Annotated in this window: 48 protein-coding genes (1 of these 48 only partly in view); 24 read left to right on the forward strand and 24 right to left on the reverse strand. The window is 43.0% G+C overall.

Annotation, left to right across the window (positions count from 1 at the left end; all coding sequences use genetic code 11):
- Nucleotides 1-335: 335 nt before the first annotated feature.
- Nucleotides 336-785, reverse strand: coding sequence for an OsmC family protein (locus BM156_RS03065; RefSeq protein ID WP_093918343.1), 450 nt, complete (start codon nucleotides 783-785; stop codon nucleotides 336-338).
- Between the two features lie 125 nt (nucleotides 786-910).
- Between BM156_RS03065 and BM156_RS03070 the strand changes: the two genes are divergently transcribed.
- Nucleotides 911-1,576, forward strand: a complete 666-nt coding sequence (locus tag BM156_RS03070) for a Crp/Fnr family transcriptional regulator (protein ID WP_093918344.1) — start codon at nucleotides 911-913, stop codon at nucleotides 1,574-1,576.
- 57 nt (nucleotides 1,577-1,633) lie between these two features.
- Here the strand turns inward: BM156_RS03070 and BM156_RS03075 are convergent, their stop codons facing one another.
- From BM156_RS03075 to porE, 3 genes are all read right to left on the reverse strand, one after another.
- The gene (locus BM156_RS03075; RefSeq protein WP_093918345.1) at nucleotides 1,634-2,392 is read right to left on the reverse strand and encodes a DUF5995 family protein; all 759 of its coding nucleotides are present in this window, start codon (nucleotides 2,390-2,392) and stop codon (nucleotides 1,634-1,636) included.
- A gap of 524 nt (nucleotides 2,393-2,916) precedes the next feature.
- Complete coding sequence (gene ilvA / locus BM156_RS03080; RefSeq protein ID WP_093918346.1) at nucleotides 2,917-4,173, reverse strand: threonine ammonia-lyase; 1,257 nt, start codon at nucleotides 4,171-4,173, stop codon at nucleotides 2,917-2,919.
- Nucleotides 4,174-4,770: 597 nt separating this feature from the next.
- On the reverse strand, nucleotides 4,771-6,771 hold the full coding sequence (gene porE, locus BM156_RS03085; protein WP_170846842.1) for a PorE family type IX secretion system protein: 2,001 nt from the start codon (nucleotides 6,769-6,771) through the stop codon (nucleotides 4,771-4,773).
- A gap of 121 nt (nucleotides 6,772-6,892) precedes the next feature.
- On the opposite strand from porE, the gene BM156_RS03090 reads away from it, so the two are divergent.
- The 4 genes from BM156_RS03090 to BM156_RS03105 all read left to right on the forward strand — a co-directional run bounded on the left by BM156_RS03090 (nucleotide 6,893) and on the right by BM156_RS03105 (nucleotide 13,927).
- A complete protein-coding gene (locus tag BM156_RS03090) occupies nucleotides 6,893-7,519 on the forward strand; it encodes an RNA polymerase sigma factor (RefSeq protein ID WP_093918348.1) in 627 nt (208 codons plus the stop codon).
- 68 nt (nucleotides 7,520-7,587) lie between these two features.
- Nucleotides 7,588-8,691 carry a FecR family protein gene (locus BM156_RS03095; RefSeq protein ID WP_093918349.1) on the forward strand — a complete coding sequence of 368 codons (1,104 nt, stop codon included), beginning with the start codon at nucleotides 7,588-7,590 and terminating at the stop codon, nucleotides 8,689-8,691.
- Between the two features lie 151 nt (nucleotides 8,692-8,842).
- Nucleotides 8,843-12,115, forward strand: coding sequence for a TonB-dependent receptor (locus BM156_RS03100; RefSeq protein ID WP_212733392.1), 3,273 nt, complete (start codon nucleotides 8,843-8,845; stop codon nucleotides 12,113-12,115).
- A gap of 99 nt (nucleotides 12,116-12,214) precedes the next feature.
- Nucleotides 12,215-13,927, forward strand: a complete 1,713-nt coding sequence (locus tag BM156_RS03105) for a RagB/SusD family nutrient uptake outer membrane protein (RefSeq protein WP_093918677.1) — start codon at nucleotides 12,215-12,217, stop codon at nucleotides 13,925-13,927.
- Between the two features lie 144 nt (nucleotides 13,928-14,071).
- On the opposite strand, the gene BM156_RS03110 is transcribed toward BM156_RS03105, so the two are convergent.
- Nucleotides 14,072-16,261: a glutamine synthetase III family protein gene (locus tag BM156_RS03110; RefSeq protein ID WP_093918350.1), complete on the reverse strand. Its 2,190-nt coding sequence runs from the start codon at nucleotides 16,259-16,261 to the stop codon at nucleotides 14,072-14,074.
- A 406-nt stretch (nucleotides 16,262-16,667) separates the two neighbouring features.
- On the opposite strand from BM156_RS03110, the gene BM156_RS03115 reads away from it, so the two are divergent.
- The 4 genes from BM156_RS03115 (at nucleotide 16,668) to BM156_RS03130 (ending at nucleotide 21,062) form a co-directional block, all read left to right on the forward strand.
- Nucleotides 16,668-18,026 (forward strand): glutamine synthetase family protein, encoded by a 1,359-nt coding sequence (locus BM156_RS03115; RefSeq protein WP_093918351.1) that lies wholly within the window; start codon nucleotides 16,668-16,670, stop codon nucleotides 18,024-18,026.
- A 118-nt stretch (nucleotides 18,027-18,144) separates the two neighbouring features.
- Nucleotides 18,145-19,188 (forward strand): aminoglycoside phosphotransferase/kinase family protein, encoded by a 1,044-nt coding sequence (locus tag BM156_RS03120; RefSeq protein ID WP_093918678.1) that lies wholly within the window; start codon nucleotides 18,145-18,147, stop codon nucleotides 19,186-19,188.
- A 4-nt stretch (nucleotides 19,189-19,192) separates the two neighbouring features.
- Complete coding sequence (locus BM156_RS03125) at nucleotides 19,193-20,041, forward strand: HAD-IIA family hydrolase (protein WP_093918352.1); 849 nt, start codon at nucleotides 19,193-19,195, stop codon at nucleotides 20,039-20,041.
- Nucleotides 20,042-20,156: 115 nt separating this feature from the next.
- Nucleotides 20,157-21,062 (forward strand): mechanosensitive ion channel family protein, encoded by a 906-nt coding sequence (locus BM156_RS03130; RefSeq protein ID WP_093918353.1) that lies wholly within the window; start codon nucleotides 20,157-20,159, stop codon nucleotides 21,060-21,062.
- Here BM156_RS03130 and BM156_RS03135 read toward each other — a convergent pair.
- A complete protein-coding gene (locus BM156_RS03135; protein WP_093918354.1) occupies nucleotides 21,059-22,192 on the reverse strand; it encodes a pyridoxal phosphate-dependent aminotransferase in 1,134 nt (377 codons plus the stop codon). The two genes, BM156_RS03130 and BM156_RS03135, sit on opposite strands and share 4 nt — an antisense overlap.
- 108 nt (nucleotides 22,193-22,300) lie before the next feature.
- On the reverse strand, nucleotides 22,301-23,317 hold the full coding sequence (locus BM156_RS03140) for a glutamine synthetase beta-grasp domain-containing protein (protein ID WP_093918355.1): 1,017 nt from the start codon (nucleotides 23,315-23,317) through the stop codon (nucleotides 22,301-22,303).
- A 448-nt stretch (nucleotides 23,318-23,765) separates the two neighbouring features.
- On the opposite strand from BM156_RS03140, the gene BM156_RS03145 reads away from it, so the two are divergent.
- The 4 genes from BM156_RS03145 to BM156_RS03160 all read left to right on the forward strand — a co-directional run bounded on the left by BM156_RS03145 (nucleotide 23,766) and on the right by BM156_RS03160 (nucleotide 27,991).
- Nucleotides 23,766-25,292 carry a TldD/PmbA family protein gene (locus tag BM156_RS03145; protein ID WP_212733393.1) on the forward strand — a complete coding sequence of 509 codons (1,527 nt, stop codon included), beginning with the start codon at nucleotides 23,766-23,768 and terminating at the stop codon, nucleotides 25,290-25,292.
- A 33-nt stretch (nucleotides 25,293-25,325) separates the two neighbouring features.
- On the forward strand, nucleotides 25,326-26,642 hold the full coding sequence (locus BM156_RS03150) for a TldD/PmbA family protein (RefSeq protein WP_170846843.1): 1,317 nt from the start codon (nucleotides 25,326-25,328) through the stop codon (nucleotides 26,640-26,642).
- A 205-nt stretch (nucleotides 26,643-26,847) separates the two neighbouring features.
- Nucleotides 26,848-27,282: an FKBP-type peptidyl-prolyl cis-trans isomerase gene (locus BM156_RS03155; protein WP_093918356.1), complete on the forward strand. Its 435-nt coding sequence runs from the start codon at nucleotides 26,848-26,850 to the stop codon at nucleotides 27,280-27,282.
- 157 nt (nucleotides 27,283-27,439) lie between these two features.
- The gene (locus BM156_RS03160) at nucleotides 27,440-27,991 is read left to right on the forward strand and encodes a hypothetical protein (RefSeq protein ID WP_093918357.1); all 552 of its coding nucleotides are present in this window, start codon (nucleotides 27,440-27,442) and stop codon (nucleotides 27,989-27,991) included.
- Nucleotides 27,992-28,624: 633 nt separating this feature from the next.
- Here BM156_RS03160 and BM156_RS03165 read toward each other — a convergent pair.
- Both BM156_RS03165 and BM156_RS03170 read right to left on the reverse strand, forming a co-directional pair.
- Entirely contained in the window at nucleotides 28,625-29,329 is a 705-nt protein-coding gene (locus BM156_RS03165; protein ID WP_093918358.1) for a head GIN domain-containing protein, read from the reverse strand.
- Nucleotides 29,330-29,459: 130 nt separating this feature from the next.
- Nucleotides 29,460-29,993, reverse strand: coding sequence for a ribosome maturation factor RimM (locus BM156_RS03170; RefSeq protein ID WP_093918359.1), 534 nt, complete (start codon nucleotides 29,991-29,993; stop codon nucleotides 29,460-29,462).
- A gap of 225 nt (nucleotides 29,994-30,218) precedes the next feature.
- Here BM156_RS03170 and BM156_RS03175 point away from each other — a divergent pair, with 225 nt between their 5' ends.
- Nucleotides 30,219-31,148: a DUF58 domain-containing protein gene (locus BM156_RS03175; RefSeq protein ID WP_093918360.1), complete on the forward strand. Its 930-nt coding sequence runs from the start codon at nucleotides 30,219-30,221 to the stop codon at nucleotides 31,146-31,148.
- Here the strand turns inward: BM156_RS03175 and BM156_RS03180 are convergent.
- The 3 genes from BM156_RS03180 to prmC all read right to left on the reverse strand — a co-directional run bounded on the left by BM156_RS03180 (nucleotide 31,142) and on the right by prmC (nucleotide 34,112).
- Entirely contained in the window at nucleotides 31,142-32,206 is a 1,065-nt protein-coding gene (locus tag BM156_RS03180) for an endonuclease/exonuclease/phosphatase family protein (RefSeq protein ID WP_170846844.1), read from the reverse strand. The genes BM156_RS03175 and BM156_RS03180 overlap by 7 nt on opposite strands.
- A 165-nt stretch (nucleotides 32,207-32,371) precedes the next feature.
- Nucleotides 32,372-33,247, reverse strand: a complete 876-nt coding sequence (locus BM156_RS03185) for a DUF362 domain-containing protein (RefSeq protein ID WP_093918362.1) — start codon at nucleotides 33,245-33,247, stop codon at nucleotides 32,372-32,374.
- A gap of 13 nt (nucleotides 33,248-33,260) precedes the next feature.
- Complete coding sequence (gene prmC, locus BM156_RS03190) at nucleotides 33,261-34,112, reverse strand: peptide chain release factor N(5)-glutamine methyltransferase (protein ID WP_093918363.1); 852 nt, start codon at nucleotides 34,110-34,112, stop codon at nucleotides 33,261-33,263.
- Nucleotides 34,113-34,147: 35 nt separating this feature from the next.
- Here prmC and ribD point away from each other — a divergent pair, with 35 nt between their 5' ends.
- Nucleotides 34,148-35,197, forward strand: a complete 1,050-nt coding sequence (gene ribD / locus BM156_RS03195) for a bifunctional diaminohydroxyphosphoribosylaminopyrimidine deaminase/5-amino-6-(5-phosphoribosylamino)uracil reductase RibD (RefSeq protein ID WP_093918364.1) — start codon at nucleotides 34,148-34,150, stop codon at nucleotides 35,195-35,197.
- Nucleotides 35,198-35,347: 150 nt separating this feature from the next.
- Here the strand turns inward: ribD and BM156_RS03200 are convergent, their stop codons facing one another.
- On the reverse strand, nucleotides 35,348-35,749 hold the full coding sequence (locus BM156_RS03200; protein WP_093918365.1) for a DUF6146 family protein: 402 nt from the start codon (nucleotides 35,747-35,749) through the stop codon (nucleotides 35,348-35,350).
- Between the two features lie 100 nt (nucleotides 35,750-35,849).
- Here BM156_RS03200 and cls point away from each other — a divergent pair, with 100 nt between their 5' ends.
- The 3 genes from cls (at nucleotide 35,850) to BM156_RS03215 (ending at nucleotide 39,562) form a co-directional block, all read left to right on the forward strand.
- Nucleotides 35,850-37,316, forward strand: coding sequence for a cardiolipin synthase (gene cls / locus BM156_RS03205; RefSeq protein WP_212733394.1), 1,467 nt, complete (start codon nucleotides 35,850-35,852; stop codon nucleotides 37,314-37,316).
- A gap of 315 nt (nucleotides 37,317-37,631) precedes the next feature.
- Nucleotides 37,632-39,101, forward strand: coding sequence for a RimK family protein (locus BM156_RS03210; protein WP_093918366.1), 1,470 nt, complete (start codon nucleotides 37,632-37,634; stop codon nucleotides 39,099-39,101).
- A 2-nt stretch (nucleotides 39,102-39,103) separates the two neighbouring features.
- On the forward strand, nucleotides 39,104-39,562 hold the full coding sequence (locus BM156_RS03215; RefSeq protein WP_093918367.1) for a GNAT family N-acetyltransferase: 459 nt from the start codon (nucleotides 39,104-39,106) through the stop codon (nucleotides 39,560-39,562).
- On the opposite strand, the gene BM156_RS03220 is transcribed toward BM156_RS03215, so the two are convergent.
- Complete coding sequence (locus BM156_RS03220; RefSeq protein ID WP_093918368.1) at nucleotides 39,548-40,711, reverse strand: MFS transporter; 1,164 nt, start codon at nucleotides 40,709-40,711, stop codon at nucleotides 39,548-39,550. The genes BM156_RS03215 and BM156_RS03220 overlap by 15 nt on opposite strands.
- 187 nt (nucleotides 40,712-40,898) lie before the next feature.
- Here BM156_RS03220 and BM156_RS03225 point away from each other — a divergent pair, with 187 nt between their 5' ends.
- From BM156_RS03225 to pyrF, 3 genes are all read left to right on the forward strand, one after another.
- Nucleotides 40,899-42,065, forward strand: coding sequence for an AIR synthase related protein (locus BM156_RS03225; protein ID WP_093918369.1), 1,167 nt, complete (start codon nucleotides 40,899-40,901; stop codon nucleotides 42,063-42,065).
- A gap of 91 nt (nucleotides 42,066-42,156) precedes the next feature.
- Nucleotides 42,157-43,242 carry a peptide chain release factor 1 gene (gene prfA, locus BM156_RS03230; RefSeq protein WP_093918370.1) on the forward strand — a complete coding sequence of 362 codons (1,086 nt, stop codon included), beginning with the start codon at nucleotides 42,157-42,159 and terminating at the stop codon, nucleotides 43,240-43,242.
- 68 nt (nucleotides 43,243-43,310) lie between these two features.
- Complete coding sequence (gene pyrF / locus BM156_RS03235) at nucleotides 43,311-44,144, forward strand: orotidine-5'-phosphate decarboxylase (protein WP_093918371.1); 834 nt, start codon at nucleotides 43,311-43,313, stop codon at nucleotides 44,142-44,144.
- Nucleotides 44,145-44,213: 69 nt separating this feature from the next.
- Here pyrF and BM156_RS03240 read toward each other — a convergent pair whose 3' ends face one another.
- Complete coding sequence (locus BM156_RS03240; RefSeq protein ID WP_093918372.1) at nucleotides 44,214-44,738, reverse strand: DedA family protein; 525 nt, start codon at nucleotides 44,736-44,738, stop codon at nucleotides 44,214-44,216.
- A gap of 306 nt (nucleotides 44,739-45,044) precedes the next feature.
- On the opposite strand from BM156_RS03240, the gene nagB reads away from it, so the two are divergent.
- From nagB to BM156_RS03255, 3 genes are all read left to right on the forward strand, one after another.
- Nucleotides 45,045-45,872 (forward strand): glucosamine-6-phosphate deaminase, encoded by an 828-nt coding sequence (nagB, locus tag BM156_RS03245; RefSeq protein WP_093918373.1) that lies wholly within the window; start codon nucleotides 45,045-45,047, stop codon nucleotides 45,870-45,872.
- 182 nt (nucleotides 45,873-46,054) lie between these two features.
- Nucleotides 46,055-47,356, forward strand: a complete 1,302-nt coding sequence (locus BM156_RS03250) for a DUF2851 family protein (RefSeq protein WP_170846845.1) — start codon at nucleotides 46,055-46,057, stop codon at nucleotides 47,354-47,356.
- A complete protein-coding gene (locus BM156_RS03255) occupies nucleotides 47,349-48,377 on the forward strand; it encodes a potassium channel family protein (protein WP_093918375.1) in 1,029 nt (342 codons plus the stop codon). The genes BM156_RS03250 and BM156_RS03255 overlap by 8 nt, the downstream gene beginning before the upstream one ends.
- A gap of 70 nt (nucleotides 48,378-48,447) precedes the next feature.
- Here the strand turns inward: BM156_RS03255 and BM156_RS03260 are convergent, their stop codons facing one another.
- The 9 genes from BM156_RS03260 to BM156_RS03300 form a co-directional block, all read right to left on the reverse strand.
- Complete coding sequence (locus BM156_RS03260) at nucleotides 48,448-48,993, reverse strand: PepSY-associated TM helix domain-containing protein (protein ID WP_093918376.1); 546 nt, start codon at nucleotides 48,991-48,993, stop codon at nucleotides 48,448-48,450.
- Nucleotides 48,977-49,504 (reverse strand): hypothetical protein, encoded by a 528-nt coding sequence (locus BM156_RS03265; protein ID WP_093918377.1) that lies wholly within the window; start codon nucleotides 49,502-49,504, stop codon nucleotides 48,977-48,979. Before BM156_RS03265 ends, BM156_RS03260 begins: the two co-directional genes overlap by 17 nt.
- Before the next feature lie 3 nt (nucleotides 49,505-49,507).
- Nucleotides 49,508-50,764, reverse strand: a complete 1,257-nt coding sequence (locus BM156_RS03270) for a DUF4857 domain-containing protein (RefSeq protein ID WP_093918378.1) — start codon at nucleotides 50,762-50,764, stop codon at nucleotides 49,508-49,510.
- A 35-nt stretch (nucleotides 50,765-50,799) separates the two neighbouring features.
- Nucleotides 50,800-51,471 carry a hypothetical protein gene (locus BM156_RS03275; RefSeq protein WP_093918379.1) on the reverse strand — a complete coding sequence of 224 codons (672 nt, stop codon included), beginning with the start codon at nucleotides 51,469-51,471 and terminating at the stop codon, nucleotides 50,800-50,802.
- 12 nt (nucleotides 51,472-51,483) lie between these two features.
- The gene (locus tag BM156_RS03280) at nucleotides 51,484-52,368 is read right to left on the reverse strand and encodes an ABC transporter ATP-binding protein (RefSeq protein ID WP_093918380.1); all 885 of its coding nucleotides are present in this window, start codon (nucleotides 52,366-52,368) and stop codon (nucleotides 51,484-51,486) included.
- Between the two features lie 186 nt (nucleotides 52,369-52,554).
- Entirely contained in the window at nucleotides 52,555-53,919 is a 1,365-nt protein-coding gene (locus BM156_RS03285) for an APC family permease (protein ID WP_212733395.1), read from the reverse strand.
- Between the two features lie 2 nt (nucleotides 53,920-53,921).
- Nucleotides 53,922-54,788 carry a hypothetical protein gene (locus BM156_RS03290; protein ID WP_093918382.1) on the reverse strand — a complete coding sequence of 289 codons (867 nt, stop codon included), beginning with the start codon at nucleotides 54,786-54,788 and terminating at the stop codon, nucleotides 53,922-53,924.
- Complete coding sequence (locus tag BM156_RS03295) at nucleotides 54,785-56,965, reverse strand: HEAT repeat domain-containing protein (protein ID WP_139218199.1); 2,181 nt, start codon at nucleotides 56,963-56,965, stop codon at nucleotides 54,785-54,787. The genes BM156_RS03290 and BM156_RS03295 overlap by 4 nt, the downstream gene beginning before the upstream one ends.
- Before the next feature lie 86 nt (nucleotides 56,966-57,051).
- Nucleotides 57,052-57,671 carry the final stretch of a DUF6850 family outer membrane beta-barrel protein gene (locus BM156_RS03300; RefSeq protein WP_399165446.1) on the reverse strand. 949 nt of this gene lie beyond the right edge of the window, so only the last 620 of its 1,569 coding nucleotides appear in the window; its start codon lies off the right edge, out of view; it ends in the stop codon at nucleotides 57,052-57,054.

Raw genomic sequence — 57,671 nt, forward strand, 5'->3', positions numbered from 1 at the left:
ACTCGCTCAATAAGAATGAAATAGTTTGATGAATTCGTGAATGTCTGGATTTAACCCAAAAAGTAGGTGTTTAATGGGTGCGGCGGATTCCGATCCGCCGGAAGTTGTCAGCGGGTTAGAGATGACCTTGCCCGTAGTGTAGTCGCGGATCGGAATCTGCGACACCCGGGGAAGGGCTATGCACCCCACATGCTGACTATGGGTTATCCTCACGGTTATTCAATTTACACGAGGTTTAGCCTAGCCGAATCCCAATAAAAAACCCGGACTGAGCGATCGCGAAGGATCATCAGACCGGGTGCATGTATGTAGTTGTTTTTTTGTTGTGTGCTTGGCTAGCCAAGCTTAACCTCCACCGGAGTTTCGCGGCTAAGGTTATCCAATACCGGGCTACGTTCGGCCATGATGCTCTTCCATTGCTCCACTGTTTGAGCATCGGCATTGGTTTCGGGTTGCAGGCTAATGCTAATGCCTTGGTAGCCTGCGCGGTCTTCGGTAGGCATGCCAAATAGTTTCATGGGGTTAAGCTGTCCTGTGATGTTAATCTTCAGGTCGGTTAATTCCATCTCCAGTTCTTGCGCCACCTTGAAACCCAGGATATGCATGCATCCCGCCAGCCCAGTCAAGATGTACTCTACCGGGTTTGGTGCCTGGTCGGTTCCACCCAACTGGCTGGGCTCGTCGATTAGCACATTAAACTGTCGTACTTTTATTTCAGCAACAGAATTGGATTTTGTTGTTGATGCTACGTTAAAATCGATTATTTGATCTTGTAATGTTTCCATCTGAAAAGTTTTAATTTAATACTTTTACAAAACTAGCGCTTTAGCTGCGGGCTACATCGTCCGCAGCTGTGTATTAAGAAATAGCCAGGGGTGTAACTTTACACCCTGTTTAATGATTGTAGTTTATGGAAATAGTTTATCCAACGGGCAGTACCTGCATTAATGAGCTTCGTGTTGACGAGAAGGCCGAACTGTTTGACAGCGGCCGATACCTGGATTTTAAGCAGGGCGAGCTGGTGGTTAAAAAAGGAGCACCGGTTCATGATTTGTACCTGATTCAGGACGGAACTGTTGAGTTGACCCTCGACGATGAGCGGACCAAGAAATCGCTGATGTTGCTTTTCTCGGGTGAAATCATTGGCATTAACTGTGCTTACTCAACAAGGAACTATCGGTTTTCGGCCCGGGCACTTACCGATTGCAAAGTGCTGATTATCGATTATCAGCTGTTTTCCCGTTTGCTGACAAGTAATCCGCGCTTTTCGATGGCTTTTATTCAGTACATCTCGATGGTGAATGAGAATTTCCTGAACTGGCATATGAAGCTGACCGAGCGGAACTCCGCCGGTGCACTGGCTTTTCTGTTGTGCGAATTTGAAAAGAGCTATGGGCAGCGGTCGTTTGAACTGCCATTGACCCGAAGCGACATGGCCCGGGTAATTGGTTTCTCGAAGGAGAGTGTCCTGAAAAACCTGGCCGATTTTAGGAAGGAAGGCCTCGTGGAAAGTGAAGGACGGAAAATAACCATCGTAGATCTTGCACGCCTTCAGGATATTTCAACCTATGGGTAAGCAGAAAAATCAGGCTGGTACGCTTGCTGATTCTACTACCGAAAAATCGACTAGTTACTAGGCCTTTAGTTTCTTGATTTTTTGAGGGATGGTGCCCCGTTCGGTGAGACGAACCATGGCAAGGACGGTGTTGGCAATTAAACCGGGTTCGAGGACGACGACTACTTTAGTGGCTACCCGTTGGTCACGTTGACCGATAAAATCAGCCTGCTGCTCAGGTGGTGTTTGATGCAGCTGGGTAGCAAATTTCCAGGCGCCATCGCGGGCCAGCTGCATGCTGAAATCAACCAGGTAATCATCCACTTCGCCGGTCCATTTCAGGATGTATTTCAGGGCTGGCCAAATGCGAGATAGTTTGTTCTGAACCTCGTGTACCAAGGAAGAGAGAATGGCATTGATCCGGTTGAAATCGTTGTGCAAATCGTCGAGTTGTTTGCCAGCCATGATTTGAGTGGCTGCAATTCCCAAATCGAGGTTGATATGCGCATTCATGCCCAGCAATAAATGTTGCAACACGATGGGCCAGTAGTTGTGCGAAACAGCAAAAGCCTGTTGCCACGACCCCGTGACAGCTGCCCCGTCCTGCCAGGCATACCAGGCATCGAGGTAGCGTTGGGCAAACAGCACATCGAGCTGTTCCATGCGCGGGCTATCATCAAAAAAGTTGTTGGCTATGCCTTCTTTTACCTGGATGGTGACTTGCTGATACAGGGCGGCAAAGTAGCCCGCCGGATCGTTGTTCTGCTCGCTGACTCGGATAATGTGATCCAGCAGGTCAATGACTTCATCGATGGTTTGTGGTTTTGGTGCAGGCATGAGCGAAAACCTTAGTTTTTGAATAAGAGTTTGTTAGATTAAGGTATGCAACGGTTTTCCTGCAGATAAAGTTCAGGAGTTTCTGGGGAGATAAGTTCCTAAGTTCAAAGTTCCTGAGTACATAAGTTCCTGAGTCCCTAAGTTCATTCCACCACTCGAACCTTCTAATATTCTAATCTTCCTTTGCTCTTACCTCTCTGCCCTTGGCTCTCCGTCCGCTAGTTCAAATAGAGAAACAGATCGGGTTAAAGCCTGGAAGTTCGCAGTCCCTGAGTCTCTATGAACTCAAGCTTTTCCCAGAAGTTCTCGGATTACACTGATATAAAATCTCTGTGTTCTCTGTGGTTTGGAATATTTAGATTTGAAAAAACAGTTCTTCTATTGACACATTTGAAGCAGGAGGGTGCAGACTTGGAAATTCAAAGTTCCTATGTCCCTAAGTTCATTCCACCACTCGAACCTTCTAATACTCTAATCTTCCTTCGCTCTCCAGTCTCCCTTTTCCTGTTTCCTGTCACCGTTCGTTAGATCAAATACTGGAACAGATCGGGCTTGTCATTCACATACTCATAGACAAAGCCATTCTCTTGCATGCGGGTTAACAGTCCCTCCACATCTTTGTGATCTTGAACTTCGATGCCTACAAAAGCGGGGCCCCGTTCACGGCTGTTCTTTTTGGTGTACTCAAAGTGGGTGATGTCATCTGTTGGTCCCAGTACGCGTTCTACAAAGTCGCGTAGAGCTCCGGCCCGCTGCGGAAAGCGAACGATGAAATAGTGCTTCAGCCCTTCGAACAGAAGGGAGCGTTCTTTAATCTCTTCGGTGCGGGTGATGTCGTTGTTGCTACCCGAAACAATGCACACGACATTCTTCCCTTTAATTTGATTGGCGTAATAATCCAGAGCGGCAATTGACAAGGCTCCGGCTGGTTCAACAACGATGGCATCGCGGTTATAGAGCTCCAGAATTTTGGTGCAGATGCGTCCCTCCGGAACAATGACAATGTCGTCAATAACCTGCTGACAAATTTGAAAAGGAAGGTCGCCCACCCGTTGCACGGCTGCCCCATCAACAAACTTATCGATATTTTCGAGGGTGACCACTTCGCCTTTTTTTAAGGACTCGCTCATGGAAGGTGCTCCGGCTGGCTCAACACCAATGATCTTGGTATTGGGGCTCATTTGTTTGAAATAACTTCCAACACCGGCAATAAGGCCGCCGCCACCAATAGGCACAAACAGGTAATCAATCTGGCAGGTGGAGTCCTGCAAAATTTCAAGGGCTGTTGTGGCCTGTCCCTCAATAATCAGGGGATCGTCAAAAGGCGGGATGAACGTTTTTTTGTTTTCGGTGCAATCTTTCCAGGCTTCGCTGCTGGCCGCATCGTAAGTGTCGCCGTGCAAGACAATCTCTACAAACTGCTTCCCAAACATTTTCACCTGCTTAATTTTTTGGCGCGGTGTTGTGGTGGGCATGTATATTTTCCCTTGAATACCCAGTTTTTGGCAAGAATAGGCAACTCCCTGTGCATGGTTTCCAGCGCTGGCACAAACAATACCGTTCTTCAGTTGCTCGGCACTCAGGCTTTTAATTTTGTTGTATGCTCCCCGAATTTTGTAGGAACGAACGATTTGCAGGTCTTCGCGCTTAAGATAAACCTGCGCACTGAATTGCTCCGACAGATTTAAATTTTCGGTTAAGGGGGTGGCGCTCAATATTTCGTTTAAGGTCAGCTTGGCCTTATTAACATTCTGCAGGCTTGGGAAATAAGATTTTGTCATTTGTCTGAATTTTCTGGTCATTGCTATAAAACAAACGAACGAAGCATCTTGCTTGCTTAGTCTCCTTCAGCGGGTAGTCTCTTTCCTCCAATGTGTTGAAAATATCCAGGAAGCGTCGTTTTCTGTTCGGCTGTTTTCTCTTTGCAAAAATAAGCGTCTTTCTGCCATAAGAAAAGCAATTGCGTTTATTTTGTGTGAAGGATTTTTGAGGAGGGAAACATAGACTCCTTTTAAAGACCTGAGACCTATTTTTTCTTTGCTTGCTGTTGCCCTTCGGATGAATGTTTGAAGTTCCAGGTTTCAAGTTTCAAGTTCAGGAAAACACACTTATCTCTGCTCACAGATCTGTTTGAAATCGTTTGCTTTTATCGAAGGCCTTTGCGTTTTTGGACTAACCCGCTATGGATTAAAGAGTCGATCTTTCGTGACCGATCGCAAGATCACTGTCTTTAATCATGAAGTTTTCTCTTTCATCAATCTTTGTTCCGGTTTCCTTTTGATTTTTGCCTCCTGCTTGTCGTAGTCTTTGATCTAAAGCCTATTGACTGTTATTTCTCCTCTTTCCCCATGCACTCTGCTCCTTGCCCCGGCTCTTCCTTACTCTTCGACCTCGGGAGCGAAGCGCTCGTGGAAATCGGTAGAAAGCACTCGAAATTCGGTTCTCCGGTTGAGTGCTTTGGCGATCTCCTGCTGTTCGGGTGTTAGCCCGTTGATGAATTCTTCTGTCAGCTCATCGTTGCGTTGCAGGAATTCGTATTGTTTGGCCATGGTGCGGGTAACTTTTTTCGGCCAGGTTTCGCCATAGCCCTTAGCCACCAAACGATCAGGATTAATTCCTTTCTGAATGAGGTAATCAACGACTGATTGCGCCCGTTTTTGCGACAGGTTAAAGTTGAATTGCTCAGAACCGACAAAGTCGGTATGCGCCATCAACTCAATGGTGATGGTTGGGTTAAGGGTCAGGATGTCAACCAGACTGTCGAGTGCCGACACCGATTCCGGTAAAAGTTCCCAACTTCCAAATTCGTAGTTGATGTTATCAATTTTGATTGGTGCATCGGTTGGCGTCAGGTACAGGTCAAGCCGGAAGTCTTTGCTGTCTGCCAATCCAATGGTGGATTCGCGCCCTTTGTCGTTCAGGAAGCCATCTTTAAAGGCTGCAAAAACATATTCGGTTTCCGGGTTCAGCTTCATCTGGAACTTGCCGTCATCAGCACGCATTTTCAGGTTGGTTCCGTCAGTCCCAATGATTCGGATACGGGCGCCATCCAAGCGCTGGCTGGTTTCTTTGTTGTAAATTTCGCCGGCAATGCGGAAAATCTTTGGCGGCAGGTAAAAGGAGTAAATATCATCGCTTCGGGAGCCTTTCCGGTTCGATGCAAAAAGCCCACGGGTTTCTTCGCCTTCAATAAATGCCATGCCAAAATCATCGCCTGATGAGTTGATGGGGGCTTTCATGTTTTGAATGTGCCATTCTCCATCTTCATTACGAGTCGCTTTGAAAATGTCCAGTCCGCCCATGCCCATGTGGTAGTTCGAAGAGAAATACAATTCACCATTGGAACGGATGGTCGGGAAGACTTCATCGCCAGGGGTGTTGATCTTTGCCCCCAGGTTAACAGGCGTGCCGAAAGTAGCTCCACTGCGAACACTCATCCAAATGTCTTTGCCACCAAATCCGCCGGGTTTGTCCGATACAAAGTAAAGCGTGTCGCCATTGGCAGATAAGGATGGGTGAGCAGCTATCAGACTGTCTCCAAGCAATTCAAGCTTAACTGGCTCCGACCAATCTCCGCGCGACATCTTAACGCGATAGAGTTCGGCACCAAGATCTTCCTGTTTGTTGTAGCGTGCCCGGGTGAAAATCATTTCATCACCACTACTGGAAAGGGTAACGGCTCCTTCTTCATCAGGCGTGTTAATCAGGCCTGACTCATCAATCAGTTTGGGAGCTCCCCACTTTTGACGCTGAACCTGGTATTCAACCCGAAAGATATCGGCAAACTGTTCGCCGGTAATGTTGTTCTCTTTCTTCCCAACGTTATTCTCGCGGGTCGAAGTCATTAAAATTTCATTGTCACGTCCACCCACAAAAACAGGGGCGTAGTCGGCGTATTTCGAATTTAACTCACGCACGGAGTTAACGACATAGCGTGTTGGCTTATCCTCCCAGTCCTGAATGTAACGGCAAGCATCCAAGCCATTAATGGCTTGTACATCCTGCGGAACGGAGTCGAGGTACTGTTGGTAAGCTTCAATCGCTTCTTCGTATTTCTTGGTTGCCCGCAAACAATCGGCATAGTGGAGCACGGCTTTAAAATCGGGGTGTTGCCGGCGAATGGCGTTTTTGTACCAAATGGCAGCTTTGCCGTACTCGCCAATTGCCCGGTAAGCCTCTGCCATATGGTAAGCCATTTCCATTTTATGCTGTAAGTTATCATCTTTGCGATAAGCTTTACGGTATTTTTCGGTCGCCCGATAGTATTCTCCAATCTCATAGGAAAGTTGACCTGATCGATAATATTTTTGGGAAGAACAAGCTCCCAGGATCAGCAGGACCAACGAAAGGCTAATGACAGCTAAATACGTTCGCTTCATGAATATAGGCAGATTTAGGCGATAAAAGTAACCAATTTTGTTCGTTATGGAAAAACGAAAAATGTAAAGATAAAGTATATATATTGCGATATTCGTAAATAATTCTCTTTTTTTGAGGTACATGAATGGGAAGGAAGAAATACCGATGAGCTTGGTTTGGAATCAAATGAAAGCAGGCAATGAGCAAGGATTGTCTGACTTGTTTACTCGTTTGTATCCGGACTTGTACCTCTATGGGATGAAGATTTTCAACCTTCCGGACTTGGTAAAAGACTCGATTCAAGATGTTTTCGTTCGGGTGTGGGAGAAACGGAAAACCTTAGGGGAAGTGTTGAATCCGAAAGCATACCTGATCACGGCCTTAAGGCGTAAGCTTTTTGAAAATAAAGAACGCTACTTTGCAGCGGATGCTGAGATACTGACTAAGATTTCGGAGAAGCAAGCTTTTTCCTTTGTCGAAAATGAGTTTACAGAGATTCCCGAGATTTCAGAAAAGCTTCGTGAAAGCCTGATCGCCACCATCAATGACTTACCGGAACGCCAACGCGAGCTGGTTTTTCTACGGTTTTACTATAATTTGAAATACCTCGAAATTGCTGATATTCTGAATGTGAAAGAGCAAACGGTGAAAAACCTGATGCAGCGAACCATGGGCAGCCTAAGTTCTAAACTCGACCGCAAACAGTGGGAGCGGATGGATGATTTAGATGGACTTCTCTTTACCTTTTTTGTTTTTGTGAAAAAATAGTACTGATTTCCCTAGTACCTTTTTCAACTTTTGCCTTCTATACTTGTAAATGGCAATAATAGTTGACTATGGAACCAGAAGGGAAATTGATAAAATTGCTGGCTGACGAGACGTTTCAGGATGCTATTCGAACGTCTAAAGATGCGACTGCTGAGGAGCAAAAGGCATTGATGATCAGCTATGGAATTCGTGCTGAGGAGTTGGCTTATGCTTACAAGCTGCTAACGGCGATGAAGCTTGAATCTGTTCAGCCAGATGCTGCAGAGGTGGCCTATGCTTTGGCTCGCTTGAAGAGTCAGGTTCATGAAAAACAAAAAGGAAACGGACGGCAAACTTCTTCAAAAGATAAAATCTTGCTACTGATTACCCGGGTGGCTGCGGTTTTAGCCTTTCCATTATTACTCACTTCAATTTATCTTTTTTATCAGACCAATTCCACAGACATCACTCTTGGGGAGGAACAAACAGCTGAAAATTACAATACCTTTTTTGCTAGTCCTGGTGCAAAAACTCAAGTTGTTTTGCCTGATGGCTCATTGGTTTGGCTAAACTCAGGAAGTAGCCTTTCATGTCCTCCGGTTTTCTCGGCAAAGCTGCGACGGGTGCATCTTGAAGGGGAAGCTTACTTTGAAGTGGTATCTAATAAGCAGGTGCCGATGCTGGTTGAAACCGATCATTTATCGGTGAAGGTTTATGGAACCAAGTTCAATGTAAATGCTTTTGTAGATGAGGAGATCATTGAAACAACGCTGGTTGAAGGAAAAGTAACCATGATTCCGGCAAATAGCAGAAAAGAGTATGCCTTGGAGCCCGGATATGCAGCCCAATATCGTATAGACGGGAACGAGATAACCGCTTGGCGAGTTGAAGATATGGATGCTTTCACTGGTTGGAAAGACGGAAAATTGCTGTTTCGGAATGAACAGTTCAGTGACATTGTGAACGACCTGGAGCGCTGGTACAATGTGGATATCGAGTTGAAAGACCCTTCCCTGGGGCGCTTGAACTTGTATGCCACCTTTGTTGATGAAAGCATTGAGCAGGTGTTCTCCATTCTGTCCAGTTCCATTCCCATCAAGGTTGACTATCCAGCTCGAAAGCGGCAGGCTGACGGGAGTTATGCCAGACGGAAGATTGTCGTGAGCAGAGATCACAATCGAATTATTAATTAAAAACAATACAGATTAGAAAAGTATGAAAAAACAGATTCGCCTATGAAATAAGTCTTTTAAATGAAGAACAGGAAAGAGCTGCAACTCCCCCCTGTTCGGATGTAAAAAAATTCTATGATTTATTAAAACACTAACAAATCAATTCAAAAGTATGAAAAAAAACAGAGGATTGTATGCCTGTGGCTTAATACTCAGGCATCCCCAGAAAATTGTATTAAAAATGAAGTTTACGATTTTGTTTATAATGCTGGGACTTGTGCAGTCATTCGCATTAGACGCATATGCCCAGTCAGCGAGGTTTTCGCTAGACCTTCATAATGCCAAGGTAGTTGACGCTTTGCTTCGGATTGAAGATCAAAGCGATTATTATTTTGTTTATAATAAAGAGGCCATCGATTTGGACCGTACCGTACAAGTTGATGTTAAAAACCGCAGTATTGAAGAGGTGTTGGATCTTCTTTTTGCAGATACCAATGTAAACTACCAGATTTCAGAAAGACATATCATTCTTTCGACTTTGCAGCTGACACAGGATAACCGGACGGTAACCGGAAAAGTGACTGATCCAACAGGAGGGCCACTGCCAGGGGTAACCGTTGCGATTAAAGGAACGACCCAGGGAACCATCACGGATATCGATGGCCGTTTTGAGCTGTCGGGCGTGACTTCAGAAGCGACTTTGGTCTTCTCTTTTGTAGGCATGAGGAGTCAGGAGATTGTTGTTGGAAGCCAAACCTCTTTCAATATTATATTGGAGGAGGAAACCATTGGTATGGATGAGGTTGTTGTGGTTGGTTATGGAACGCAACGCAAAGAGAGTTTAACCGGCTCGATGCAAACGGTGAATAGCGAAAAACTGAAAGATGTAACAACTCCTTCGGTTGAGAATATGTTGAGTGGTAAAGCGCCGGGTGTTTATGTGGCTCCAGGAAGTGGACAGCCAGGTGCAGCCGGAGCAATTATCATTCGTGGTAAATCAACGGTGAATGGAAGCAATGACCCGCTTTGGGTAATCGATGGTGTTATTGTTGGTTCTGATGCTGGTGCTCTAAATCCTTCCGATGTTGAGACGATTACAATCTTGAAAGATGCGGCATCGACGGCAATTTACGGTTCGCAGGGAGCCAACGGTGTGATTGTGGTTACCACCAATAAAGCGAAAGCGGATAAAATGACGATTAAAGCATCGGCAAAGTTGGCACTAACCAGTTTAGATCGCGGTAACCTGGAAGTGATGAATGGTGCTGAGTTGTATGACTATTATAAGTCTTTTGGCAATGTTGATGAGATTTCTTTTCCTCGATGGAATGACGATTTGCGGAATAGCAACTTTGATTGGTGGGATTTAGCCAGTCAAACGGGAATTGCACAGGACTATAATGTGTCTATTGCCGGGGGTAAAGAAAAAGTGAAATCTTACCTGTCGGTTGGTGTTTATGACGAAGAAGGAGCCGTAAAAGGTTACGACTACAAGCGTTATAATTTCCGCTATAAAACAGATTTTGAATTTACGCCTTGGTTGAATATCAGGCCTTCGGTTGCCGGATCAAAAAGAGATATTTCAGATCAGCAACATGCTGTTAGTGCGATGTACTCTAATTTGCCTTGGGACAGCGCATATGATGAAGAAGGAAATATTGTTGAAAACTACTCGAGTAGCTGGGTAAACAGTAACAGTACAAACTATTTGCACGACTTGCAATGGAACCGTAGTGAGTCAACAACTTATGAGTTTATGGGTAACCTTGATTTTGATGTTAAGCTTACCGATTGGTTGACGTTCTCTTCTGTCAATAACTTCAAATGGAGAGGATACTCCAGCAATAGCTACACGGATCCTCGTTCCTCAGCGGGAGAAGGAGTTAATGGTCGTTTGGAAGAATACCAGTCTAATTTAACTCGCCGGTATACAAACCAGTTGTTGCGCATCAATAAGGTTTGGGAAAACCATAGTTTAAATGCAATGGTGGCCTATGAGTTTAATGATTATAGACACAAGGAGATTAAAGCTATCGGTACCGGATTTGTCCCCGGATTTGAAGTTCTGGATGTCACAGCTAAGCCAGAAGCAACAGAGGGGAAAATTAATGAATGGGCTGTACAATCAACCTTTTTGAATGCTCATTATGGTTACGATGGACGCTATTATGCTCAGTTGTCTTTAAGACGTGATGGTGCTTCGAACTTTGGTGATAACGCCAAGTATGGAAACTTCTTCTCAATCAGTGGAGGATGGAGTATCAACCGGGAGCAATGGTTTAACAGCGACTGGGTAGATGTACTAAAACTTCGCCTTTCCTATGGTTCTGTGGGTAACCGTCCAAATTCGTTGTATCCTCAGTATGACTTGTATTCTGTATCACAAAGTTATAATGAAGTTCCGGGAGCACTTATTTCGCAAATTGGGAATAAGGATCTGACTTGGGAAAAAACCTATACAACTGGTATCGGTTTAGATTTGGCTTTCTTTAAACGCCTACGGATGACTGTGGATCTGTATGATAAAAACACGAGCAATTTGCTTTATGCTGTTCCTGTTTCTGGGCTTACTGGAGTTACCCGTCTTTGGCGTAACGTTGGTGAGTTGAACAATAAAGGGTTTGAAGTTACTATGGGCGTCGATATCATTAAGACCAAAGATTTATTCTGGAGTTTTGATGCAAACTTGGGGTTGAACCGAAACAAAATTGAGAAGCTTTATGGTGACCGTGCCGAAATTATTGTAGGTGATGGTTCGGGCATTGCTGGTGGTGCCAATAAATTGTGGAAGCCAGGAGTTGATAGCGATACTTGGTATGTTCGTGAGTGGGCTGGAGTAGATCCTGAAAATGGCGATGCACTTTGGTATACAACTGCTGAGGATGGAAGCCGTGTGACTACCAACGAATATGATAAGGCTGACCTTGTAAAAGCCGGAGCTTATACGCCTGACTTTTTTGGTGGTTTCTCAACGCAACTGAACTATAAGGACTTTGATTTTAGTGCTGTTTTTGGTTATTCAGTAGGTGGTAAAATTTATAATTATACACGTGCAGAGTATGACTCAGATGGTGCTTACACCGATCGTAACCAAATGCGATTAATGGATGATTGGTCTCGCTGGGAAAAACCTGGTGATATTGCGACACATCCACTGCCTAGCTATAATAATTCAAGCAATTCAAATAAAGCATCATCTCGCTACTTGGAAGACGGTGATTATTTGAAATTGCGAAATGTTACTTTGGGTTATAATTTGGCATTGCCAGAATACTATATTTCTAATTTGAGATTGTTTGTTTCAGGTGAAAACCTGCTTACTCTGACTAACTACTCTGGTGTTGATCCCGAAATTCCTCCTAAAGAAGGAAAAGTAACAGGGGTAACAACAACAGTTTATCCATCAACTCGTAAATTCATCTTCGGAGTTAACTTAACATTCTAAGAGTAACCAAGAATTTGAAGGTAATATTTCTGATTTGTAACGATGAAAAAAAATACAAACATGAGAATTAGTAATAAGATGACAATAAAGATCAGACCAATGAAAAAAATAGCCATTCTGTTGCTTGCTGGAGCTAGCCTGTTTACAGCCTGTGAGATCGAACGTTTACCTTATGGGTCTATGGCATCAGAGTCTGTCGTTGATGATCCGGATGGATCAATGGATGCCTTGTTGAACGGGTGTTACGCTCAGATGAAAGCCTGGTCGGATGTGATGCACCGTTGTGGCGAGTATGCTGGGGATAACATGATGATCCGGGGGACTTCTACGGATTCATTCTATGAATTTATTTCATACTCCCGGACGCCTAACAATGGCCGTTTGCAAACATTTTGGGATAACAGTTATAAAGTAATTGCGCAGTCTTCCAACATTATTGATATGATTGATGAGGGAATTAGCGAAGAAGTTGATAGTAAGTTAGGCGAATGCTATTACCTGCGCGGACTGATGTATTTTTATCTGTGTCGCGCCTATGGCCGTCCCTATTACCAAAGTCCTGATCAAAATTTGGGTGTGCCAATTGTGAATGGGACTCCTGAGGATATGAATAACCTGGAATTACCTGATCGCTCAACGGTTGCCCAAACTTATGAGCAAGCAATCAGCGATTTGAAAAAAGCAGAAAGCTTGTTGTCAGATGAAGGAGAGTCAATTCGGGCATCTAAAGGAGCAGCTCAGGCCATGTTGTCACGGGTGTATCTTTATATGAGTGGAACTTGGGAAAGCCCGAATACGGAATATGCAACCTTAGCCGTTGATTATGCCAACCGTGTGATTGACTCTGGCTATTACGAGTTGCTTGATCGGGAGACCTTCATGCAATACACAACCTTTACGCCAGAGCAAAATGCAGAGACGATTTTTGCGGTAAAACGTGTTGCTTCAGAATTCTCCGGTTACGACCATTACTACGGAATTGGTGGAATGTATGCCAATATTGGCGGTATGGGCTGGGGTGAAATGTACGCCAGTGCCAAATACCTGACTTTGTTGGATGAAACAGGACGAAACGACTGGCGCGAAGAATCTCGCAAGTTGGTTGATGCTCGTGCTGCTTTTATCGATCCTCAATATACCGATGAAAAGAGAGAAGTATTCCGCTTCATTAAAAATGTTTATTCCTCTGGGGTACATGTCAATTACAACTACGTACAAGCACCGACAACCCATTCGGGAGAAACTGTGACTTGTGTTGATGGGGATCAAACCTATACTCTGACAGCGGTTGATGCAGCACAAGGAATATACAGTGTTGATTACAGTGATGGAAACACGTATACCGGTGTCTTGGATTATGAGATGCGTTTAAATAGAGCTTATCCAATGTTCTATATCACCAAAGCTTCGTTGGAAGGAGAAGAGTCGCATTTGCACTCTCCAGTGATTTCGCGTTTGGGAGAAGTTTACTTGAACCGTGCAGAGGCACAGGCGAAGTTGGGAAACTACCCGGGAGCGCTTGAGGATTTGAACACCATTCGTGAGCGTTCTATCCCGGGAGCTGGCTATGGAAGCTTGAATGCAGAGACGGCACCAGAGTTGATCGAAAAAGAGCGTCAGCTGGAGTTGGCCTATCAGGCTGAAAGAAGTTATGATGTGTTCCGTAACGGACGTTCGTTGACTCGTCGTTACCCGGGGCCTCATGGTGCGATGGAGGAAGTTCTGCCAACGGACTACCGGGTGGTTTACTACATTCCGCAGGATGCTATTAACTCCTATCCGGGAACATTAACTCAAAATCCAACCAATTAATCAAAGCAAATAGCCGATTGGAAAGATTTGGCATAGGAGCCGCTTCAGTGATTTACTGGAGCGGTTTTTTTGTGCTTTTCAGCGAAGAAGCTGAAATAAAAAACGCCAGACATTACATCCGGCGTTTTTTTCGTTTAACGGGTCTTATCTTACAAAAAGTAATTCGCGGTATTTTGGCAATGGCCAAAGCTCGTTGTCCACAATCAATTCAAGTTTGTCGATGTGGTAACGAATATCGTTTAGGTATGGGCGTACGGTACGATCGTAAACTTTTGCCTTTTCGATCGAGTCTTCAATGACATTGGCTACTTTCCTTGCTTCAATCATTTCCCGCACTTTCGCTTTAATGGCAGAAATGTGTCCTCCGATCTCTCGGATTAGTTCTTTCCGGGCATGTGCCAGCTCTTCAAACTCTTCCTCCGAGAACACTTCCTTAAGGTTGCGAACGTTGGTTAACAGCGTTGTTTGATACTGAACAGCTGTTGGCACAATGTGGTTAATCGCCAGATCGCCAAGAACACGGGCTTCAATCTGCACTTTCATGGTGAACTTCTCGAATTCAACTTCGGTACGTCCTTCCAATTCTGTTTCAGTCAGCACTTGTTGTGAAGCAAACAACTTTTTAACAGGCTCTGTTAAGTAACGTTCCAGTGCTTCAGGAACACTGTTGATGTTGCTCAATCCTCGTTTTTGAGCTTCAACAACCCAATCGTTGCTATAGCCGTCACCATCAAAACGGATCGGCTTAGTGTTGATGATGAGTTTTTTCAGAATTTGGAAGATGGCTTCATCTTTCTTAACTCCGCTTTCGATGAGTTTGTCAACATCAATTTTGAACTGGTCAAGTTGAGCTGCTACTGCCGTGTTGAGGGCAATTAATGAAGATGCACAGTTGGCTGATGAACCAGCAGCACGGAACTCAAAACGGTTACCAGTGAAGGCAAAAGGTGAGGTCCTGTTGCGATCGGTATTGTCCAGAATAATTTCAGGAATTCGGCCAATATTTAGTTTCAAAGCGGTTTTCTCGTCCGGAGTCATTTTGCGGTCAACAACAGCTTCTTCCATCAGGTCAAGCATCTTGCTAACTTCAGTTCCTAAGAATACCGAGAGAATTGACGGTGGTGCTTCGTTGGCTCCCAAACGGTGTGAGTTGGAGTCGCTGATGATGCTGGCGCGCATCAAATCCTGATTGTCGTAAACAGCTTTCATGGCATTAACGACAAAGGTTAAGAACTGCAGATTTGATTTTGGATTTTTGCCTGGAGAATAAAGGTTTACGCCGGTGTCGGTTGACAAGGACCAGTTGTTGTGTTTCCCGGAACCATTGATGCCAGCAAAAGGCTTCTCGTGGAACAGTACCCTGAAATAGTGTCTGCGGGCAACTTTCTTCATGATGTCCATGAGCAGCTGGTTGTGGTCGTTGGCCAGGTTGGCTTCTTCAAAAATTGGAGCCGCCTCAAACTGGTTGGGAGCAACCTCATTATGTCTTGTTTTTAAGGGAATTCCCAGCTTGTAAGCTTCATTTTCCAAATCTTCCATGTAGCGGTAAACACGGGTTGGGATGGAGCTGAAGTAGTGGTCGTCAAGCTGTTGATCTTTTGATGATGCATGTCCCATCAGTGTCCGGCCGGTTAGAACCAAGTCGGGACGAGCCGAAAACAGGGCTTCATCAATCAGGAAATATTCTTGTTCCCAGCCAAGGTTTGCTGTTACCTTGGTAACATTTTTATCGAAATAAAGACACACGGCAGTTGCTGCTTTATCGACAGCCTGAATTGATTTCAGCAGAGGGGTTTTGTAGTCGAGCGCTTCGCCGGTGTATGAAATAAAGACCGTAGGAATACATAAGGTTCCGTCAACAATAAAAGCTGGCGACGAAGCATCCCAGGCAGTATATCCGCGAGCCTCAAACGTTTGGCGAATTCCTCCACTTGGGAACGATGAAGCATCAGGTTCTTGCTGGGCCAATAGTTTTCCGCTAAAGGCTTCAACAACGCCATTTTCTTCTCCGTGAACAATAAAAGCATCATGCTTTTCTGCAGTTCCATCGGTTAGTGGGTGAAACCAGTGGGTGTAGTGTGTAGCTCCATTTTCAGTAGCCCATGCTTTCATTCCCTGAGCAACTTGGTCTGCCATTTTACGGTCAACAGCTCTTCCAAGATCAACGGCGTCACACACCGCTTTATATGCTTCTTTGGAGAGGTATTTCTTCATTTTGGGGCGATCAAAGACATTGATGCCGTAAAAGTCCGAAATCAGGTTGTGGTCACGTTTTACCGGAACGGGATGCCGTTCAATAACCTTTTGCAGGGCTTTAAATCTGAATTCTGCCATGATTGAGATATTTAATTAATATAATTTTCAGAAATGGATTGTGTATTAGACGAACCAAAAATACGGATTTTTTAGTTCGATATATTTCATTTTTCTATTTTTTATCCTCCGTTTTAGGGAGGGGAGTAGATTGAAGTTGCCTTTTTTGTTTGCTAGGGGCTGTATTTTTAGGGGAGTATGTGTTTATAGATCCTGTTTTAGGATTTGGATAGTCTATTTTAAATGTGTCTTAATTGTCATTATAGTAAACGAAATGTTATTTGTGGGGCTCGTAACTGTTTGCTATTTTTATGCTGTTGTTGCTTACAATCTGTTTATTTTTAACAAATACCTTGCTTTAAAGGTGTCAATATTCTTATTTTGATGGAAAGTGAGTGGTAATTAAAAGGAAGAGGAGTGTCAGTTTATGGGAAATTCAGAATTGCTTCAGACGATCAGGAAAAGTCATCATCACAAAATAAAGTTTGCGGTAACAGATATTGATGGAATTTTAAGGGGAAAAACCATTCTTAAAGATAAATTTTTGGAGGTTGCCGGAGGGTCTATTGGTTTTTGTGATGTTGTTTTTGGTTGGGATTCCAATGATAAGTGCTATGATAATGTGAAGTTGACTGGCTGGCATACAGCTTATCCAGATGCGAGAGCTCGGTTGGATTTGTCAACTTATCGGACAGTCCCCTGGGACAATGAGTTACCCTTCTTTTTAGCCGATTTTAGTGCGGAGCAAGGACCGGGCTTTGCGGCTTGTCCGCGTAATCTGTTAAGGAAAGTGCGAACGCAAGCCAATGAAATGGGCTATACGCCGGTATTTTCTCAGGAGTTTGAGTGGTTCAATTTTCTAGGAACTTCACGTGAGTTAGCTGATCGGAACTACACGGATCTTAAGCCAATCACGCCAGGTATGTTTGGTTACTCCATGACTCGTCCAACTCAATTTCAGGATTATTTTAATGAGTTGTTTGACTTGCTTCTTCGCTTTCATGTGCCGATTGAAGGGTTGCACACCGAAACGGGGCCTGGTGTTTACGAAGCTTCTATTCGGTATGATGAGGTGTTGGGCGCTGCAGACAAAGCCGTTTTATTCAAGAATGGGGTTAAAGAAATTGCTTCACGCCATGGGATTGTCGCTAGTTTTATGGCGAAATGGCACGATGAGCTTCCGGGGTGCAGTGGTCATTTGCATCAGAGTTTATGGGATGCAGAGCAAGAAAAGAACTTGTTCTATTCTGGAAATAAAAAGAAACCCATGAGTTCGCTTATGGAGAGTTATTTGGCTGGACAATTGTATTGCTTGCCGTTTATTTTACCCATGTATGCGCCAACTGTCAACAGCTATAAGCGATTGCGTGAGGGTGGCTGGACGCCGGTTACAGCGAGTTGGGGCTATGATAATCGGACGACGGCTATTCGGGTGATCAATGGGCAGGAGAAGTCGACCCGATTGGAGATGCGGGTTGCTGGCTCTGATTCAAATCCCTATTTGGGAATGGCTGCTTCGTTGGCTTCGGGCCTTTATGGAATTAAGCAGGGATTGAAGCTGGAGGGCGAGCCAACAGCTGGAAATGAGTATGCTCAAACAAAGCGCGAACGCTTGCCGTCTAATTTGTTGGATGCTACACGAAAAATGAAGGAGTCGAAGATTGCTAGAGAGCTGTTTGGCGATGATTTTGTGGCACATTTTGTAGCGACCCGTGAGTGGGAGTGGCGCGAGTTCTCGTTGGCGGTGACCGATTGGGAGACCAAACGCTATTTTGAGATTATTTGAAGGGGACTGCCGTTGAAAGATTTTGGCGATCTGCAAATAAAAGGATTCTGAGGATGATTAAAAATATTGATTTCTGCTTACTTTTGGGTAGTGACGATTGAATAAAGAAGAACAAATTATGCAAACGCTTGATTATTTTCAGATCATCCGGCAAGCTTGGGAGGAGTTTGATGACCGCCACGAAATCAAAGGTATTTTTGATGTTAGCGCACATGTGTCAACCAATCATGTGTATAAAATTTCATTTTTCGAACGCCAGCCAGTGTTCGCCAAACTGTCCGATTATGGGAACTTTGAGCATTTCAAAGAGGACCATGTCATCATTAATAACCTGGCGAATAATTTGGAAGCTCCGTATGAGAATTTCCTGGCAAAATCGCTGGTGAAGCGCAATGACTTGTTTATTTATCGCTACTACGAGCAGAAGAACTGTGCCTGGGTAGTTTTTTATAACCCAATTAAGATTAAACATCGGATGCCGCGCAGGCTTGAGGGGAAACACATTCGTAAGTTGGGGCGTGAGCTGGCTCGCTTTCATAAAGCGTGTTCCAATGTTAGCAATCAACTGCCTCGCGCTTCAAAAACGGTTGTTACAGATATTCATCGGTTGATGAAAAACCTGAGGACGGAGAAGTTTTGTGCCACGCAGGAGCAAAAAGATTTGCTTATGCGTCAGTGTGATGAGTTCTTGCATCAGGCTGACAGGGTGAACTATTCAACAGAAATTGAGAGCATTCCGGTTTTTGTCGATTGGAATATTGGAAACTTTTCGGTGGGTGGCGATGGTAAGTTTTACTCCCGTTGGGACTATGACTGGTTTCGAGCCTCCTCGCGGGTGATGGATTTTTACTTTTTCAGCCGGGTTGTTTCCGACGTGGGCGATCGAACTGTTTTTAGTTACCTGATTGATCCGCTGATGGAAGATCGTTTTATCATGTTTTTAAAGGAGTATCATCGGATTTTTCCGCTCAATGAGGCTGAAGTGAGGCTGATCAAAGAAGCGTACCGCTTTTTTATTCTGAATTATGTGGTTAAAGATGGAACCCACTTCTTTTTGCCTTCCTATGCCCGTAAGTTACAGAAGGAGGCTTACGATCTTTATATTCCGGCGATTGAGACCAATTATAATGTCGATAAAATATTGAAAGCATTAAAAATTTAGAAAGATGAAGACGAAGGATTTTCGGAGTATCGTAACCAATTACAAGGCAGTCTTTTTCGATGCTTTCGGGGTGTTGAAAAATCACAAGGGAATTATTCCCGGAGTGGAGAATACCTTTGACTTTTTAGATGAGCAAGGAATTGATTATTACATTTTAACGAACGATGCTTCCCGGAGTCCGGAGGCTTTGGCTCAGGTGTATCAAGATAAAGGCATGGTGGGGATTACAACGGATAAGATTATTTCCTCAGGCATGTTAGCGCACGATTGGCTGAAGCTCAAAATAAAATCGGGGCGGGTAGCTTACCTGGGGACCGAGCAGTCGGCTCATTACATCGAAAAAGCGGGCTTGGAAACTCTGTCCATAAATAGGCTGAACCTGGAAGATGTGGATGACATTAAATGCCTGGTGTTTCTGGATGACGAGGGCTTCGACTGGAATGATGATATCAACAAGGTGATCAACCTGTTGCGCAAAAAGAACATGACGGTGATTGTTGCTAATACCGATGTGAATTACCCGGTTAATCGAACCGATATAGCCATCGCTATTGGTGGAATTTCGGATATGGTTGAGCAAATCTTAGGGCGTCATTTTATTCGATTTGGGAAGCCCGATGCGCAGATGTTCATGTTTGCCTATGAAAAAGCTTGTGCCCGGCAGCCAATGACCCGCGATGATGTTCTGATGGTTGGAGATACCTTGTTTACAGATATTATTGGGGGGAATAAATTTGGGATGGATACGGTTTTGGTCCTGTCGGGGAATACCTTGCCCGAAAATGCAAAAATGAAAATCCGTTCAACGGGGATCATTCCAACCTATGTTTGTGGTTCGGTGGCCAGTTTTTAATCTTCATTCTCATTCATGAGGTGATTTGCTTCCGAAGCTTGAATTTGACTTCAGTTCTTTTGCTTTCGCGACCAATATTGTATCTTCCAGAAAAATCTTTGAAAAGTTTCTGGCTATGGAGCGAGTTATCGACTATTTTCAGACACACACCGGGCTAAGTTCCAGTACGCTGAATCGTTTATTTGTATCTGTTGTCATTATTTTCCTACTGTGGGGCTTGCGGATGCTAATCCTGCGAATTGTTTGGAGGCGGACGGAGAATGTTAAGCTTAGGTATCAGTGGAAACGTTCGTTGTCGTTTTTTATCCCTTTTCTTGGTCTCGTGTTGGTAAGTACTGTTTGGTTGCACGCTTTTCGGCAGCTAGGGGCTTTTTTGGGTTTAGTCTCAGCGGGATTGGCAATAGCGCTGAAAGATCCGGTGACCAATATTGCCGGCTGGTTTTTCATTGTTTTGCGTAAGCCTTTTGCTATTGGCGATCGGGTTCAAATTGGCGAGAACAAAGGAGATGTGATTGATATTCGGCTTTTTCAGTTTACTATTTTGGAAGTGGGAAATTGGGTGGATGCCGACCAGAGTACCGGGCGGATTATTCATATTCCTTGTGGTAAGGTTTTCTTGGATGCTCAGGCTAATTATAGTTCTGGATTCAAGTATATTTGGGATGAGTTGGCGGTAAGCATCACTTTTGAAAGTAACTGGGAAAAGGCAAAAGGCTTGCTCGATACGATCGCAAGCAGGCATGCACAGCGATTTAGCAAAGCTGCTGAGCGCGAAATTATTGAGGCCAGTAAAAATTACATGATCTTTTATCAGCACCTGACGCCCATCGTTTATGTGAAAGTTCGGCAGGAATATGGGGTGACCTTGACGATTCGTTTTTTATGTGATCCACGAAAAAGGCGAATGATGGAAAACGAAATCTGGCAAGATATTTTACAGGCATTTGCTAAGGAAGCGGATATCGACTTGGCTTATCCAACCCAGCGTTTTTATAATTTCCCTACTGAAAAACTGCCTTAAAGTGACGTTTTGACATAGGCCTGAGAAATTTCCCGAAGAGCTTCAATTAAAGGCTGGTCTTTTTCTTGTCCCTGCGATGCCACCCGAATGTGTTGCCGGTCGATGCCAATTTTATTGCTACAGTCACGAACATAAAGCCCTTTGTTTTCCAGGAGCCACATTTGAAGTTCGGTAGCCGTCATTCCAAATTCAATTTTCAGAAGAATAAAGTTACTGCCTGTGGGGTAAACTTCGTAGCCCGGGATTTCTTGCAATTGTTGGTAAAGTTGGCGCACATCCTGAATGACCCGCAATCTTGTTTCATGGTAAATGGCATTGGTTTGTTGCAGCTGGTTTAGAAAGAACTCAGCCAGCGAGTTGATGTTCCAAATCGGCATTGCCTGGCGAAGTGTCTGTAAAAAATTCGTGTTGGAAGTACAGCAGTAGCCAAGCCTCAATCCGGGCACTCCGCAGTGTTTGCTCATGCTTCTAACAATAAGCAGGTTGTTGTAGTTAGTAACTTGGTCGAGAAGGCTCGGGATGGCTTCGTTAGCAAAATCGATGAATGACTCATCGAGCAAAACCATTTTCAAATGACGCACTTCGTTTAAAAAATCGGTGAGCTCTTCTTTTGAATGGAGTTGTCCGGTTGGATTCTCGGGGTTAATAATTAGGGCTGCCTCCAGTTTGTTGGCCTTGATCCACTGGGCGTATTCTTTCAAGTTCAGTTGATAGTTCTCTTCTGGATTAAGTTGAAAGAAACGGGCATTGCCAGAATCGGTCAGTTTATCGATGTACTCGCTGAATGTAGGAATGGGGATGGCTAAATCGCCGATCAGGTGCTGTTCAATCAGGGTGATCAGTTCGGTGGCTCCGTTTCCCAATAGTAAATGTTCGCTGTTAACTTCTAAAACCCTGGCGAGTGTTTGTCGGGCCAATTCGGGATTGCTTGAAGGGTAGGCTTTGAGCAGCGAGGGAAGCTTGGCCTGCAGCTCTTCAAGCATAGCTGTTGTCGGGTAATACGGATTCGCTATGAAACAATAGTCGATGACATGGGGTAGTTGATCTTCGCCAACAATATCAATTAGGGCTGGCGAATGGGGGGTGTCCTCGAAGAGCTGGCGGTTTATTTGAAGTTGATTTGGTGTCATGGCACGAATTTTAGCCCACAAAAATACAGAATCCCTTGGTTTGATAAGGGGTGGAAATAAAAAAAGCTGCTCTATTCAGAGCAGCTTTTTGCAATAAAAGTGTCAATCTTATTTTTGTGAACTGTGAACAGTTTCAATAATTACTGCTGCAACACGGTATGGATCTGCGTTTGAAGCAGGACGACGGTCTTCCAAACGTCCTTTCCAGCCATCTTCAACGGTTCCTACAGGAATACGAATTGAAGAACCGCGGTCTGATACACCATAGCTAAAATCATGGATTGAAGCTGTTTCGTGCTTTCCTGTCAAACGTTCGTCGTTGTATGCACCATAAACAGCAATGTGTTTTTTGATGTTGTCGCCACCAAATGCTTCACAAATTGAGGTGAAAACCTCTTTGCCTCCTGAGTCACGCATCAAGCTATTGGAGAAGTTAGCGTGCATCCCAGAGCCGTTCCAGTCAACGTCTTTGCCAAGTGGTTTTGGGTGCCACTCTACGTAAACACCATATTTCTCAGCTGTTCTTTCCAGAAGGAAACGAGATACCCAGATTTGGTCTCCTGCGTCGTGCGCACCTTTAGCAAAAATTTGGTATTCCCACTGTCCGGCAGCAACCTCAGCATTGATTCCTTCTACATTTAATCCGGCTTCCAGGCAAAGGTCAAAATGCTCTTCCACAATCTCGCGTCCAAACATGTATTTTGCACCTACACCACAGTAGTATGGACCTTGAGGTTCAGGATAGCCGTTTAAAGGAAATCCAAGAGGACGGTTGGTTGAAGGATCCATCAGGAAATATTCCTGCTCAAATCCAAACCAGAAATCTTCGTCTTCATCCATGATTGTTGCACGTCCGTTTGAAGCGTGAGGTGTGCCGTCGGCATTCAATACCTCGGTCATAACCAAATATGCGTTCTTGCGATCTGGATCTGGATAAATTGCAACGGGCTTCAATAAACAGTCAGAAGCGCCGCCTTCTGCTTGACGAGTAGAAGATCCATCGAATGACCAAATCGGACAATCTTCTAATTTTCCACTAAAGTTTTCTGCAATTCTGGTTTTAGCCCTTAGGCCTTGAGTTGGTTGGTAGCCATCCAACCAGATATACTCCAATTTTGCCTTCATTTTGTTACAATTTATAAGTTAAATATCAGTTTCCTTTCTGAATTGATGTCAAAAGTAGGTCGGAATGTTTTAAAAATGAATCTTGAGACGACATTTTGTAAAAAGTTAATGTAAAATTTACATAGGACTTTGATTTTTCATGAACATCCCCTCTTTTATGGGGGTGTTTTTGGTTTTTTGGTATTTTTAGTAGTGTAGTGATTTGTTTTTAGAGGGGTGCTTCTATTTTGTTGATTAGTTTTTATTGTTTTGGTCTTGTTTTAGGAGGGGTGTTTGTTTTTTGAGGAGTTCCTTTTTTATTGACCGGGATTCTTTATTTTATAAAGCATAAATCACCTTTTTTAAATAGATATAGCGTAATTTTAAAGACAGAGTACATACAAACGTCAAAGTAGTTCTTCAAAAAAAAATCAAATAGAAACTTACAACCAGATAAATTTTATTCGACATGAGAAACATTGACCGAAGAAAATTTCTTAAGTCTTCCGGTTCGGCTGTGGTAGGAAGTATGCTTTTGCCTGCTTTTGTCCAGTCGTGTCAGGGAGCTTCTGTTTCAGCAGAAATTCAGGCTTACCTGGAGCATTTTGGGGTAGATTTAAAGTTGCTGCAGAAAGTAACCGAAAAAGCCCTGAGTAAAGGTGGCGATTATGCTGACCTCTTTTTTGAGCACAAGATTGTGAATAGCTTGGGCTTGGAAGATGGGAAAGTGAATCGTGCGTTCTCCAACATCGATTTTGGAGTGGGAATCCGGGTATTGAAAGGTGATCAAACCGGATTTGCCTATTCGGAGACAATCACGCCCGAAGCCATGCTGAAAGCCGCAAATACGGCAGCGAATATTGCCAGTGGCAGCCAGGCAGTGTCAGCACAGGAAATCAAAGAGGCGATGCCGGCCAACTATTATACCATTAATAAGTCATGGGAAGATGTCAGCGTACCTGAGAAAATTCCTTTTATTCAGAAGTTGAATGATCAGGTGTTTGATTTAGATTCTCGTGTTTCGAAAGTCAATGCTTTTTTGAACGATGAATCCGCTTATGTGATGTTTTACAGTTCAGAGGGCGTATTAACTTACGATTATCGCCCCATGGTTAGCTTGGGCGTTGTTTGTGTGATGGAGCAAAACGGCCAGCTGGAAAACTCGTATTCCGCCCGTTCCTTCCGGAAAGGCTTTGAGTTTTTAAACCAAGAGGTTGTGGATTTGCTGGCCAATGAGGTGGTTGATCGGACCGCCTTGCTTTTTGATGCAACGAAACCCAAGGCAGGTGAAATGCCTGTTGTGATGGGAGCTGGTGGTTCTGGTATTCTGTTACACGAAGCCATTGGGCATACGTTTGAAGCAGACTTTAACCGCAAGGGAACCTCAATTTTTGCCGATAAAATGGGCAAGAAGGTAGCTGAGAAATTTGTCAATATTGTTGATGATGGCACCTTGGCCGAGAACAGAGGTTCTATCAATATGGATGACGAAGGCAACCGCTCGGAAAAAACCTATTTGGTGAAAGACGGTATTTTAAATAGCTACATCCATGACCGGATTAGTGCTCGCCACTACCAGGTTGATCCAACCGGAAACGGACGTCGGGAGTCGTTCCGCCATGTGCCGCTGCCACGTATGCGGGCAACTTACATGGAGACAGGTCCTCATTCCAGAGAAGATATTATCAGCGATGTGAAGCAGGGAATTTATGTCGATAACTTCAGTAATGGAGAGGTGAAGATTGGTGCTGGTGATTTTACCTTCTACGTGAAGTCGGGTTACCTGATTGAAAATGGAAAGCTGACGCAGCCCATCAAAGACATCAACATTATTGGAAACGGGCCGCAAGCACTTGCGGATATTACCATGTGTGCCAGCGACTATAAAATTGATAATGGAACCTGGACGTGCGGAAAATCCGGACAGTCGGTTCCTGTGACCTGTGGTTTACCAACTGTGCTTGTGAAAAAACTGACTGTTGGAGGTGTAAGTTAGTCAAGTTGAATCATCCTGAAAAAATGAACGAAAATGACACAAGAAGAAAAATATAACTTGGCCAAGTGGGCCATGCAACATGCTCTGGACAGTGGTGCTGATGCCGCAAGTATTGTTATTTCGGAAAGTAAAAGCAGTACCGTTGATGTCAGGGAACAAAAAATTGATACACTCAAAGAAGCCATTCAGAGTAGTTTGAGTGTGCGCTTGTTTGTCGATCAGAAATATTCTGCGCACCGGACAAACCGGTTGGATAAGCAAGAGCTGGCTCATTTTATTGAGCAGGCTATTGCCGGAACCAAATATTTATCGCCCGACCCGTATCGTCAATTGCCTGATCCGGCTTTGTATTACCAGGGGAACGGGCAGGAGCTCGGCACGGTTGATCCGTCCTATGACAAGGTTGATCCGGCAACAAAAGTGAAATTGGCTTTTGATGTGGAGAAGGAAGCTTTTGAAAAGGACGAGCGGATTATTTCGGTATCAGCCAGCTACTCGGACAATACCAACAGCCGCCTGATGGTAACCAGCAATGGTTTTGAAGGTGAAACCAAGAACAGCAGCTTTAGCTTGTCGGCTTCGGTTTCGGTTAATGGTGGCGATGCCCGTCCAAGTGAAGGTTGGTACGAACGTGCGATCTTTTTCGATCAACTGAAAAAATCGGAAATTGGAAGTCTGGCTTTGGAGCGTGCCTTAAAAAAGATTGGGCAGGAGAAAATTAAGTCGGGGAAATACGACATGTTGATTGAAAACAGAGCCGTATCGCGCCTGTTTTATCCGCTGTTAAGTGCGCTTGACGGCTACAGCATTCAGCAAAAGAATTCCTTCCTGATTGACCAGCTGGGTAAAAAAGTGGCTTCGGAGAAGTTAAGCTTGGTTGATGATCCGCTCATCCCTGGAGGACTTGGCTCGAAGTTGTTTGATGGTGAAGGGCTGGCAGCTAAAAAGCGGACTGTCTTTGATAAAGGCGTTCTGGGAACCTATTTTATTGACACTTACTATGCCCGGAAACTGGAGATGGAACCAACCACTGGCGATACTTCCAACCTTGTTTTTGAACTTGGAGACAAGGACTTGGCAAGTATGGTAAAAGGCATGAAGAAGGGGATTTTGGTGACCGGCTTCAACGGTGGAAATACCAATGGCTCAACCGGTGATTTCTCTTACGGTATTGATGGTTTCCTTGTTGAAAACGGAGAAATTATTCAGCCGGTTTCCGAGATGAACATCAGTGGAAACATGAAAAGCTTATGGATGAGCTTGGCGGAACTTGGAAATGATCCGAACCCGATTTCATCCTGGCAAATTCCATCCATGTTGTTTGAAGGCATTGACTTCAGCGGAAGCTAAATCGAATTTTCAGCATAAGACAACTCATAACAGGCCTCTTCCGGAAAACGGGGGAGGTCTTTTTATGAATGTTCATTGGGTGGCGAGTGGTCGGTGATCCTTGGCGACTATGCCTTTGAGGCTGCTGGAAAGTAAAAGCAACATAAGAGGAAGGCCTTTCGTTTAAGGACTAATAAACTATTCTTATTTTTGAGAAAAAAAGATTGTGGCAAAACGAGAGAAAAGAGGAAAAAGCAAAAGTTCGGCTGGGTACAACCAAAAAACGGGTGAAGATTTTTTGAAACAGAATGCCCAAAAGGAAGGGGTTGTTGAAACGGCGAGTGGCCTTCAGTATAAAATTGTGGAAGAACTGGAGGGGCCAAGGCCCGACGAGTATAGCACGGTGCTTATTCATCAGCGGGCCTTGCTGCTGAATGGCTCCATCTTGGAAGATACTTACCGAAAAAACGAACCAGATGAAGTGCGGGTGGAGGAGTTAATTGAAGGCCTTCAGGAAGGGTTGCAGCTGATGGGAAAAGGAAGCCGTTTTAAGTTTTGGGTACCTTCGGATCTGGCTTGGGGGCGCAAAGGAACAAGCAATAAAATTCCGCCTTATGCGGTTTTGTCGTTCGATATTCGGCTGGTCGATATCGTGAGTTAATAGAATAATTTGATGCTTTTTGCGTTTGGATGTAAACTTCTGGCATCAATCTTGTTTTGTTCAGAAACAAATCAGAATAAAAAAGAATAAGTATAACGCGAATCAGGATTTTTGTCCAAGCTGAGGGCATTCTTGATTGGCATAAAAAATGAAGCGTATGAAAACAATTACACGAATTTTATTGGTGGTTTCGTTGGCGGTATTTGCTGCTTGTGAAGGACCTGTTGGCCCTCCGGGACCTCCCGGACTTGATGGTGAAGATGGTCTGAACGGAGAGAATGGATACCTGTTTGAGATTGAAGGGACATTCTCTGAGGCGAACGATTATGCCCTGTTTTTCCCATTTCCAGATGATTTTAAAATGTATAATACCGATATTGTGATGGTTTATATCCTTTGGGATCAGGTTGAATCAACAACAGGAGAGCTACTTGATGTATGGCGTCCTTTGCCTCAAACCGTTGTTTTCCAGGATGGCGGGGTGATCCAGTACAATTTCGATTATACGGTGGGAGATGTAAATATCTTTATTCAGGAAACAGTTGGCGAACTTTTACCGGCGGAAACTGATAATCAGGTTTTTCGGATTGCCGTTTTGCCTGCTGACTTTGTTGCTACAAAATCCATTGATGTCAATAACCTGGATGCCGTTATGAAAACCTTTAGTCTGAACGAAAAATCAGTAAAGAAAATCAGCATCGAGAAATAAGATTTTCGACACGATAAATTGAAAAGAGCTTATTGATGCGATCCCATAAGAAGGCAGTCTTTGACTTACTTCAGGGACGTTTCAATAAGCTCTTTTTGTATCTAAAAACAAGGCTTAGTCTACAGGAGTTTTTTATTGATCGGGAGACTTGGAGTCTCTTGAGAAATTGCTGATAATAACAAATCATGCATGAAAAGATCAACCCAGGGAGTTGGGAAAGTGCTTCCAGCAGTTGAATGATTTCGGAAATCTTAGGAAGCTATAAATAAAGTTCTTAGTGAATCAAACTCGGTCCTTTAAATACTCATCGGGAACTCTTGGTATAGCGAATTTTGTATTGAAATAGCTAAGGGAGAGGTTTAAATGCTAAAAAAAGTACTTAAAAGGCTTGGCTTAGTCAAAAAGCTGTGTTTCAAGTACTCGGTCTTGTATTTCAACTAGAAAGAATCGTGTTTGAATGACTCGGTTGAGTGTTTCAACTGGTCGGTTTAGTGTTTGAATTGCTCTTTTTTGAGTTTCAAGTTGTCGGTTAAGTGTTTCAACAACTCCGTTGTGTATTTGAACTGCTCGGTTGAATGGAGAAGAAAGAGGCAAAGCATCGAATAAAGATCGAATGCTTGCCTCATTTTACTTTTAGTATTCTTTGACTTTGCCAGATCCGACAATACCTTGATCAACCAGCGGGTTGCCTTTATAGGTGATGTTTCCAGAGCCGGCGATACGGGCTGTTAGGCTTTTTTCTGCATGAACACTGGCGTTTCCTGATCCGGCGATTTTAACGTTGACATCTTTGGTTTTAAATCCAATGCCATTAAAATCTCCAGAGCCCGAAAGCGTAACCATCAGGTCGTCAGCTTCTCCGTTACCATCAATTTCGAGGTCGCCACTTCCTGATATGCTTGCCTTTACTCGGTTGGCTTTTAGGTCATCCAGCAAAATATCACCACTCCCGCTAACTGATAGGTCAAGGATTCGGGATTCGATTGGTCCGTCGTTGATAATATCGCCGGAGCCGGATAAGGCAATTGCATCAATCTCGGGAACGGTAATGAAAATTTCGATTTTCCCAGGGGTGAAGCTTTTCCAAAGGTAATTTTTTGCAGCAAAGCGAATAATCAGTTGGCGCCCTTTGACTTCAGTGATTATTTCGTCCATGGTAGAAGATTTGGCTACAATCTCTACAGATTGCTTTTTGCCTTGTTCCAGGTAAACTTTGGCTGGGATGCGCAGTGAAATTTCAGAGAAGGACGCAAGTTCCCGGATTTCAGTTTCTGCTTTAGCCTGAAAGGACACCAGCATAACAAGTGCTGCTATTAGTGTTGCGAATGTTGTTTTCATAGTCTGTTATTTTTAATTTCTACATCAATTGCTACTAGTAAAAGACACTACAAATTTAAAAACGTTGCAGTTGGCAAACGAGAAAACAGTTTGCGTATTGTCTCTATATGGGATGAATTCTTGGCTGTGTTTAGTCCAGCTCAAAGATTCCTTCGGGGCATTGAAGGACGATTTTTTGATCTTGCTCATCGAAACTGATGAGCAGTTGTTCGTTGAATGGAACCATCACCTCTTTGCCTTGGTAGTGCACCAATAGCAGGAGGTTTCCTCCGTAATCTTCCACCTTCTCGATGGGGCCAATCAAGCCAAGTTGTGCGTCGTGTAGTTTAAAGCCAACCAAGTGATGAAGCGAAAGCTCCTCCTCCGGATAAACCACATCCTCTAGCTTGATGAAAACCGATAGACCTGAGAGTTTACGGGCCTCATCTTCATTGTTGACCCAGTCGAGCTGAATAATGGCTGACTCGCCAGAACGGAAACGGATGCCTTCTTCGGCAAAGAAAAAAGGAACCAGCAAGCCGTCAATCTCTAAAAAGAGGATGGGTTCATTTTCCAAACTGAGGTCAAATTGCGGCTCAAAAATCAAAGATAATGCTCCTTTGATTCCGTGCGGCTTTTGCAGATAGCCAACTTTCTGGCAAGTACTTTTTTCGATGGTTTCCATGGCTCAAAAATAGAAAAGACTGCTTCTTGAAACAAATCTGGATGAACTTTTGAGAGCGTTTGGTAGTGGTTTGTGGGGATCGGCTTAATTGGGGCTTTCTTTTTGCTCTGGACCTGGCTTGTTAAAGCAAAGGGTTTGGTTATTTTTGTAGGTGGTCTGCCGTCTGTTGGGAAATCGTTTAAATGAACTGATTTACGGAGGCTGCCTTTTAAAAGAATGGTGTGCATGAATAACCTGTTTGACATTCAACAGTTTCAGCAATTCGATAATTTAGAATTGATTGCCCGAGAAGTGGTGGAAGGCTTTATTACCGGCCTGCACCGAAGTCCTTTTCATGGGTTCTCAGTTGAGTTTGCTGAGCATCGCCAGTACAACCAGGGCGAATCAACCAAGCACATCGATTGGAAATTGTTTGCCCGCTCGGATCGCTTGTATGTGAAGCAGTATGAAGAAGAGACCAACTTACGCTGCCAGTTGGTGATCGATACTTCGTCGTCCATGTTATTTCCGTACGAAAAAGGCAAAAAAAACTTGTTTAACAAGTTGGCTTTTTCGGTGTACAGTGCTGCTGCTTTGATGTACCTGATGCGTAAGCAGCGGGATTCGGTTGGCTTAACCTTGTTTTCAGATCATATTGAATTTCATTCAGAAAACCGCTTGTCGTCGGTGCATGCCGAGTTGTTGTATGGCAAGCTGGCCGGTTTGTTAACCAGTAGCAAAGAGGATCTGCGAAAAACCACCAATACGATTGAGGCTTTACACCAAATCGCAGAGCAGGTGCATAAACGCTCGCTCATCATTGTTTTTAGCGATATGATGGATGAAGGGAAGGAGGATGAGCTGTTTTCAGCCCTGCAGCATTTGCGGTACAATAAACACGAGGTCATTCTTTTTCATGTGACAGACCACAAACAGGAGCGGGAATTTGATTTTAAAAACCGGCCGTATCGGTTTGTGGATTTGGAAAGTGGACAACAATTGAAATTCTCGCCTCACGAGCTACGCGAAAATTACCAAAAGGCGGTTCGTGCTTATTTCGAAAACTTGAAGGTGAAATGTGGTCAATATCATATTGACTTGGTTGAAGCTGATATCAATGCCGATTTTAAGCAGGTGCTCTACCGCTTTCTGCAAAAGCGAAAAAAACTTTATTGATCATTCTTGATGAGGACACAACTGATCGGATAGTGATCGGAATAAGCAACTTTATCAATGTGAAAGTTAAAGCTGTTGTACTCCGGGCTATGCAAGATGTAGTCGATTCGGAATGAAGGCAGCTTGCCAAGATAGGTATTTCCAATTCCTGTTCCCGATTGCACAAAAGCGTCCAGCAGCCCTTGGGTAACGGTGTGATAGGTGTATGAAACAGGCGTGTCGTTAAAATCACCGCAAATCACCACCGGGTGAGGCGATTGGCTGATAAGCTGATGCAGTGTTTCGGCTTGTACGGTTCGTTTTATAAACGCTTGCTTCAGTTTTGAGCCGGTGTATTTTACCTTCTGATAGCTTTCTTCCTGGTTGTTGAATGACAATGAGTCCAGCGACTTGATATCGGCATCTGAGAAGTAGTAGCTTTGCAGGTGACAATTGAACAGGCGCAGGGTGTCATCGTCAATTTTCAGGTCCGAAATCAGGATCATATTGGACGAGCCTTCAAAGTGGGCTTCGTCTTTATGGATGATCGGATAACGGGAATAGCTGGTCTGTCCGCCCTTTTTACTAACATGCACATAGCGAAAAAATGGTGATTCTTTGTCCTTCTTCGGACGAGTTGGAAAGCTTTTCTGTTTGTATAAATTGACCTCTTGGAGGCATAAAATGTCGGGCTGTTTTTCCTTAAGAAAGTTTAAAATGTGAGCTGCAACCTCTTTGCGTTGAAGATCTTCTTCGCCGTAAAAGTTTTTGACATTGTAACTGTACAGCTGAATACCATCATCCTTTGTCTCGCTACCAGCAAACTGGAAATAGCGGGTGAGGTGGTTGTATCCCAAGGCAATGGTCAGAAAGGAGAGCAAGGCAAATGGGGTTTTTACAAATAACCAAAACAGGATGAATAAAATATTGGCTAACAAGAAGTAAGGGTAAGCTAAGCCAAAGAAAGCTGGAACTGACCAACTTGCCGGGCTGACTTTTACTGCCAAGTAGCTGACGAGTAGTCCTGCGATGGCAAGCAGGTTGAACAGGAGAAAGCTATTTCGAAAAAACTTTTTCAAGGTGCGCTGTTGGTTTAAATCCGATGGTGTTGAGACAAAGATAGCGAAAAGCCTCGGTCAGACCGAAACACGGAACCATAGATTTTGATTTCTTGCCTCGGTCTGGCTGTTTTTCTTTTTTGGTCGTGCAAAAGATCTCTTCTTAGAATAAGTTGTTTTTGTCTTTTAGGACTTGCTGTTTTTCAAGACAATACTCCGAATGTTTTCCGGGGCAAGCGTTATTTGTCCAAAGCTTTCTTGTTGTGCTAGTTTCAGGTAGTTAAGTGTGGTTGGATCAATGCCCAGGCGTTTGGCTGCATAAGCTTCTGCCGCTACCATATCGGTCGACAGGAATAGGCTTTTGTAGTCATGAATGGTATCATTTCCGGGAACTTGGCAGGCATCAACCAAGGTGAGCGTTGGCTTTTTAAAACGAAGGAGGTCAAGGATGGCTTCAGCTTGTTGTTGCTCCGATTGATAATTCCACATCAAATTCAGCATATTTTGAAACGCACCAAAGTAAGTTCCATCTGCCAATTCTTGAACAGCAGGGACATTGATGATTAGGTCTGCTTCATGAGCCAGCTGATGAAGTTTGGGATCGCTCAATACTTTTGCGCCCGGGATGTTAGCCGGTTGGTACAGGAATTCTTTGTCGCCCGGGATGATTTTGGCGCCGGCATCTTTTACGGCACGCTCAATACCGCTGTTTTTGTAGCATTTCGTCCAGGGATCAATGGTTTGGTCAAACAAGTAAACTCCTCGTGAACCGGCCTCGTAGCAGCGACGAACCAACAAGCCTAACAAATCCGGGTTTGTATTTCTTCCGCTTGCCGGCATTTGGTTCCAGCGCATGGTTGGTTTAACCAGAATTTTTTGCCCGGGACTGATGTATTTGCTGAGTCCGCCCATGGCTTCAATGGCCAGGTCGAGCATTTCTGTTGCGCTTCCACCACGAATACTGGCAAGTTTGGTTGGGGCTTTTTTGACTTTTCCGTGCGCTTGAAAAAATAAGCCTCCGGTGGCAAGTAAGCTGGTATGTATGAATGTTCTTCGTTTCATATTCAAAATGAGTTTAAATCGTGGAACAAGTTGCAAAAATCATGCGATCTTTTCCGTTGATATCTTTTTTTAATTGAACGTTTGAAAAGCCTTTTTCTTTTAACAGCGCAATACATGCTTCGCCGTAAGCTTCATTAATTTCCCAAAACAAGCTTCCCGTTTGGCTCAGGTGCTTTTTTGCAAAGTCGGCTAGGGCCCGATAAAAAAGCAAGGGTTGATGATCGGGTACGAACAAGGCTCCTGATGGCTCAAACTCCAGGACATTGGGATGCATCTGTTCTTTTTCTGATTCGGTAACATAAGGCGGGTTGCTCACCAAAACATTCAGGGCAGGAAAAGCCTCCGGAAGTTGTGGATGCAAAATATCCATCTCAAAAAAATGGACTTCGGTATCGTTCAGCCGAGCATTGGCTTGTGCTGTTTCCAGTGCTTTCTCTGAGATGTCGCAAGCCCAAATATTTGCTTCTGGGAGTTTGTGTTTCAGGCTGATTGGAATACATCCACTGCCAGTGCCTACATCCAAGATGGTTGGAGAAGTTCCGGCATATTGATTCAGAATCCATTGAACAAGTTCTTCGGTTTCAGGCCGCGGAATCAGTACGTGTTGATTGACTTGAAAAGGCAGGTCAAAAAATTCCGTTTCACCCAGAATATACTGAACAGGTTCGTGTTGTTTTAAACGATCAACAATGGTTTTGATCTGCTCGGTTTCTTCCGGTGAAAGTTGCTCATCAGCTTTCATCAGCAAATCAGTCAGTTGATAGTTCTTCAAATGTTGAAAAAGCAATCGCACAAAACCTTCAATCTCCTCTTTGGGATACACTCCGGCCAATTCTTTTCGGATATACTTGATGCTTGCCTGCATTTATTTGTATTTTTGGCAAAGTTAAATTTTTCCCGATGAACACCGCCGAAAAATACATGAACCGCTGTTTGGAACTGGCCCAACTTGGAGCTGGAAGTGTTGCGCCTAACCCCATGGTTGGCTGTGTTGTGGTTCATGAAGGGAAAATTATTGGCGAAGGTTATCACCAAAAATGTGGCGAGGCGCATGCTGAGGTAAATGCCATCCGTTCGGTTAAGGATAAAGTCTTGTTGAAAACTTCCACCTTGTACGTGAGCCTGGAACCATGTGCTCACTTCGGCAAAACTCCTCCATGTTCCGACCTGATTATTGAGCATCAGATTCCAAAAGTTGTCGTTGGATCAATTGATCCGTTTGCTGCGGTTGCCGGAAAAGGAATTGAAAAGATGGAGAAGGCGGGTATTGAAGTTCAGCTTGGCGTGCTGGAAGAAGAATGCTTGTGGCTAAACCGGCGCTTTTTTACTTTTCATCAGAAAAAAAGGCCTTACCTGATTTTGAAGTGGGCTCAAACGCTGGATGGATTTCTGGATATTGATCGTGCTCAACAGACCTTTGGACAGCCCACGTGGATTAGTAACGAGCTGTCGCGTCGGCAGGTGCATAAACAGCGCACTGAAGAAGATGCCATTTTGGTGGGCACCAATACGGCTCTGAAGGATAATCCGTCGTTGACCGTGAGAGAGTGGGTTGGGAAGCAGCCTTTGCGTTTGTTGATTGATCGGAAAAACCGCTTGGCTGAAAGCCTGAACCTGAAAGATGGAAGTGTGCCAACAGTCGTGTTTACAGAAGAGAAGATCGACTCGAAAGCCAATTTGGAGTATATCCGCATCGATTTTGACACCAATATTTTACCGCAGTTGTTGGCTTGGCTGTATGCACGAGATATTCAGTCGGTCATTGTCGAAGGGGGGCAGTTTTTGATACAATCTTTCATTGATCAAGGACTGTGGGACGAGGCGCATGTATACTTTGGAAATACCTTTTTCGTGAATGGTGTGCCAGCTCCCAAGCTTCCAGTGCCACCCATCAGGTCGGAAAATATGCACGACACCCAACTAAGGTTTTTTGTGAACCGACTTAAATAGTGTCTGCAATAAAAACTTCAAAACTAAAATCTTTGATAAGAAAACCTTAAAGGCAAGGCTTTCGAGGTTTTAAAAATCAGGGAGTTTACTTTCGTAAATGACCGTTTTTAAACCGAGAGTAACGCAGTATTTGGCTTTTTCTTGCAAAGACTAAATAGCTCGCGGGCTATTGGATAAAATCCGTATTTTTAGCTCATTCTCAACATACTGGAAATAATAGAATAGCTTGTGGTTGATGTCCAATCCATAATCAATTTGCGGGTTGTAGTCAATTTGTCCGTCCAGTAATCGTGCATTCCGGTGCCAAATGGAATTGTAGTTCCAGGCATTGACATACTGCTCGTTCCATGTTTCGTAATATTGTTGCGAATGGTACCAGCTGGGTTTACTGTATGTTAAGAACCAGGATTCAAAACCGGGATCCAACACGATAAGTTCGTAAGAAACGCTATCTTCGGTATCAACAGTGTCGGTCGCTTTAATTTGAATGTTTTGCTGACTGGCACAAGCCGCTATCAGTATAAGAAAAAGAGTAAATTGTAGTGTTTTCATGATTTTTCCTTTTTATCTTGATACGAATAAGCGCCGCATATTGTTTATAATTGTAAAATTCCAGTAAATTTAAATCACTGATTTTTTAAAGCTGCATTGAATGTTGGAGTTTCTTAGAGAAGTCTGGGGGTATATGCCTGGTGCCATAACCGTGCTGTATATTGTTACGGTTATTTTTATTGCCATCTTAATTGTGTTAGAAAACAGAAATCCAATTAAAACGATAAGTTGGGTGCTGGTGTTGGTTGCTGTTCCGGTAGGCGGAATGATTATCTACCTGTTTTTTGGACAGGAGTACCGGAAAAAGAAGATGTTTTCGAAAAAGGGACTTTATTACCTTGAGAAACTAAGAAAGCAAACGCAGGATCAACTGCGGCAGTTGCCTCATAGCGGACACCTCTTTCCGGAAAATATTGTCGCTAAAAAGCACTTAATTAATTTGGCGTTGGCGAATTCAAATGCTTTGCTTAGTGTGAATAATGAGGTCACCATCCTGAAAAATGGGCATGAAGCTTTTCCTGCTATTTTTCAGGCCATTGAGAGGGCCCGGCATCATATTCACCTGGAATATTACATTGTTGAAGGAGATGAACTGGGGAACCAACTGAAAGATTTACTGGTGCGAAAAGCCCGGCAAGGCGTTGAGGTGCGGTTTATCTATGATGATGTGGGAAGTTGGCAGTTACCCAAAAAATACATTCGGGAGTTGAGGGAAGCAGGCGTGAAAATTGACTGCTTCATGCGGGTGCGTTTTCCCGTGCTGACTTCGCGGGTCAACTACCGAAATCATCGGAAGATTATTGTGATTGACGGTGAGATTGGATTTACCGGAGGATTGAATTTCGCTGATCGTTACATTCATGGAACCCGTGGCTTAGGCAAGTGGCGCGATACGCATTTGATGGTAAAAGGTGACGCAGCTATTTCATTGCAGATCGTATTTATGGCTGACTGGTATTTTGTGTCGAAAGAGATTTTGAGGGGAGAGGCATATTTCAAGCAGTTACCTGCCAGTGATGGGAAGTTGGTTCAGGTGGTATCCAGTGGACCCGATTCTGATTGGGAGAGCATTGGGCAGACCTATTTCTCAGCTATCGCATCGGCTAGCGAGCGCGTATTTATTGCAACTCCCTACCTGATTCCAACTTCGGATATTGTGTTTGCCATGAAAACGGCGGCTTTGGGTGGAATTGATATCCGGGTGTTGTTGCCGGAAAACTCAGATGCCTTTTTCCCAAAATGGAGTTCCGATTCTTATATAGAAGAATTGTTGGAAGCCGGCGTTCGGATTTACCATTACAAGCCGGGTTTTACACATAGTAAATTGATGGTTGTCGATAGTATTTTCTCATCAGTTGGGACAGCCAATATGGACTTCCGAAGTTTGGAAACCAACTTTGAGGTGAATGCCATGGTGTACGATGAAGAGATAGCCCACGAGCTAGAGACTCATTTTTATGAAGATCTGGAAAGCAGCGAAGAGTTGGTATTGCGCGAATGGGAAAAGCGCAGCAAATGGCGAAGAGCGATGGAATCCTTTGCCCGCTTGCTTAGTCCTACCTTATAGCCAGTAGATTAGCGTGAAAATAAAAAGTGCATCAAGGAGAATATTCAATCAATAAATTGCGTACAATTGCAGGGTAAAATTGATGCTATTATTAACCTGATTTTAGTTCAAATTGAAAGTCTGTTGGTTTGATATATCCCAGTTTTCGTTTTCTCTCCGGATTGAGAAAATAAGCGAAAGCGCTTGGAAACAACTGTTTCTGGCTGCTGATGGTATGCTGCGCGCTTTTTCTCTTCAGGTTGACCGACGAAAAGCCGTCTATAAACTTACCGCTGGCTCTGCACCGTTGGGTGTTTAATATTCAATCATAAACAAATGCAATCCACATTGATCCTTCTGGATTCGGTGACGCAATGGAAGCCCTACTATGAAACGGAAACCATTACGACAGCTGCAGACTACCTGCAGAACGAAGACCTGAGTAAAAAACCGTTGTTGGTGATTAACCTTTGTGAAAAGCTCAACTATCTTTCTGAAGGTTACTACTGTTCGCTTTTGGCCCAAGCTCGTGGGCATAAAGTCTTGCCCGATGTTGATGTCCTTAACCGGATGGAAAGCGGAGCTATTTCCCGTTTGGATGATAACCTGCAGAAAATAACCTATCGCTGGCTGCAAACCATGGACTGTCCGGAGCAGGAGTTAATTCCGTTGGACATTTATTTTGGGGTATGCAATGTGCCGGAAATGAGTAAAGTGGCCCACTTCATTTTTGAGCAGCATCCTTGTCCGGTGTTGCGGGTGTTGTTTGCCAACCGTCCCAAAAACCAGATCGACTCAGTTCATCCTTTGGGCTTGAGTGAGTTGTCGGATGAACAGCAGGATTTGTTTGCTCAGGCTTTGGATAATTTTAGCAAGCGCGTTTGGCGTCAACCACGTTCGCACAAGTCTTCCCGGTTTGATTTGGCTATTTTGCACGATCCGGCGGAAGTACTTCCTCCAAGCAATAAAGGTGCGTTGAATAAATTTTTATCGCAGGCCAAAAAGATGAACATTAATGCTGAGTTGATCACAGAAGATGACTCCATTCGTTTGTTGGAGTTTGATGCGTTATTTATACGTCAAACAACGGCGTTGAACCACCCGACCTATCGGTTGGCCCAGCAGGCCCGGCAGGCTGATATGGTTGTTATTGATGATCCACTGTCGATCATTCGCTGCACCAATAAGGTGTATTTAAAAGAGTTGCTGGAAAGGGAAGGAGTGCCCACACCCAATTCAAAGTTGATCTTCAAAAATAACCTGGTGTCTTTTCAGGAGTTGGAAGAATGCTTGGGAAATCCGGTGATCCTGAAGGTGCCTGATGGCTCATTTTCAGTGGGAATGCACAAAGTGTCAACCGAGCAGGAATATGCTGAGGCTTTGGAGGTGCTTTCTTTGCAATCGTCTGTTTTTTTAGCGCAGGAGTTTGTCCCTACCAGTTTCGATTGGCGCATTGGCTTGCTAAATGGGGAAGTGCTGTTTGCTTGCAAGTACTTCATGGCTCGCGGACATTGGCAAATCTACAATCACCAGGGAAATGGAAAAACGCGCTCGGGGGCGTATGAGGCAGTGCCAATTGCTAAAGTTCCCCGTCATGTGCTTCGCAATGCGATAAAAGCGGCCTCGTTAATTGGCAAAGGCTTGTATGGGGTCGATATCAAAGAGCTTGACCGGCGCTCGGTAGTCATCGAGGTAAACGATAACCCGTCCATTGATCAGGGGGTGGAAGATGACGTGTTGGGTGATGAGCTTTACCGGTTGATTTTGCGTGAGTTTATGGATCGTTTGGAACAAAAACGCCGTTGACAATGAGTGCGAATTCCGTGCATATACGTCCGGCAGTAGCTGCTGATCTAAACGAGTTGTTTCATTTAGAGCAATTGTGTTTTGATGCCGAAAGTTTTAATCGCAGACAGCTTCGCTACTTAGCCCACCGTGCCAATGGGTTGTTTTGGATACTGACTGATGAGGGACGTATTGCTGCTTTCATCATTTTACTTGAACGCAAGAATACCGAAGGATTGCGGGTGTACTCGTTGGCCGTATCGCCAGCCTTTAGAGGGAGAAGTTATGCGCAGCAAATGATTCAACAGGCTTTGGTTTTAGCTCAGGAACGTGCTAAGCGATTCCTTTACTTAGAAGTTAGTGAGCACAATGGTGCAGCGATTCAGTTGTATCGAAAGCTGGGATTTATGGAAACAGGTCGCCGAAAGGCATATTACAAAGATGGCAGTGCTGCTTTGTTGATGCGCCTATTTATTGACTGAAAGAGCTGGTTTGGGTAGTGCAAAGGAAAAACTGAGCAGAATGCCAACGATGGTTGTTAGCCCGGTAAAAACAAATGCAACCTTAGGAGATATTGCCCACAAACTTCCGGTTAGGGCGGCACCCAAGAAAGAGCCAAAGTACTGCAGACTTATAATGATGCCATTCCCTTTTCCTCGTTGTTCGTTTGAAATCCCTCGGTTTGCCAGCATCGGAACAATACTTGAAATGGAGAAGCTGCCACTCATCAGCAAAACGGTACCGGCAATGGTGAAGGGCAGCGAATGGAAAGCTAATAAGATAAATCCAATACCTTCCATGATGAAAAGAGAAGCAAGAACACGCCAGCCTTTTTCCTTGGTAGCCAGTTTAGAAAAGAAGGACAGTAAGCCGAGCGCAACCAAAATGGCTGGCGTTAAAATGAGCCACATCTGATTGGTTTCCAAAATTCCTTTCAGCAAAAGGGGAAGCATGAAAAAGAAAGCCATCATAACAAAGTTGTTGGTCGTAAGTAAAAATCCCATGGTTAGGTTTCTCCGGGTGATGACCCGCTTTTGGCTTTTCTTTTCAGCATATTTTGCTTTCCGAACTACGGGGTCAACTTGCTTGGTTGCAAGCAAAACCCAAATAAAACAGCCTGCAATTAGTAGGGCTGAAAAGATAAACATCTGGCTAACATTCAGAACAATGTGCATTAATGGGCCAACGGTGTACGAAAGCATGGTAAAGGTGCCCAATACGGCTCCCAGCCTCGTCAGTTCTTTATCGCGATCTTCGTTATCAACAGCCGATGAAATCCAGGAATAGCCAACGGTAACGATGGCACCACTTCCTTGCAGGGCTCGGGCAAAAATTAACCAGTAAATGTTGGTGGCAAAAGCTGCTGTTAGTAATCCTGCAATGAGCATCACGAGACCAGCAAGCATCATCTTTTTATAGCCAATACGATCACTTAGTGAGCCAAATGGAATTTGCAAGACGGCTTGCGTAAGTCCAAAGATGCCAAGTGCGTAGCCAATTAACGTTGGCGATCCTCCTTCCAAATTGAGGCCGTAAGCCGTGAGGAATGGAATAATGCTCGACATGGAAAATAACCGCATTCCCAAAGTCGTTGAAATAATATGGGTTAACCTTCCGGTTGACTTGTTCATAGCTCGAAAAATTAAAGGGAGTGAGGGCTGGTTAGGAAGTTCAGGCTACAAAATTAACAGTAAATTAGATGAAAAGAAAAGGAATGCAAGAAAGTTGCAAGAACAAGCCTAATGCTTAAATGGTTGGCAATCCTTTTTTTTTGCTTAAAAATATTAACTTTGTGCGCTGAAATTACAGACTGATTTTATGAGCGATAACAGGTACATGGCGAGAGGTGTTTCGGCTTCGAAAGAGGATGTTCATCAGGCCATTAAAAATATTGATAAAGGATTGTTTCCTAAAGCTTTTTGCAAAATTATTCCTGATGTGTTGGGAGGCGATCCGGATTGGTGTAACATTATGCATGCCGACGGTGCCGGGACCAAATCTTCTTTGGCCTACATGTACTGGAAGGAAACAGGCGACCTATCGGTGTGGAAAGGCATTTCCCAGGATGCACTGATTATGAATATTGATGATTTGTTGTGTGTTGGGGCAACCGACAATATTTTATTGTCATCAACTATTGGCCGGAATAAGAATAAAATTCCCGGAGAAGTAATTGCTGCAATTATCAATGGAACAGATGAGTTGTGCCGCGAACTGCAGGAGATGGGCGTTGGTGTTTTCCCAACGGGAGGTGAAACAGCTGATGTGGGCGATTTGGTTCGTACCATCATTGTCGATTCTACCGTAACTTGCCGGATAAAAAGGGAAGATGTGATCGCTGCTGACCGAATTGAAGCTGGCGATGTGATTGTTGGTTTGTCTTCTTTCGGACAAGCAAGCTATGAAAAAGAATACAATGGAGGCATGGGAAGTAACGGACTGACTTCAGCCCGTCACGATGTATTTGCCAATTACCTGGCGGCTAAATACCCCGAGAGTTTTGATCCTGAGGTGCCAGCCGACTTGGTTTATTCCGGAAGTCGGAAACTAACGGAAGCGATTGAAGGATTAAGTCTGGATGCCGGAAAGTTGGTCTTGTCGCCAACACGGACGTATGCGCCGGTTATTAAAAAGATTTTGGACGAACACCGGACTTCTATTCATGGAATGGTTCACTGTTCTGGTGGTGCTCAAACCAAAGTGCTTCATTTTGTAGATGGGGTACATGTGGTGAAAAACAACCTGTTCCCGGTTCCTCCCTTATTCAAGTTAATTCAACAGGAATCTCAAACAGAATGGGCTGAAATGTATAAGGTGTTCAACATGGGACATCGGATGGAAATCTACCTGAAGCCAGAATTGGCTGATTCGATTATTGAAATATCAAAATCATTTAACATTGATGCGCAGGTGGTCGGTCATGTTGAGGCTTATGAAGGCAAAAAATTGACCATCACTTCTGAATTTGGAACTTTTGAGTATTAAAGAATACGGGTCTGTCAGCAAAGACAGAAGAAAAGCTTCCGGCTTTAGATTTTAGAAATTGAAAACTCGAAATTAGGAACTAGATTAATATATGGCAGATCATTCTATTTTAGACAAATATGAAGCCATTCAGCACCGCCTGGATGAAGTAGGGCAGCAAATTACTGACCCTTCGGTGATGGCTGACATGAAGCGGTATGTGAAATTGAATCAGGAATATAAACGACTGGAAGCTTTAGTCAAAGCGTTTAAAGAATATAAAAACCTGGTTGAAAATATTGAGTCTGGTAAGGAAATGCTAGCCACGGAATCGGATGAGGAAATCCGCGAAATGGCGCGCGAAGAAATCGAAGCCAGCGAAGAGCAATTGCCGGGCAAAGAGCAGGAAATAAAAATGTTGTTGGTGCCCGCTGATCCGGAAGATAGCAAGAACGCTATTTTGGAAATCCGTGCAGGAACGGGTGGTGATGAGGCCAGTATTTTTGCAGGTGACCTGTTTCGCATGTACACCAAGTTTTGTGAGAAAAGAGGTTGGCGCATGGACGTTACCAACTACAGCGAAGGAACGTCAGGTGGTTACAAAGAGGTTGTTGTTAAAGTGACCGGCGAAGGAGTGTATGGAGTTTTGAAATATGAATCAGGCGTACACCGGGTACAACGGGTTCCTCAAACCGAAACGCAAGGCCGTGTGCACACATCGGCTGCTTCGGTGGCTGTTTTGCCTGAAGCTGAAGAATTTGATATCGAATTGCGCAACGAAGATATCCGTCGCGATGAGTTCTGCTCTTCAGGACCTGGTGGACAATCCGTGAATACCACTTATTCTGCCATTCGATTGACACACATTCCGTCAGGAATTGTCGTTCAGTGTCAGGATCAGAAATCAAAATTGAAGAACCTCGATAAGGCGATGGCTGAATTGCGGACTCGTTTATATAACATGGAGCATCAGAAATACCTGGACGAAATCGCGTCGAAGCGGAAGACCATGGTGTCAACAGGTGACCGTTCTGCAAAAATCCGGACTTACAACTGGCCACAAGGACGTGTGACTGATCACCGGATTAACTTGACTTTGTATAACCTGCAAGCTATCATTAACGGTGATATCGACGAGATCATCGAAAAACTGATGCTTGAAGAGAATGCCGAACGGATGAAAGAAGCTGAAATTTAAAGAGCGATCAACGTCTATTTTGCCCAAAAATCTATTGTCTAATACCTCGTGTATAACATCTATTGAACATGAATCGCGAACAATTATTTGAACAGATCAAGAAAAAGAGAAGTTTCCTGTGTGTTGGATTGGATTCTGATATCCTGAAAATTCCAGCTCATCTGAAAGAAACTTCTGACCCAATATTTGCATTCAATAAAGAGATTATTGATGCTACCCAAGACCTTTGTGTTGCTTACAAACCGAACCTGGCGTTCTATGAAAGCTTGGGAGTTTCGGGCTGGGAAAGCCTGGAGAAAACCGTACACTACATTCGGGAAAAGTACCCGGAGCAATTTATTATAGCTGATGCCAAGCGTGGCGACATTGGTAACACTTCCAACTTGTATGCCCGTGCATTCTTTGACCGGATGGACTTTGATGCGGTAACAGTAGCTCCGTACATGGGTGAGGATTCTGTGAAGCCATTCATGACCTACCTTGACAAATGGGTGATTTTGTTGGCTTTGACTTCAAATAAGGGAGCTTTCGATTTTCAGTTTATCAAGAATGACGAAAATGGCGAGCAACTGTTCGAGACCGTGTTGAAAACCTCACAGCAATGGGGAACTGGCGACAATATGATGTATGTTGTTGGTGCCACCAAAGCTGAAAAGCTGGAAGAAATTCGGACGATTGTTCCTGATCATTTCTTGCTGGTTCCCGGAGTTGGAGCGCAAGGCGGAAGTTTGCAGGAAGTTGCGAAGTATGGTATGAATGAGCAGTGTGGTTTGTTGGTTAACTCATCACGAGGCATCATTTATGCATCAAATGATACTGACTTTGCTGAAAAAGCTCGTGCTGCTGCGATGGAAGTTCAGGTAGATATGGAAGAATTGCTACTTGAGGCAGAACTACTGTAACAAGCGATGAGCATTTAAAATATTGAAAACTCATAGGCCCGGGACTGGATTGGTCCCGGGCTTTTTGTTTTAAAAGATCAGACTAATCAAGCTGTATTTTAAAAGCAAGCCGAGCAAGCTATAAAACAGCGTTTCTTTTAGGTTCAGTTTCAACATACCGGCAGCCAATAGAATGACGGGCGAGGAAAGAGGAAGTAGGTTGAAGACAAAAATGACCACATTGCCATATTTGCGAATTTCTTCTTTGGCTTTTTCATAGCGGTTTCTGCCGACCAGTCGATCAATCACCCGTGTACTGAATGAACGGCCAATGTAATAGTCTGCCAGCTGGGCGCAAAGGGCTGTGCTTATTGCAATGGCATTGAGGGAAATGGGGTCGATCCCCGCTTTCAGGTAATAGATGAAAGCCAGCTCAACAGGCATAAGCAAGAAAAAGAGGTAGCCGAAAAAGTTGACAATGGCAAAGGATAGCAGGTTTTCTTCGCGGTGTCCGTAAATCTCTTTTCCAATGGTAAAAGACGCAATGGCGATCGCAATTGCCGCAAGAAAAATAAACGGTAAGTATTCTTTGATATGTTGATAAATCCGTTTCATAACCGATTGGTTGCTCTCTAATAAAATTACCAGCTTTTTAATATATAATCATGCTATTGCTGTGTTTTTATGCCGAATAATAGTTCGTCGATCAGCTAGCCCCTTAAAAATGAATGGGGAGCATGAAGCTGTTAATGATCGATTAATTTGACCGGTAAATGGAGGCTTTCAGGGTAAAAATTGTAGATTTGTGGTTCGGTTGTTTGCAGGGGGCTAAATCTTTCTTTTTTGGGAGATTAAGCCGTTAAAAAAAGGAATAACTATAGTAAAATACGATTCAACTATTCATTTTAAATAAAAAACACAGTGAGACTAATTATTCAAGAAACACATCAGGTTGCATCGCGTTGGACAGCAAATTACATCGCGCGAAAAATTCAGTTGGCAAATGCTACTGAAGAGAAACCATTTGTACTGGGATTGCCAACAGGTTCTTCTCCGCTGGAAACATACAAAGAGCTGATTGCACTATACAAAGCTGGTAAAGTAAGCTTTAAGCATGTGGTTACATTCAATATGGACGAATATGTGGGCTTGCCAAAAGATCATCCTCAAAGTTACCATTCTTTCATGTGGGATAATTTCTTCTCACACATCGATGTTCAGGAAAAGAATGTGAATATTTTGAATGGAAATGTAGATGATGTCAAAGCTGAATGCCAACGTTACGAGGACAAGATTAAAGCACTTGGTGGTATCGACTTGTTTTTAGGTGGAATTGGTGCTGACGGACACATTGCATTCAATGAGCCTGGATCATCGCTGACTTCACGCACACGTGACAAAGAATTGAACTACGATACGATTGTGGCGAATTCTCGTTTCTTCGACAATGACGTGAATAAAGTGCCTAAAAGTTCACTGACTGTTGGTGTTGGAACTGTACTGGATGCCAAGGAAGTGGTGATTATCGTTAACGGATTGTCAAAAGCCAGGGCTTTGCGTCATGCCGTAGAAGAAGGTGTGAACCACATGTGGACAATCAGTGCCTTGCAATTGCACCCCAAAGGAATGATTGTTTGTGATGAGCAAGCGACTTACGAGTTGAAAGTAGGCACTTACAAACACTTTAAATCAATTGAAGAAAACAACTTGGATATTGAAAAACTAGCAACATCAGACTTGGTTTGGTAGTTTGATTCAACCGATCAGTTGATTAAAGGGCGATTGTTTTCCGGGATAACGGAGGGCAGTCGCCTTTTTTTTGTTTTGGGGGCCGAGAGCAAGCCTCTGTGACTAAGATGTTGCAAAACTGCTTTGGTGGGTTTGTTTTTACTAGCTTGTTTTTCATAACTTTATTGAAAAACAAGCAGGCTATGAATGAAGCTTTTCTTCAGCACGTATGGAAACACCGATTGTTTCTGAATGATGAACTTAAAACAACCGATGGGCAACAGGTTGAAGTTATTCATCCGGGACAAGTCAATTCAGATGCAGGCCCCGATTTTTTCAATGCCCGGATAAAGCTGAATGGAACCTTGTGGGCCGGGAATGTTGAGATTCATACGCAAGCTTCGGATTGGAACCGGCATGGCCATGAAACGGATGCCGCCTACAACAATGTGGTTTTGCATGTGGTTCGGAAGAGTGACCAAAAAATACGCAATGAAAGAGGAGAGCTTGTGCCTGCCTTGGAGTTGAACTATCCTGCTCAGTTGGAATTGAATTATCAGGAATTGCTTCAATCAGACCAGTGGATTGCCTGTGCCGATCGTTTCCATGAAGTTGATTTTATGGTGCTTCAGATTCGGTTTCACGCGTTGATGGTGGAGCGGCTGCAGGAAAAGACAAAAGCCGTTACCGATCGGTTGCAGCAGAATAAGAATGATTGGAATGAGACATTCTACCAGTTTCTTGCCCGTAACTTCGGCATGAAAATCAATGCTGTTCCTTTTGAGCTTTTGGCGCAGGCACTGCCTTTGCAGGTTTTGGCGAAACACAAGAACAACTTGTTTCAGTTGGAGGCTTTGTTGTTCGGAACAGCTGGTTTGCTGAATGAACAGCTTTTGGGTGATGATTATTTTTTAGCCCTGCGAAAAGAGTATGCCTTTCTGTATAAGAAATATCAACTGAAGCCCATTGAAGCCCATATTTGGAAGTTTCTGCGTTTACGTCCGGTCAACTTTCCAACGATTCGCTTGGCACAATTTGCTGCATTAATTCATCAATCTTCGGCTTTGTTTTCAAGCTTAATTGAGCTGGAACGCTTGCAGGATATTCGTCGTTTGTTTCAGGTGCAGGCTTCTGAATATTGGGATACGCATTATCGTTTTAACAAAGAATCATCGAAACGAAAGAAACTTTTGGGTGATGCTACTTTTCAGAATTTGATCATTAATACGGTGGTGCCTTTTTTGTTTGTGTATGGCGAATACCATAATCAACAAGCCTTAAAAGATCGGGCATTAACTTTCTTGGAACAAATTCCGGCTGAAGCGAATTCCATTGTTTCAAACTGGGAAAAATTGGGTGTCGAAGTGCGTTCAGCCTTTGATAGTCAAGCCCTGATTCAACTGAAAAATTGTTACTGCAATCCCAAAAAATGCTTAAATTGCCACTTCGGAGCCAAATTAATTAACCAAGCAGCTGCGAGCGGAAATAAGATGACCGATGAATAAATTTCAGGAAGTATCGCACAGGACCATTCAGGCAGGTATTGTATTGCTGCTGTTCATGCTTTTTGCTGGGACGCTTGGTTATTGGTACATCGAAGATTTTTCGCTGATTGATGCCTTCTTTATGACCATCATTACCATTTCTACCGTTGGTTTTGGTGAAATCCATCCGTTATCAGATGTTGGCAAACTGTTTACCTCGGGCTTAATTTTTTTTAGCCTGGGAAGTTTGGCTTATGTGGGATCCAGTATGGCCAGCTTTGTTTTCGACGGAGAATTAATGAACTACTTAAAAACGTATCGTGTGGATAAAGCAATCTTAAAACTGAAAGATCATGTGATCATTGTAGGCTATGGTCGTAATGGTGAGCAGGCTGCGCTGGAGCTAAAAGACCACGGTGTCAAGTTTGTGATCATCGAAAAGCGGGAGAATGTGTTGAATCGTATCCGGCGGGATGATTCGTTGCTTTATATCCGGGGCGATGCAACACACGAAGAGGTTTTGAATAAGGCTGGGGTTGACCGTGCCCGGGCACTGATTGCAACCACCCCGAACGACGCGGACAATGTGTTTGTAGCTCTGACGGCTCGAAGTATGAATCCAAGTCTGCGGATTGTGAGCCGGGCTTCTGAAGTGGAATCAGACCTGAAACTGAAGCGGGCCGGAGTAACCAATGTAATCATGCCGGAGCGGATTGGTGGGCAGCGAATGGCCAAGTTAGTTACCCAGCCTGATGTGGTGGAGTTCCTGGAATACATTCTACTGCAAAAGAGTAAAGATGTAAGCTTGGAAGAGGTGAGTTGCACTCACATGGCAGGTTGTTATGTGAATAAGCCAATTCGCGAGCTGAAAGAGCAGGATTCTTCGGGGGTAAACGTTATCGGGATTAAAATTAGCGGAGCCAAGTATGTTTTCAACCCCGATCCTCAATTAACCCTGAGCCGAGGCGATCAACTGTTTGTCATTGGTTCGCCGGATCAGGTTAAAGCTTTCCGAACGGCACTTGAAACAGAGAAAGAATAATTGCTACCAAAAAAAGACAGAGCTAATTAGGAAAAATTAGCTCTGTCGGTTTGTAATCACTCTTTGGGCTTTAGCTCAACACAATGTATAGGATAGGAATTGCTAATCCTGCGAGGACAAGCCAAATTCCCCGTTTCATCAACCCGTTTTTTCCTTTGACCATGAACATGCCTGAGATGGCGAGGAAAATGAGCGAGAATGCAAATACATCGCCCATAATGGTCCACCCGGAAACTTTATTGTAGTGTAACTTATTGATGTGGTAAATAAACGGTCTTTTTTGATGAAGCTCATAGCTTAACTCGCCTGTTTTTGTACTATAGGCACCAATTCCACCGTTAAACATCACCTTGTAAAATTCGTTGCCACTAAAAAGAATTCGGTTAACTTGAGGGACTCCTTCCAAGGTAGCAAGGTGTTTTTTCAAGTTCTTTTCATTGAGATGTTTATCAATCATCGTTGTGGCTTCAATGGTATGATATGCTGGATCTTTGCCATCCATGTGGTTGAGAAGATAACCAGATAGTCCATAGATAACAGAAATACCAACCAGGAAATAGCCCAGATCACGATGAATGATTCGGATCCATTTTCTGAGTTTAGTCGACGATGTCATAGTTTTCTCCGTTGATGTAATAGATTGAATAGTAGTTTTTTTCGTTATCCTCCATCCATTGGCGCATATTGTTGATGTTGTTCATCTCGGCAGCACAAGTTTCTGCAGAACCATCTTCCTGAGCCTCTTGGTTTTGAACTTTCTCCTCCCACTGATCAATATATTCAGCAGTTAACCTACGTTCCTTTAGAATTCCTTTAACCGCTATGCTGTTGCCAACCAATTCACGGTTGAACCCTTGGATCTGCCCTCCGGCTTCAACCCTGATACTCAGATTAGCATCATCGCCTACGATGAAGCATCTTTTACCGGAGTGTTTACAGGTATGGGTAACATGTCCCTGTACTACCACCGGCTTATCTACCAGCGTTTCGGCCTTGGCTAAAAGTTGGTCTACCACTACGACATTGGTTTGAATGCTTTCCGTTTTAGGATTTGCACTCTCCTGTTTGATTTTCGACTGGCATGCAGCCATGAGAATGACTGCAGCTACTAATAATAGATTTTTCATTTTTTATTTTAGTTGAATGATATTTTTTGTTTCCTGTTGTTTCTCTTTGAAGCACCAAACGGCTATGGCACCAATTACACCTGTTAGCATAATGTAAGCGAGTTGAATGAGACTGAAGCGTTGCTTTTTACGCCACCATAAAAGACCAATCATGAGAATTACTGCAAGGCCATTGGTTAGTACAGCCTTAGCTGACCAGCCAATAAATCGTGGGAAGATATAAGTTGAATGGTAAGATTTCAGCTCAATATAGCATGGGAAGATCCAAGGCTGAATTTTCTCCCATTGATTTGGCTCATGAAATTCGGTATGCTCATCAGCCCGGTTAAGGTCATTGTTATCAAGAATGTAGAGGTCTCGTTGGTGTGGGCGAGTAACCGTTACATTCCAGTAGAACAAGTTCGCCATAATTAGCATGCGATCTTTTTTTAAATCGAAGGAGTCGATAGGAAGTTTTACAAGTTCGTAGTTAACATCGGAAAGGAAATAGACATTTTGTTGGCGGTCAAATACAAAACCATAGAGGCGATGGTTGGCTGTTTCAATGGTTTTCATCCAAACGATATCAATCTTCTCGCCGGCTTTGGTGTTTTTTACAAATGGCTTGCCATTGACCATTTTTACTTGGAACAATTGGCCATCAGCATCAAGCATAAACCAGCCCTCGTCATAGGGCTTTCGAGCAGAAAGGTTGCCAGCTATCCATTGTACAGGAAACTGGAATCCGCGTTTTTCCATGGCGGTTTGAAAGAGTCGGCTTTTATCCTGCTTTAGTTTGTTGGTTTCAGCCTCGTAGAACCGGATTCTGTGGTCGATACTGAAAAGATCATCCGGAGACTCAAGGCTAACTCGTCCTGACATGGATTCGTACATCGGATAAAGATTGACTGAGCAGCTATTGTAATTTCGTGGAGTACACCGAAAGAAAAACTGGTTGAGTTGGATCTGTTTGGGATTGATTGCAACTCCCTTGATGGTATCAGGTAATCGTCCGTCTTGCATCAACTGGCGATAGTTGAACATCGGAACGATACTGTCGTATTCATCTTGGTTGTATTCGCGGCCTTCTAAATCAACCCTTTTCATTTCTTTGCCATCAAAAACGGTTTGGATAAACTGGTTGTTGATACTTGAGTAGTAAGTGAATGGATAATCCAGGGCTTCATTGGTCATGAGTTTGATAGCCCAAGGGAGTATCCAGTAAAGCAAAGCTGTTGTCAGGACAATCAGGATTGCTTGAATATTCTTTTTTGTAATCATTGTTTTATGCTTGTAATGTGTCGATGATAATTTGCTTATTCTGAAACGCCTTCCTTGAATCGGAATACTGAGTAGAACGGAAAAATGAGGGCTAGTAAACCTATTGCTAGTAATATTGGTGTTGCATAGGTATAGTCAAATGAGCCCGATGCTCGCAGAAAGACGGAGAGCAATGCGCCGGAGAATAAAGCATTGATGAGACGCCTTTTCCAGGAAGGTTCGATACATATCCACACTGTTAATATGTAGGCCGTAAAGCCAGCAAGGTACCAAGGCAAACTGGCTGTTAGCCATGTTGTGATAATTGTTGGTGGCAAAGACAGACTGAGTAAGGAAAAAAGCAAACTTCCACTAAGTAAAAAGCTTATTGCCAGGCTTCCCAGGCCAAAAAGAATCATCTTAACGATGGTTAGCTTTTCGGGGTGTGGTAGGTGTAAGGTGAGTTTTAAACTTCTTTTACTCATTTCCGGGATAAACTGAAATAGTCCCAGGATCAGGCCAGCAACGAGTGGAAGGTACTGTAGTTGGCTAATTAGATTAACGTCTTTTTCGGCAATTACACTCCACAGGTGAGCTTTCCCCGCAAAACGGAACTTGCTTTGCAAGCTGAGTACCAGGTAGGGAATCATTGCTAGAAAAATAGTGGCTATACTTACAAGTAGCCAGCGTAGCTTAATCCATTCTTTATAAAATATCGCTTTGGTCATGTCTGTGTTTGTTTAATATTTTCCAGTTAATCCGATGAATGCATCTTCCAAACTCAATGTTTCTTCCCGCATATTCGTGGGTGAAAAACCTTGCATTTTAATTTCTTCCTCAACTTGTTGTTGTGGTAAAAAAGAGTAGAGTTCGGCCTGTCCGTTTATGACTTCAGGATGATATAGTTCACTCGTTGCATTGATGGTGCTTCCTTGAGGACAGTTGAAGCGGAAACGACGGAATTGATCCATAATTGCTTGGGTTGAACTGTGTAGTAGAATTTTGCCAAAATCGAGGATAATGGCTTCATCAATGAGTTGCTCCATGTCTTGAATGATGTGGGAGGTCAGGAAAACGGTTTTATCACTTGCCGCAACATATTCGCGCAGGTAGTCAACAAATAAGCGACGATAGCCTGGATCAAGTCCCATGGAAAAATCATCGAGAATGAGCAACTCCGGATCTTGTGCGAGGATTAAGCCTAAGGCTACTTGAGACCGTTGCCCACAGGACATGGTCGATAGTTTCTGAGTCCGGGTTACCTTTAAGCGGTTCATCAGCTCCCAGTAGGGTTCGCTCTTCCAATTTGGGAAAAATCGGGAATAGAATTTCTCAATTTGGACAATGTTGAAATAGCTATGTTGTACATGCCCTTCCAGCAACAGGCCTATTCGCGATTTGGTGGCAGGCGAAAGTGTACGCATGTCTTCGCCAAGAAGGTAGCAGGATCCCGAATAAGGTTTTAGGTAGCCATTAAGAATGTTGATAATGGTCGTCTTTCCTGTTCCGTTTTTCCCAAGAAGCCCCAGGATTTTTCCTTTCGCTACGGTAAAGTTTAGGTTTTCGTAAATGAGCCGTTTCCCGTAATAGTGAGTGATATTTTCGCATTTAATAATTGGTTCCATACTATAGATGACTTTTTTTGAGTGATATGTGTATATTAATTTAATTGCCGATTCATTTATGGATCTTGATCTAGTCATAAATAATGAGGCTCCCTCATATATTTTGTCGATGGGAACAGAAAAGAATGATTTTTGAGTAAAATGGAGATGAATTTTCTTACTCTTGATGCTTATCGCATCTTGTTTTTAATCTTTTAGAGCCTTTGTAAGTGTTCCGCTTTTTAACACGTACTTTTTCGTCATACTATTGCTTATCAAAAAAGTAAAGATTCCAACTATCAAGTTTCCTATTCCCATAATAGCCTCAATGGGTTTGTTGATAATTGAAAAGCCAATTATCCATATTGACATAAGGATGAATAGTATTTGAAAGAAAGGAAAAAGTGGACTTTTATAGTCCTTTGGGATTGTTTTGTGTTTTTTTGCTTGAGAATTGAAAGATACCTTTTTGATCCTTCTTAAACGAATTACTCCAAAGACTGTTAGTAGCGCTGAGATATTCAATAAGATTCCACAATAAATCATGATCTGTTCAAATGTTCCAGAGAATAGTAATACCGAACTTAAAATAGCTTGAAACCACAAGGCTTTCACTGGAATTCCTTTTTTAGGGTTAGTGAATGATTTCCACAGTAAATGATCGTTTGCTATGCTAGAAGTGACACGTGGACCAGTCCAAATCATTGCACTAATTCCAGAGATAAGTAGTAACGAGATAGCTCCGCTAAAGAAGATGGAAGATCGTGGACCGAGCATCTGTTGGATTGCTATGGTACCTACGTTTAAACTTCCAGAGAGCTGATCATAAGAAGCATGTTTTAAAAAAATGATTTGCAAAAAGCTATATAGTACTGTTACCAAAATTGTTCCCGCAATTAGCGCAATTGGTAATGACTTTTCTGGATTTTTAAATTCGCCAGTAATGTAGGCCGCTGCATTCCAGCCTGAATAGGAGTAACTAACATAGATTAGAGCAACAGCAAAAGCAGTGGACTTTAGTTCTCCGATAAAAGAAGAGTTGAAGGATAGCGCATTATCCGTTTCGGGAGATAATACCAAGCCAAGTACAATAATTGAGCTTATTAAGAGGATTTTTAATAATGTTGTTATATTTTGAAATTTTGCACTAGTGTTTAGGCTTAAGCTATGAATAGCTGTTAGTCCGACAATAAGCAAGACACCAAATAATCGGGCGTATGGAATATGAAAGGGGAGATATTCGATACATGCAATTGCAGATAATGCAATAGGGGCAGCAAAGCCAACAGTTAGAGAGATCCAGCCTGACAAATAGCCCAGGAGAGGATTAAATAACTCGGAGAGGAAGGTGTATTCTCCTCCGGAGCGTTTGATGGCTGTTCCAACCTCTGCGTAGCTGAAAGCCCCTGAAAGAGCCATTAAACCTCCTGCTAGCCAAAGAGTAAGGATCGTTCCTGGATTCTTTAAGTCTACTAACTGAAAGCCAAGACTTGTAAAAGCTCCGGTACCAACCATGCTGGCAACAACCAACGATATCCCAGTGGTAGCACTTATTTTCGTTTTTTTAGACATGCTTATTGGAAAATTAACTTTGATTGATAGTAGTCATTTAGGAGTTCGCTAGCTTTTAATGTGCTGTCTGGATTTAAATAGTTTTGACGAATATCTCGATAATGGTTTAATAATGTTATGCTACGTTCATACAGACTAGAATCAACTTTGGTTGGGATATGTTTTTTGGGATAGGCATAAACAAATGCACCTTCTTTTGCTGAAAAAGATGGAATTTGAAAATAGTTTCTAGGGAGGAGAACATCATTTTCCTTCATCTCAACCATTGCTTCAACAAAAAAGTCAACAGCATAATCAGGGTATCCAAACAGGTATCCATAAGCCCTTAGTCGTTCATACCTATCACTGTTCTCAACGGTCGAAAGTACTATTGAGGCATTAGTTCCAGGAACTAGACCAAATTGTCCAAAGAACGATGCTTTTGTTTCCAAAAGGCTATCCAACAAGCTTTCTTTAAAAACAACTAATTGTAAATTCCTACGATTTTTTCTGTTTTTCTGAAAAGGATATAAAACAAATTCTAGATCTGGATAGTCCACAGTACCTATAAGATGTTGTAAGTTTGTTATTTCATCCAGATGTATTTGATTTTTATCTAAATCAAGTACATCTGCTTTTGTTTTCTTTATACTGTCGGTGTTGGCTATTGGAAACGAATAAGACCTTATTGTACTCATTGGTTTTATTTTCCCCAACAGGGTGTATAGTGCTTCATAATCAAGCCCTCGGCTTAGCAGAGCGTCTAGTTGTTCTTGTTGGCTTGAGTTTATATTATGTGTTAAAAAGTAATTCCTTGCCAGGTTTTTTTGAGTCCTACAAGATAGTATCAAGAAGGCCCCTACTAACAATAGCATTATTTTAGTTTTCATGGTTTTATTTTTATTCGGTTTAGTGTTCTGGTTAATTCACTTTTTATATTTTGCTTTTCTTCTTTCTGAAGTGACGATTCGCAGAAATCAATGATTTGGTTACGCTTACTGGAGTATTTAAACCATCCAAGCATTTCAGTTGCTGCTAGTTTTAATTTTTTGTTTTTAACAGTATCGGTATAACTAATGAGTTTATCCAGATGACTATGAACAGTAATGTTTCGGAAGGCTCTCAAGTTGAAATATGCATTTTTTACATCTTGAGGAGTAGCTAGAATCTCATCTACATATTTAGCCGCTTTTTCTGTATTGTAATCAATAGTTTTCTGTAAAGATTTCCTTTTGTCTTCTTTGTTTAATAGATATTCTTTGTTGTCTATTTGTTTCTCTAGTTCATTTGTTAATGATTGTTGACTATATGCAGAGATTGCATTACGTAAATTATAGTTTACACGTTTACTAAGATTATTTCGAAGCAATGCTTCAATGAGAAAAGGAATATGAGATTCATCCCCGGAGCGCAGTAGGTAAAGCGCAGATAATCTTTGAATCAACTCATAGGAGTCGTTGACACCTAGGTTAATGGCTGTGACAAAGTTTGCATCACGACAAAAACTTAATAGTTTAAAAGCTTCGGCACGAACAGTAAAAAATGGAGACGTTTCAAATTTTTCAAGGAGTAAGCTGGAGCTATTACTACCTTCGATATCGAATAGCATTCTTAATGCCAAGGCTTGGATATCGGCATATTCACTATTGAGCTGGTTTTTCCAAAATGTTAAATCGTTTTGATATTCAATTAATATATGATTGATATCTAGTGTGTTATTGGGGGATTGGAAAGCAAAGGTTGGATCGCCAAGCAAATGCGTTTCGAGCGTGCAAGTCATTTTATTCCAGTGCCCAACTCGTAATCCTAAGCCAATCAAACCCACCATTTCATCTGGCCATTTATCTTGAAAAACATTAACAGAATTAGCTTGTGCTACAATGGTGTTGCCTGTGCTAAAAATATACTCACCAGCAAGGTATGTATCTTGATGAAATGACCCGGTAAAGCAAGCATCAAGCATAATGAATTTGGCATTGGGGGTGTAACCTTTCATATCTTCAACATAAATATCGAGGTTGGCATTAAATATTGAGTCCTTTCTTATTTGATTTGTGTCAAAAGTGCCTTCAAACCAATCTTTTGGAACTCCATAGTATTTTTGGTACCGTTCAATAATGAGTTTTTGTTTCTCTTTGGAAGTTCCGGCTTTACTTAATTTTGAGCGCAGATAATATTTAATATTCTCGATACTTCCTTTTACCGCTGATGTTTCGGGCATACCATTTAAGTATTGAGCTTTTGTTCCTCCGTGATGATGAAGGAGGGCAATGTCCAGATTGTTGCGCTTGAGTTCTGACATTAGCCTAAATTTGATATGGGTGTCGAAACTAAAATTGATGTATTCCAGCCAATTCTTTTGTCCTTCTAAATGGGAGAATTGTTGTGAAATGGCGATTTTTTCATCCATGTATGCTCTTGGCGCTTCTGAATTGTAGCCATGCCCAGTAAAAAATAACACTTGTTGGGCTAGCCTTGGAGCTTGCTTATAAGCTACAACTTTAGATAAGTACGCTTTTAGTTTATCATATTTATCCTTTCCTTCTTTGGGTTTTATTCGGGCAGTATATATATCTACGGTAAGTTCTTGTGGCGATTCTGGGTTTAAACTGTAGTAATGATATAATGAATGTGTGGTATCCTGCTTTAAATAGGAGAACTGTAAATCAAAGTCGTCATAAAAACGATCAGAAGGAATGGAAGATCGACTCCATTTATAGCGATTTTGATCCATTTTAAAGGCCGTTGAAAGGTGTTGAGCATCGCGTAGCATAGGGACTGGAATTGCCCCTATGAATACGGCTCCCTCTATGGGAAATTTGTCTTTGGTGTAAAGGTTTAGTAGTCTATTTTTTATTGAGTCGGGGTGTTGCCATTGATCAATAATTAAGTAGGTTTTTAATCCTTCTTGCTCGATGGCATTTGCATATGCCTCAACTTCTTTTTGGGCCTTACGGTAGCTTGTGGAATCAATTACAATAGCGAAGCCTTTATTTTGTTCCTTACCGCATGATATGAAAAGTAAACTTAAGAATAGGATTAGGAGAAAGGATATATGTTTCATCATATTTTTTTGATTATAAATGCTGGGAAAAGAGATTGCTGTTACCTTATAATATGTTTTTAGCAGATCTTATAGGGTGTTGTTCTACTTTAAAAAAGAACTCCCAATTTGAATGTGATATTTAAATATTTTTGATTGGTCTTTGTTGGTTTGGTATATACTGCACCAATGTCAACATAAACTTGATCTATAGACTTGATATCTCCATGGCTATAGCCAATCTTAAGGTTGGCTTCTGATTGAAAAACATCGGTAGTGTTGTAGTTGAAATCAGCTAAGAAAAGATCAATTTGTTGGTATTTTGTGATTTCAGGATCATTGTGTAAGACTAGTTTTTTATTAATGTTTTTGAAATATTGTCCTTTTATTGTTGGACAAAAATGAAACTTCCCTGGGTAAAAGTTTTTATGAAACATGGCAGATGTTCCTAGGTTAAAATAGGACATGGAAAATATCTCAGGGATGTAATAATATTTTTCAGCATGGTGACTTGCTAGAGTTGTTATTTTGATCATCCAGTTTTGGAAGCCGTTTTTATGTTTTTTTAAAAAAGTGTAGTCTAGTTTTCCATCTAGTTTTTTTTGAGTGTATTTCTTATTCTTAGCAATGGTAATGTACTCTGTGAGGTCACCGCTTTCTTTTTTATTCTGTGTATATTCAATACCTTTTCCCGATAGAAAATCAGCTTTGAAATCTAGCAAGTGGGTCA

It is taken from the genome of Sunxiuqinia elliptica, from assembly GCF_900113005.1.
Taxonomy (GTDB): Bacteria; Bacteroidota; Bacteroidia; order Bacteroidales; family Prolixibacteraceae; genus Sunxiuqinia; species Sunxiuqinia elliptica.

Bases quoted from the DNA above. Each gene is read 5' to 3' on its own strand.
- BM156_RS03065 (WP_093918343.1), bottom strand. From the start codon at position 785: ATGGAAACATTACAAGATCAAATAATCGATTTTAACGTAGCATCAACA.
- BM156_RS03070 (WP_093918344.1), top strand. From the start codon at position 911: ATGGAAATAGTTTATCCAACGGGCAGTACCTGCATTAATGAGCTTCGT.
- BM156_RS03075 (WP_093918345.1), bottom strand. From the start codon at position 2,392: ATGCCTGCACCAAAACCACAAACCATCGATGAAGTCATTGACCTGCTG.
- ilvA (WP_093918346.1), bottom strand. From the start codon at position 4,173: ATGACAAAATCTTATTTCCCAAGCCTGCAGAATGTTAATAAGGCCAAG.
- porE (WP_170846842.1), bottom strand. From the start codon at position 6,771: ATGAAGCGAACGTATTTAGCTGTCATTAGCCTTTCGTTGGTCCTGCTG.
- BM156_RS03090 (WP_093918348.1), top strand. From the start codon at position 6,893: ATGAATGGGAAGGAAGAAATACCGATGAGCTTGGTTTGGAATCAAATG.
- BM156_RS03095 (WP_093918349.1), top strand. From the start codon at position 7,588: ATGGAACCAGAAGGGAAATTGATAAAATTGCTGGCTGACGAGACGTTT.
- BM156_RS03100 (WP_212733392.1), top strand. From the start codon at position 8,843: ATGAAAAAAAACAGAGGATTGTATGCCTGTGGCTTAATACTCAGGCAT.
- BM156_RS03105 (WP_093918677.1), top strand. From the start codon at position 12,215: ATGAAAAAAATAGCCATTCTGTTGCTTGCTGGAGCTAGCCTGTTTACA.
- BM156_RS03110 (WP_093918350.1), bottom strand. From the start codon at position 16,261: ATGGCAGAATTCAGATTTAAAGCCCTGCAAAAGGTTATTGAACGGCAT.
- BM156_RS03115 (WP_093918351.1), top strand. From the start codon at position 16,668: ATGGGAAATTCAGAATTGCTTCAGACGATCAGGAAAAGTCATCATCAC.
- BM156_RS03120 (WP_093918678.1), top strand. From the start codon at position 18,145: ATGCAAACGCTTGATTATTTTCAGATCATCCGGCAAGCTTGGGAGGAG.
- BM156_RS03125 (WP_093918352.1), top strand. From the start codon at position 19,193: ATGAAGACGAAGGATTTTCGGAGTATCGTAACCAATTACAAGGCAGTC.
- BM156_RS03130 (WP_093918353.1), top strand. From the start codon at position 20,157: ATGGAGCGAGTTATCGACTATTTTCAGACACACACCGGGCTAAGTTCC.
- BM156_RS03135 (WP_093918354.1), bottom strand. From the start codon at position 22,192: ATGACACCAAATCAACTTCAAATAAACCGCCAGCTCTTCGAGGACACC.
- BM156_RS03140 (WP_093918355.1), bottom strand. From the start codon at position 23,317: ATGAAGGCAAAATTGGAGTATATCTGGTTGGATGGCTACCAACCAACT.
- BM156_RS03145 (WP_212733393.1), top strand. From the start codon at position 23,766: ATGAGAAACATTGACCGAAGAAAATTTCTTAAGTCTTCCGGTTCGGCT.
- BM156_RS03150 (WP_170846843.1), top strand. From the start codon at position 25,326: ATGACACAAGAAGAAAAATATAACTTGGCCAAGTGGGCCATGCAACAT.
- BM156_RS03160 (WP_093918357.1), top strand. From the start codon at position 27,440: ATGAAAACAATTACACGAATTTTATTGGTGGTTTCGTTGGCGGTATTT.
- BM156_RS03165 (WP_093918358.1), bottom strand. From the start codon at position 29,329: ATGAAAACAACATTCGCAACACTAATAGCAGCACTTGTTATGCTGGTG.
- BM156_RS03170 (WP_093918359.1), bottom strand. From the start codon at position 29,993: ATGGAAACCATCGAAAAAAGTACTTGCCAGAAAGTTGGCTATCTGCAA.
- BM156_RS03175 (WP_093918360.1), top strand. From the start codon at position 30,219: ATGAATAACCTGTTTGACATTCAACAGTTTCAGCAATTCGATAATTTA.
- BM156_RS03185 (WP_093918362.1), bottom strand. From the start codon at position 33,247: ATGAAACGAAGAACATTCATACATACCAGCTTACTTGCCACCGGAGGC.
- prmC (WP_093918363.1), bottom strand. From the start codon at position 34,112: ATGCAGGCAAGCATCAAGTATATCCGAAAAGAATTGGCCGGAGTGTAT.
- ribD (WP_093918364.1), top strand. From the start codon at position 34,148: ATGAACACCGCCGAAAAATACATGAACCGCTGTTTGGAACTGGCCCAA.
- BM156_RS03200 (WP_093918365.1), bottom strand. From the start codon at position 35,749: ATGAAAACACTACAATTTACTCTTTTTCTTATACTGATAGCGGCTTGT.
- cls (WP_212733394.1), top strand. From the start codon at position 35,850: ATGTTGGAGTTTCTTAGAGAAGTCTGGGGGTATATGCCTGGTGCCATA.
- BM156_RS03210 (WP_093918366.1), top strand. From the start codon at position 37,632: ATGCAATCCACATTGATCCTTCTGGATTCGGTGACGCAATGGAAGCCC.
- BM156_RS03215 (WP_093918367.1), top strand. From the start codon at position 39,104: ATGAGTGCGAATTCCGTGCATATACGTCCGGCAGTAGCTGCTGATCTA.
- BM156_RS03220 (WP_093918368.1), bottom strand. From the start codon at position 40,711: ATGAACAAGTCAACCGGAAGGTTAACCCATATTATTTCAACGACTTTG.
- BM156_RS03225 (WP_093918369.1), top strand. From the start codon at position 40,899: ATGAGCGATAACAGGTACATGGCGAGAGGTGTTTCGGCTTCGAAAGAG.
- prfA (WP_093918370.1), top strand. From the start codon at position 42,157: ATGGCAGATCATTCTATTTTAGACAAATATGAAGCCATTCAGCACCGC.
- pyrF (WP_093918371.1), top strand. From the start codon at position 43,311: ATGAATCGCGAACAATTATTTGAACAGATCAAGAAAAAGAGAAGTTTC.
- BM156_RS03240 (WP_093918372.1), bottom strand. From the start codon at position 44,738: ATGAAACGGATTTATCAACATATCAAAGAATACTTACCGTTTATTTTT.
- BM156_RS03250 (WP_170846845.1), top strand. From the start codon at position 46,055: ATGAATGAAGCTTTTCTTCAGCACGTATGGAAACACCGATTGTTTCTG.
- BM156_RS03255 (WP_093918375.1), top strand. From the start codon at position 47,349: ATGAATAAATTTCAGGAAGTATCGCACAGGACCATTCAGGCAGGTATT.
- BM156_RS03260 (WP_093918376.1), bottom strand. From the start codon at position 48,993: ATGACATCGTCGACTAAACTCAGAAAATGGATCCGAATCATTCATCGT.
- BM156_RS03265 (WP_093918377.1), bottom strand. From the start codon at position 49,504: ATGAAAAATCTATTATTAGTAGCTGCAGTCATTCTCATGGCTGCATGC.
- BM156_RS03270 (WP_093918378.1), bottom strand. From the start codon at position 50,764: ATGATTACAAAAAAGAATATTCAAGCAATCCTGATTGTCCTGACAACA.
- BM156_RS03275 (WP_093918379.1), bottom strand. From the start codon at position 51,471: ATGACCAAAGCGATATTTTATAAAGAATGGATTAAGCTACGCTGGCTA.
- BM156_RS03280 (WP_093918380.1), bottom strand. From the start codon at position 52,368: ATGGAACCAATTATTAAATGCGAAAATATCACTCACTATTACGGGAAA.
- BM156_RS03285 (WP_212733395.1), bottom strand. From the start codon at position 53,919: ATGTCTAAAAAAACGAAAATAAGTGCTACCACTGGGATATCGTTGGTT.
- BM156_RS03290 (WP_093918382.1), bottom strand. From the start codon at position 54,788: ATGAAAACTAAAATAATGCTATTGTTAGTAGGGGCCTTCTTGATACTA.
- BM156_RS03295 (WP_139218199.1), bottom strand. From the start codon at position 56,965: ATGATGAAACATATATCCTTTCTCCTAATCCTATTCTTAAGTTTACTT.